Below are 56,158 nucleotides of genomic sequence, written 5' to 3'. Positions count from 1 at the left end.
GTGCACCACCGAATCAGTGTGGCGGCGCAGACATTCAAGGACTGCGCGCTGACGGCGGTGGGGCTACCCGTGGTCGAGGGGGAAACGAGCGAGCGATTCCGCTGCGGTGAACTTCTGGTCACCGGGGCGTGGGGTGCAACGGATCTCGTCTCGATCGGGTGAGTCGCCGGGCTCCCCGTTGACCGCCGTCGCCGGCTCCTGTGAATATGTTATTCTCCTCAATGGAGAATGCAATATCGCAGCACCGGCCGCGTGGATAGCCATCGGTATGCCGTCGGGCGGTGCGCGTGGAGAGGGTGCGACATGAGCATTTCGCTGCTGCTGGATATGGCCACGTCGAGCGATCCGGACCGCTGTGCGGTGGCCTGCGGCGAGACACAGTGGACGGCAACCGAATTGAGCGGGCTGGTCGGGGGTGGCGCCGCGGTGCTGACCGGCTCGGGGGCCCGCAGCCTCGCCTATGTGGGCACCGGCGGGCACCTGCTGCCGCTGCTGCTGTTCGCGGCCGCCGGTGCGGCGGTGCCCTTCACGCCCTTGAACTACCGCCTCAGTGCCGAAGCGCTCGGTGCGCTCATCGCCCGGCTGGATACGCCGCTGCTCGTCTGCGACGACGACTACCATGACATCGTCGCGCGCGAAGTCTCCGGTGTCACCGTGCTGCGTTCGGAGGAGTTCCTGGCCAAAGCCACGGCCGCCGAATCCGCCACGGCGGACGCGGATCCCGACCAGGTGGCCGTCGTGCTGTTCACCTCCGGGACCACCTCGACGCCCAAAGCGGTCGAACTGACCCACAACAATCTGTTCAGCTACATCACCGGCACCGTCGAATTCGCGTCCGCCGCACCGCAGGACGCGGCCCTGGTGTGCGTGCCGCCCTACCACGTCGCCGGCATCGGTGCCGCCATGTCGCACCTGTACGCAGGCCGGAAAGTGGTGTACCTGCGAACCTTCGACGCGGCCGAGTGGATCGCCGCGGTGCGCCGGGAATCGGTGACCACGGCCACCGTGGTGCCCACCATGCTCGCCCGCATCGTCGCCGAGCTCGAGCGCACCGGCGCGACGCTGCCCTCGCTGCGGACCCTCGCCTACGGCGGTTCCAAAGTCGCCCTGCCGCTGCTGCGGACCGCTCTGCGGCTGCTGCCCGACGTCGGTTTCGTCAATGCCTACGGCCTGACCGAAACCAGTTCCACCATTGCGGTTCTCGGGCCCGAGGATCACCGCGCGGCCCTGGCCGCCGACGACCCGGCACTGGCCCGCAGGCTGGCGTCGGTCGGCACGCCCGTCCCCGGCATCGAACTGCAGATCCGGGACGAGCACGGCACCGTGCTGCCGGCCGGCGCGACCGGTGAGCTCTATGTGCGTGGGCCGCAGGTGTCGGGTCGCTACACCGGCATCGGCTCGGTTCTCGACCCGAACGGCTGGTTCCCGACCAAAGATGTGGCCGTTCTCGACAGCGACGGATTCCTGTACCTCGGTGGACGTTCCGACGACACCATCATCCGCGGTGGCGAGAACATCGCGCCCGCCGAGATCGAGGACGTGTTGGTGGAGCATCCGCAGGTCCGCGAGGTCGCGGTGATCGGCATCGACGACGTGCAGTGGGGCCAGATCATCGTGGCGGTCGTCGTGCCCGGCGGTGACCACGCCCCCGACCCGGAGGAGCTGCGCGGTTTCGCTCGCGCGGGCCTGCGTGGTTCGCGCACCCCGGACCGGGTCGTCTTCCGGGATTCGCTGCCCGCCACTCCCACCGGGAAGATCCTGCGGCGCGATCTGGTCGCGGAGTACAGCGGGCAGTGACGGGCGGGCCCGGGCCGACAGCCCGGGCCGGACACCTCACGACCGCAGCCGGAACATCGCTTCCTGGGCGTAGGAGGCCACCAGCTGTCCGTCCTCGGTGAGAATGTCGCCGCGGCCGAAGATGCGGCCGCCGGCCAGGATCGGGCTGTGCTGGCGCAGTACCTGCCAGACGTCGCTGCGGACGGGGCGGTGGAACCACAGGGTATGGGTGGTGACCGCCGACAGGAAGTCGGTGCCGTTGCCGGTGTGGCTGATCCCCTCCTCGGCCCGCAGGGCGGTGCCGATCAGCGTCAGATCGGTGGCGTAGGCGGCGAGTGCCGCGCCCAGTTCCGGCTCGACCGGGGGAGTGCGCATCCACAGCGTGAAGTCCGGTGCCGCGACCTCGGTGCTGTCGAGGTCGTCGACCGCGCGGGCCTCCCATGGCAGCAGGGGCAGCTCCACCCGGTGCTCGGGACCGAGCACCGGTCCCACCTCGGGCAGGCTCTGGCGCTCGGAGCCTTCCTCGGGAACATGGAGCGAGGCAACGGCTGTCGCGATCACCTGTTCGCCTTGGCAGGCGAGGAGCGAGGCGGTGGCGAAGGAGCGGCCTTCGTGCAGGATGTTCACGTGATACCGGATCGGGGTGTCGGAGCGTCCTTCCCGCGGGAACGCGGTGTGCAGCGATTTCACCGTCTTGTCCGGAAAGGCGAGGTGGGCCGCCACCATCAGCTGTCCGAGGACCTGGCCGCCGAAAACCCGGTGATACGGGAGGGTTTGGTTCCCGCCTTCCAGGGCGATGTTGTCGATGCCGACCACCGGTTTCAGGTCGAGGCAGGCGAGCAGGTCGTTCCACATGTCAGGCATCGTTTCAGTGTAATTCAAATTCTACTTGATGAGAATGTCATTCTCGGTCGCTGGCGTGGTGATGCCGCGCGCGCAGAAGGTCCAGATCTCCTCGGCGGTGAGTGGTCGTCCCTCGCCCACGGAGGCGCCGGGGGTCATGGCCATGTGCATCGTCATGGCGGCCATCCGTCGCGGGTGCAGATCGCCGCGCAGGCGGGCGGCCTCGCCTGCCTCGGTCATCAATTCGGCGAACATCGTGAACAGCGCGGCATGCGCCGAGCGGACCTCGGCCGGATCGGACCCGGTCAGCTGCGGTGCGAATTCGGCGAACAGCGGCCGGTGCGCGTCGGGGTCGGGGCGGCACAGCTGGAACAGCAATACCACTGCGGTGCGCAGCTTTTCGAGCGGGTCGGTACGGCTCGCGGTGGCCGCGCGGATCTGTGTTGTCGTCCTGCCGACGGCATCCTCGTAGAGTGCGAGCAGCAACTCGTGCTTGCCGTCGAACTGCAGATAGAAGCTACGCAGCGATTGCCGCGAGCGGTCGACGACCTCCTGCACCGTGAAGTCGGTGGTGCCACGCTCGGTGATGATGGCCTGGGCGGCGTCGAGGAAACGCTGCACCCGCTCGCCTGCCCGCTGGGTCGCGGTGCGCAGTGACCGCTCGACGGCACGCTGCTTCCAGGCGGGCTGCTCGCCGCGGCTGCCCTTGGCGCCGTGGGGTGGGTCCTGACGGATCGACAACGGGTGCCTCCGTTCACGTCTGGCGGCTGAATAGAGTATCCATTACCGTATTGTAAGAATGACATTCTCGCCGGACAACTGGGATAGCCGAGGGGGCAATGTGACGATCACTCCCGAGCAGGAGACTTCGTCGGTGGCGCGGATGCTGCGCATCTTCGATGTCGAACCCGACGGCCCGGACTGTTTCACCGGCGTGAGCGACGGCGGTTCGCGGCAGGTGGTGGACGGCACCCAGCTGCTGGCCCAATCGCTGGTCGCGACCGCGAAGACGGTGCCGGAGAAGGTGCTTCGATCCGCGCACGCGGTGTTCACCCGTGCCGTCGACCCCACGGTCCCGGTGCGGTTCGTGGTCGATGTGACCCATCGTGGCCGGAGTACGGCGGCCGCGGTGGTCTCGGTCGAGCAGGCGGGCCGTCGGTGCGCGACCGTCTCGGTTCTGGCCGATGTGCCCGCGGCCGATGTTGTGCGCCATCACGTTCCGCGCCCTTCGGTGGCGCCGCCGGCGGCCGGGCTGCTCGCGGACATGCCGATGACCGGCCGCGAGCTGCGCATCGTCGGGGTCGCCGATGTCAACGATCCCGACGAGGTCGGACCACCGGAACTGCACGCCTGGCTGCGCTACGACCCGGTGCCCGGGCGCGACGACCTGGCCAAGGCGCTGCTGGCCCACTTCACCGGGCACCTGTCGGTCTCCACCACCTTGCGCGCGCATCCCGGGGTCGGCACCACACAGGCGCACCACAGCCTGTCGACAGCGGTGCTGACGGTCGCGGTGCGCTTCCATGAACCGGTCGGCTGGAGCGGCTGGTTACTGTATTCCCACGAGAGCATTCAGGTCGGTGCGGGCATGTCGTGCGTGCGCGGCCTGGTGCACACCGAGGACGGCCGGCTGCTCGCCTCCTTCACCCAGGAGGCGATGATTCGTGACCTGCGTGTCGACGACGCCGCCGTGCCCGCGGCGGCCCGGCTCTGAGAAGGAGAACGCCGATGACCGCACACCGAGGATTCCTGGAGCGCCCCGACTACCGGGTCGACATCCACGCCCGCCGCAATCTCGTCACCGTGTGGCTCGACGACGCGCTGCTCGCGGAATCGACTCGGACCCTACTGGTCGACGAGCAGGACCACGGCCTCGTCTTCTATGTTCCGCGCGCCGACATTCTCGTGCCGCTGTCCCGCGCGGAGGGGTTCACCAGTACCTGTCCGTTCAAGGGCGTGGCGACCTACTGGCGCTTCGAGGGTGACGGCGGTGAACCGCTGGTGTGGAGCTATGAGGATCCGGCCCCGCAGGTGGCGCGGCTGCAGGGCCATGCGGCGTTCTATCAGGATCGAGTGACGCTGCGAGTCGGTGTCGCCACCCCTGCGGTGAGTGGACGCTGACCGGCCGGAGCGTCGGTCCCGCCGTGCTCGCCGGAGGTGTTGCGCGGGCGTGGCGTTCCGTGCCAGCCGCACGGTAGCCCGCACGTCGGCAGCAGGGTCGCGGCGACACGTCCGTCCCTGAGAACGACGACGGTCTCGGTGGCCTCCGCGGGGTAGTCGCACGCCGGGCACCGTTCGAAGAAGTCGAGGGCTTGGCGCACCAGCACTCGCGCGCGGGGCTCGGCCGGCTCTGTGGGGGCGGGTGCAGGCCGGGGGCGGCGACTGCGGGGCGGGCCCGGGCGCCCGGCGACATCGCGGGGATCGATTCGAGTGTGCATGATCGTTCCGTATCTCTGGATCGCGTGAGAATGACATTTCCACTATATCCACGATTCCCTTGTGGGTGTCGGCGATTCTCGCTGAAACATATTGCTATAGCTGCGAGAATGTCGTTATCGTCTGTGTATGGAACGAGCTACTGAAATCGATCGATGGGAACCCGCAGGCCCCGTGTGGCTGTTCTGTCCGGCGGATCGCCCGGAACGGTTCGCCAAGGCGGCGGCCTGTGCCGACGTCGTGATCCTGGATCTGGAGGACGGCGTCGGCGCGGACGCGAAAGCCGCTGCACGCGAATCGATCCGGGACAGCCGCCTCGATCCGGCGCGCACGGTGATCCGGATCAACCCCCTCGATTCACCGCAGGTCGACCTCGATCTGCGCCTGCTCGAGCAGACGCCCTACCGCGTGCTCATGCTCCCGAAAGCCGAGACCGGTGACCTGCCCGCGGTGCTGGACGGCTACGACATCGTCGCGCTGGTCGAGACACCGGCCGGTCTGCGGCGGGTCGACGAGATCGCCGGAACCCCGCGCGTGGTCGCGGTGATGTGGGGTGCCGAGGACCTGGTCGCCGCCCTTGGCGGCAGCTCGTCGCGGCGGGCCGACGGCACCTACCGCGATGTCGCCCGCCAGCTGCGCGCGACAACGCTGCTCGCCGCCAAAGCACAGGGCAAGCTCGCCGTCGACGGTGTCTACCTCGACATCCCCGATCTCGACGGACTCGCCGCCGAAGCCGAGGACGCTGTCGCCTCCGGCTACGACATCAAGGTCGCCCTGCATCCCACGCAGGTCCCGGTCATCGCCGACGCGTTCCGTCCCGAGGCCGGCGAGCTGGAATGGGCGCGGCGCGTGCTGGCCGCGGCGGAGCATTCGCGGGGAGTCTTCGCGGTCGACGGCCGGATGGTCGACGCGCCCATCCTGAGTCACGCCCGCCGGATCATCGCCCGGGCGGACTCGACACGCGTCGCGCAGTGACCACCCGGGAATCAGCCGGTGGTCACCGCCGACGGCGGCAGGTCGAGGCTGGTCCGGATGCCCGGCGGCGCCGTGCACAGGGCCGGGATGGTGCGGGCCGCGTGCTGGGCGGGGGAGAGCCCGGTGGGCGACCGGTCGAGGGCGGGCGTGCGCACAATGATGTCGACGGGCCCGCCCTCGCCCGCGAGAGTGGCGCGCCAGCCGTTGTGTTCGAGCGGCCACGCGGGGTCGAGGTCCGGCACGCGGTACCAGGTCGCCCGATAGACGACGCGCGGGACCGCGGCGTGACTGCCAACCAGCGACAACCGGTACGCGCCGACGGTTCCGGCGGATATCGGTCCACAGTTGGTTTCCGTCGGACGCGCGGCGACAGCGTAGTCGCCACTGACCTCGATGGTGTCGATCCCGAGCCCGAGACCGTCGGCGACCAGGCGCAGCGACGGGCCGAAGCTCTGCTGGAAACGGATCAGCGCCCGCGGGTCGAGGTGGCTCGGGCAGCGAGTGCCGAAGTCGGCGATGTCGGGTACGGGTGCGGCCGGGTCGCTGTGGGTGAGATCGGTGTATTCCTCGATCGTCACGGTGTCGATGCGGCGCAGGCCCGCGCCGATCGTGATCGGCATCAGCTCGGTCACGAAGCCCGGGCCGACACCGGTGCTGTGCAGCGAAGCGCGGCCCGCCCAGCAGGCGGACTCCAGGCGGGCGCACAGCGTGCGCTCCATGCTGTCGGGATGGTGTAGGTCGCTGCGGGTGGTGATCACGTTGATCCCGGCCATCAGCATCCGGCACACCGTGTCGGCGTCGAACACGCGCGGCATGTAGAGCACACAGTCCGGGGCGAGTGTCAGCACGTCCTGGGCGGTGCGCAGGGCCGTGGTGTCCTCGCTGTGAGCGGCCGGGCCCGCGCCCGGGTGCGGGTCGGTGCGGACCGCGAGCAGGTCGAGACCCGGGTGCTCGCCGACCGCGGCCGCGAGGTGGCGGGCGAGCCGGCCTGCGGACCACACGACGACCGTGTAGCGGCGTGGGGTCGGTCGTATCGCGGTGCGGTACAAGGTATCCGGTTCCACGGCAGAGCCTTTCGGTAGTGCGCCGCCCGCGTCAGACGGGTTCGAACGAGGAGATGCGCCAGGCCTTGTCGACCTTGGTCAAGGTGACTTGGACGCTGCTCGCGGTGATCGCCGGATCGGGCTTGTCGGTACTGGTGGTGGTCTGGTTGACGAACACCAGCACCACCGCCCGGTCGGGGCCGATCTCGGCGGCCGCGGCCCGCACGACGGCCGCGGCCGTGGAGACCGACTTCTCCTTGGCCGCCGGCGCGACGATCTGCTGGGTGAACTGGCTGTAGTAGGCCAGGAAGTCGCCGGTGAGATGAGTTCTGGCGGAGGCGAAGTCCTGGTCGACGGTGTCCGGTTCGTAGGAGAGCAGTGCGACGGTTCCGGTCGTGGCCGCCTCGACCGCGGTCTGCCTGGCGGCGGTGTCCACGACACTGTCCGGGTGATACTGCACCGACCACAGGGACACGGCCACGATCGCCGCGGCGGTGGTCAGCGCGAGCAGCGCCACGATCCGTGCTTCGGCGCGGAGCAGGCCGACGGCACCGCGCATTCCGGCGATGAACCGGCTGCGGCGGGAGTTCTGCTGGGGTGCGGGGGATTCGGTGCTCATGGGACGAACTCGACCTTCGACATCTTGAGCTGGTCGCCGTCGCGGGTCACCGTGACACTCAGGCGCCAGGTGCGCGGTTCCTGCTGGGCGCCCGCGGAATTGGTGACCTGTGAGGTGGCCGCGACGAGCACCACCGCGGAGTTCTCGGTCATGGATTCCACGGCCGCGGCGGTCACCCGGCCCGCGGTGGCGACCTTGGACTGCTGGATCACGGTGGTGAAATCCGTTGCCCTGCCTTCGAAGTCGCTGCGGAAGGCGCCGGTCGAGAGGTCGAGGACCCGGCGGACATCCTGATCGGCGTGGCTGAAATCGAGTGAGGTCAGCGCGACGACGCCCTGCTCTGCCGCCGCGGCGAATTCCGCGGTCCGGTCGGCTTCGCCTGCGGTCCGCTGGTGGTGCCAGACGAGATATCCGCTCGCGGCGACGGCGGTGATCAACACGAGAGTGGCTGCCGCCGTGAGTATTCGGCGCCGCCGTCCGTGAGCCGGGGCTGTCGGGGCGGGTGGGTCGTCCGGCGCCGGCTCGGGCGGCGGATCGTCGGGCGGCGTGGCGACCGTGGCTCGGTCGGTGACGGCGGCTCGGCGGCGTAGCCGGGCGGCGCGGGCCCTGGCGCGGGCGGCCTCGGCGATCGCTTCGGCGGCGATCGCCTCCTGCTCGGCTTCCAAGGCTTCCAGTCGCAGGGTGTCGGTGTCGTGCTCGTCGAGTTCCATTGTGTCGCGTCCGCTTTCGGTCGATCGGGTCAACACCTCACACCTGCTCCAGCAGTGCGAACGACAATATCAGAATCCGGATGAGCAGAAAGTGAATATGTTATTCTCTCTAGTGAAGAACGCCGATATCGCAGGTCGGCGTGGGTAGGGAGGTCGAAAGATGGTCACCAGCGGGACGCGGCTACGCAGTCAGGTCTGTGACACCGAGGTCATCGTGGTCCGTCCGGCGGACAGTCTCGACGACCTGCGGGCCGGTGGCGTGCCGATGGTGCCGCTGGGGACCGCGGTCACCGCCGGGGCCACCCCGCACGTCGACTTCGCCGACGGGAACGTGCTCGGCAAGCGCTACGTCGACGGCGCGGGCGCCGAGATCCTGGTGACCAAGCCGGGCGCCGGGGCGCTCAGTATCGGCACGGTCCGGCTGACCCTCAAGGGTGCCGCACCGTTGCCCGCGAGCGACTGACATGTGTACCGGCGCGGTCGCCCGGCGCATCGCGCGCACTCGGTGGGTCCAGGTCGTGCTGACACAGACCGTGGTCGCGCTACAGCATCTGGCGATCTCCCTGTGGCCGGTCGAGGACCAGCGCCTCGACTATCCAGTGCGATGTGCCAGAAGTCCGTTCGCCACCGATGATCGGCACCGGCCCGCGCCGGACACACCGGGTGCCCGATGAGTTCGGGCGGCTCCCGCTGGGGACGCACGCTGGCCGCCCGGGCCGCCGGGCCGCTGACGGCGGTGGGCGGCTTGTTCGCGATGTCGGCCGACGCGGTGCGTTTCGCCTTCCGGCGGCCGTTCCAGACGCGGGAGTTCTTCGAACAGGCCTGGTTCATCGTGCGCGTGTCGATGGTGCCGACCGTGCTGGTGGCGATCCCGTTCACCGTCCTGGTGAGCTTCACCCTCAATATCCTGCTGCGTGAACTCGGCGCCGCCGATCTCAGCGGTGCCGGCGCGGCCTTCGGCGCGGTGACCCAGGTGGGACCGATGGTGACGGTGCTGATCGTGGCGGGCTCCGGGGCGACCGCCATGTGCGCCGACCTCGGCTCGCGCACCATCCGCGAGGAGATCGATGCCATGCAGGTGCTCGGCATCGACCCGGTCCAGCGCCTGGTGACCCCGCGCATGCTCGCCTCCGGGCTGGTCGCGCTGCTGCTCAACAGCCTGGTCTGCCTGATCGGGATCCTCGGCGGCTACACGTTCTCGGTGTTCGTCCAGGACGTGAACCCCGGCGCGTTCGCCGCGGGCATCACGCTGCTCACCGGGCTCGGTGAACTGCTGATCTCCTCGGTGAAGGCGCTGCTGTTCGGCTTCGTCGCCGGGCTGGTGGCCTGCTATCGCGGGCTGATCGTGACCGGTGGCGCCAAGGCGGTGGGCAATGCCGTGAACGAGACGGTGGTCTACGCGTTCATGTCGCTGTTCGTCATCAACGTCGTGGTCACCGCGGTCGGAATCCAGCTGACCGGGCGATGAGCGAGAGGGACGTATGACACTGACCGCACGCTATCCACTGACCATCCGGCGGCTGCGCCGACCGTTCCTGAGCCTGGCCCGGGTCGGCGACCACGCCATCTTCTACCTCAAGGCGCTGGCCTACGCGCCCTTCTCGGCGATCCATCACCGGCGCGAGACCATCCGGCTCATCGCCGAGATCAGCATGGGCGCGGGCGCTCTCGCGGTCTTCGGTGGCACGGTCGTGATCGTCGGATTCCTGACCCTGGCGACCGGCGGCACCCTGGCGGTGCAGGGCTACAGCTCCCTCGGCGATATCGGGATCGAGGCGCTCACCGGATTCCTGGCGGCCTTCATCAATGTCCGGATCTCCGCGCCGGTGGTGGCCGGGATCGGGCTGGCGGCGACCTTCGGCGCCGGGACCACCGCGCAACTGGGGGCGATGCGCATCAATGAGGAGATCGACGCGCTGGAATCCATGGCGATCGAACCGGTTTCGTATCTGGTGGGTACGCGGATCGTGGCCGGGATGATCGCCATCACCCCGCTGTACGCGCTCGCGGTGGTGGCCTCGTTCGTGGCGAGCCGGTTCACCACGGTGGTCCTGCTCGGCCAGTCACCCGGCCTCTACGACCACTACTTCACGACCTTCCTCAACCCCGTCGACCTGGCCTGGTCGTTCGCGCAGGCGCTGCTGATGGCGTTGACCGTGCTGCTGATCCACACCTACTTCGGCTTCCATGCCGCCGGTGGTCCGGCCGGTGTCGGTCTCGCGGTGGGCAGCGCGGTGCGCACCTCGCTGATCGCGGTCGTCTCGGTGACGCTGCTGATCTCGTTGGCGGTCTACGGCGCCAACGGCAACTTCGATCTCTCGGGTTAGGGGAGGGCCGATGCTTCGTACCCTGGGCCGGGTCTTCGCCGGGCTGATCGCGATCGGCTGCGGCTGCGCGGTGCTGGCGGGCAGCATCGTGCTGTTCCGCGGCGGGCTCACCGACACCGCGAAGGTGACGGTGATCGCGCAACGCGCGGGACTGGTGATGAACCCGGACGCGGATGTGAAGATGCGCGGGGTCACCGTCGGGCGGGTCACCACCATCCGGGAGCGCCCCGACGGCACCGCGGCGCTGGAACTGGCGGTGGACTCCGACACACTGGCGCTGATCCCCGCGGACGTGCGGGTCGCCATCGCCTCGACCACGGTGTTCGGCGCCAAGTACGTGCAGCTGAGTCCGCCCGAGCGGCCGGTGGCGGGGTCGCTGCGGGCCGGTCAGGTGCTCACCGCCGACCGCGTGACCGTCGAGATCAACACCGTCTTCGAACAATTGACCACGGTGCTCGCGGCCGTCGAGCCGGCGAAACTGAACGCGACCCTCGGCGCGATCGCCACCGCCACCCGCGGTCGCGGCGCCGAAGTGGGCGCGATGCTGAGCGACCTCGAACAGTTCCTGGCAACGCTCGAACCGGCCCTGCCCGCTTTGCGGACCGACCTCGCCCTGGCACCGCCGGTACTGGACGCCTACGCGAATTCCGCGGGCGCACTGGTGGATACCGCGCGCAATGCGACCACGATCAGCCGCACCCTGGTCGACGAGCAACACAATCTCGACGCCCTGCTGGTGTCGTTGATCGGGTTCGCCGACACCGGCAACCGGGTCCTGGACACCAATGCCTCGGCGCTGGCGCGGACCCTGGATCTGCTGGTGCCCACCACCGCGCTCACCAGCGAATACCGTGAGTCGCTGTTCTGTTCGCTCGACGGCTTCGGCCTGCTCGCCCACTCCAAGCCCGTGGACGTCCCCGGCCTCGGTCTCTCGGCGAACTTCTTGTGGGGCATCGACCCGTACCGGTATCCGGAGAACCTGCCCAAGGTGGCCGCGACCGGTGGATCACAGTGTTCGGTGCTGCCGGTCGGCTACGAGGAGAAGCCACCGTTCGTGGTGGCCGATATCGGCGCCAACCCGTTCGCGCGCGGCAACGAGTCGCTGATCCTCAACGTGGACAACCTGTCCCAGTTGCTGTTCGGCGGTGCGCGATGAACCGCCGCAACGCGCCACTGGTGAAATTCGGGATCTTCGCGGCGGTGATGGTGGTGCTGTCCGGTTTCCTGGTGGTGGTGTTCGGGCAGTACCGCGGCGGCGACACCGGCTCCTACACCGCGCTGTTCGCCGACGTGTCCCGGCTGCGCACCGGCGATTCGGTGCGGGTCGCGGGCGTGCAGGTGGGCAGCGTGCACAGCATCGAACTGCTCGCCGACCACACCGTGCGGGTCGGCTTCGACGCCGACACCACCCTTCACCTGAGCACCGGCACCACCGCTTCGGTGCGCTACCTGAATCTCGTCGGCGACCGCTACCTGGAGCTCACCGACGCCGCCGGCGTGCACGAGCGGCTCGGGCCCGGTGCGCAGATCCCGCGCGAGCGCACCGCGAGCGCATTGGATCTCGACCTGCTGCTCGGCGGGTTGAAGCCGGTGGTGCAAGGTCTCAGCGCGCAGGAGGTCAACGCGCTGACCTGGTCGCTGCTCGAGATCGTGCAGGGCAGGCAGGGCTCCTTGAACTCACTGACCGCCGGGACCGCGGCGTTCACCACGACCCTGGCGCGCAACAACGACGTGGTAGAGCAGCTCATCGACCACCTGAACACGGTGATGACCACGCTGGCCGACGAAGGCGGCCAGTTCGCGGGCACCCTCGACCGCCTACAGAGTCTCACCACCGAACTGGCGCGCGAACGTGAGCCGATCGGCGCCGCGATCGACGCACTCGATCGCGGCACCGCCTCGGTCGCGGATCTGCTCCTGCAGGCGCGAACACCCTTGGCGGGCACGGTGAACGAACTGGCCCGGCTGGCGCCGCTGGTCGACGACGACAAAGCCACCCTCGACGCGGCCCTGCGACGCGCGCCGGAGAACTACCGCAAACTCGTGCGCACCGGCGCCTACGGCAACTTCATCCAGTACTACATCTGCGCGATCACCGTCCGGGTGACCGACGCCAACGGTGAAGTGCTCGTGCTGCCGTGGATCGAACAGACGACAGGACGGTGCAGCCCGTGAGCATGGCGCAGTATCGCGGTGCGCACCTGGCGCAGCCGGGCCTGATCGGCCTCGTGCTGGCCGTGTGTGTGATCGCCATCGGTTTGCAATCCCAGCAGTTCATCCTGTTGGCGACCACGGTCCGCTACGGCGCGGTCTTCGAGGAGGCCGGTGGGCTGGCGGTGGGCGACGAGGTGGTCCTGTCCGGGGTCACCGTCGGCCAGGTCGTCGGGGTGCGGCTCGACGACGGCGACGCCCGCGTCGACTTCGCCGTCGAGGATGGCGTCGTGCTCGGCGTCGAGACCGAGGCCCGGATCAAGACCGGCTCCCTGCTGGGCCAGCGGATACTCGAACTCACTTCGCGCGGCGACAGCACCCTGCGGCCGAACCGGGTGATCCCGGTGGAGCGGACCTCCTCGCCCTATTCGCTGACCGACGCGGTGGGTGATCTGACCACCAATGTGCGCGAGATCGATACCGCGGCACTGGATCAATCCCTGACCCTGCTCGCGCAAACCCTCGACCAGATCGCGCCGCACCTCGGCCCGGCGCTGACCGGGCTCACCGATGTGTCGCGGTCGGTCAACAGCCGCGATCAGTCGCTGCGCGGTCTTCTCGCCGCCACCGCCGAGGTGTCTGGCATCATCGGCGAACGCGGCAGCAGGCTGAACACGATGCTGCTCGACGCGAATTCGCTGCTGCAGGTGCTCGCCCAGCGGCGGCAGGCGATCGTGGATCTGCTGGCGAACGTCGCGGCCGTGGCCACCCAGCTGTCGGGGGTGGTGGCCGACAACGAGGCCGAACTCGCGCCGACGCTGGATCGGCTCAACTCGATCGTGGCCATGCTCGAACACAACCGCGACAATATCGCCGCCGCGCTGCCCGGATTGGCGAAAGTCTCACTGACACAGGGCGAAGCGGTCTCCGGCGGCCCGTTCTACAACGCGTTCGTGGTGAACCTGCTCGACGGCCATCTGCTCCAGCCCTTCATCGATCAGGCCTTCGGTGTGCAACCGCCGAGCCAGATCCCGGTGCCGACGCCGGTGGCTCCCCGATGACCCGCCGTCAGCTCCTGCGCGTCGGCGCCGCGCTGGTCGTGGTCGTGGCGCTGCTCGCGGGCGGTCTGGTGGGTTGGCGAGAGCTGTTCGGGCCGTACACCGTTCGGGCGGTGTTCACCTCCGCCACCGCGATCTACCCCGGCGACGACGTCCGGGTGTCCGGGGTGAAGGTGGGTTCGATCGTGTCGATCGAACCGCGCGGCACCACCACCGAACTCGTACTCGAGGTCGACCGCGAGGTCCCCGTACCCGCGGACGCCCGCGCGGTGATCATCGCGCAGAGCCTGGTCGACTCCCGCTACGTGCAGCTCACCCCCGCTTACCGCGACACCGGCCCGCAGTTGGCCCACGGCGCGACGATCCCGCTGGAACGTACCGCGGTACCGGTCGAATGGGACGAGATCAAAACCCAGCTCACCCGCCTGGCCACCGATCTCGGCCCCGGCCACGAGCTCTCGTCCAGCTCGCTCGGGCAGTTCGTCGACAGCGCCGCGAACGCGATGGAGGGCAACGGCGACACCCTGCGTCAGGCGCTCACCGAGCTGTCCGGGATCGGGCGGATCCTCGCCGACGGCAGCGGCGACATCGTCGGGATCATCCAGAATCTCCAGCGTTTCGTGACCGCGCTGCGCGACAGCAATGTCCAGGTCGTCGAATTCCAGAACCGGCTGGCGTCGCTGACCAGCGTGCTCGACGACAGCCGGACCGTCCTGGACTCCGCCCTCACCGAACTCGCGCACGCGGTCACCGAGGTGCAGCGCTTCGTGCGGGCAAACCGCGACCGGGCCGGACAGCAGCTGCAGGGACTGGTGAATGTCACGCAGAACCTCGTCGACCATCGCGACGATCTCGAACAGCTGCTGCACATCTTCCCGACGAGCATGGCCAACTTCTACAACATCTACAACCCGGACACCGGCACGGAGGCGGGCGTCTTCGGGCTCAACAACTTCTCCAACCCGGTGCAGCTGGTGTGCTCGGCGATCGCGGCCATCGAGAACACGACCTCGGCGGAGTCGGCCCAGAAATGTCACCAGTATCTCGGACCGGTCCTGCCCCTGCTGAACACGGCCGAGCTGAACAACCTGCCGATCCCGATCACACCGCTGCTCAGCCCGGCCGCCCAGCCGGACAACCTCATCTACACCGAGCCCGACCTCGTGCCGCAGGCCGTCGGAGCTCCGGCTACACCGGCGTCGCCGTTGCCGACGCTGGCCGAGATCCTGTTCCCGGGAGGACCCCGATGACCGCATGGACGCGAAGCACGCACCGGCGCAAGCGGATCGGCGCACTGGCCGCCGCGACCGTCCTGCTGACGCTGACCGGTTGTGGCTGGCAGGGCGTGAATTCGCTGCCACTGCCCGGCGCGGAGGGTGGTCCAGGCTCGACGAGGCTGTCGGTCGAGATCGCCGATGCCGGGACACTGGTGGCCAATTCGCCGGTGCTGGTCGACGACGTGGTGGTCGGCAGCGTGCGCCGGATCCGGCTGGCCGGCTGGCACGCCGTGGTCGACGTCGACATCCGGCCCGAGACCACCGTGCCGGGCAACGTGGTGGCCACGATCGGCCAGACCAGCCTGCTCGGGTCCAGCCATCTCGCCCTCAACACCCCGAACGGTGTCGCCCCGGCCGGTGCGCTGGTGCCGGGCAGCACGATCGGGCTCAACGAGGCCTCGACCTATCCGTCGACCGAGCAGACCCTGGCCTCGCTGTCGGTGGTGCTCAACGGTGGCGGGCTCGGTCAGCTCGATGACATCGTCTCCGGCCTCGGCGACGCCTTCGACGGCCGTCAGCAGCAGATCGGCACGCTGATCACCCGCCTGGACACCGTCATGAGCACGCTGGCGAACCAGCGCGACGACATCGTCGCCGCCGTCCACGGCCTCGAACGGCTCTCCGCCACCTTCGCCGGTCAGCGTGACGTGCTCACCGACGCACTGCGGGAACTACCCGCCGCCCTCGATGTCCTGCTCGCCGAACAACCCGCCCTGACCACTGCGCTGGACCGGCTGCGGGTCTTCAGCGACACCGCGAATTCGGTGGTGACCGAGGTGAAGTCGGATCTGGTGACCAACCTGCGCAATCTCGAACCGACCCTGCGCGCACTCGCCGACGTCGGCCCGCGCATCGACGCCGCCCTGGCCTACGCCACGGTGTATCCCTACGGGCAGTCGGTGATCGATCGCGCGGTGCGCGGCGACTATCTCAATCTGCACGCCACGGTCGACCTCACCGTGCCGCGCCTGCGCCGGGAACTGCTGCTCGGCACACCGTGGGGCGACCCCACCGCCGTCGTCCAGGCGGCCGTCGGCGATCCGGGCTATGCCCGGCCGACGACCAACCCACTCGGCGTCGGCGTGGAACCTGTTCCGGGAGAGCGCTGATGCTGCTGTCGAGACTCGTCCGCGCCCAGCTGGTGATCTTCGCGGTGCTGTCGGTGATCGGGCTGACGGTGATGCTGACGGTGTACGTGCGCCTGCCCGCACTGCTGGGGGTCGGTACGCACACCGTGTACCTCGAGCTGCCCGAATCCGGTGGCCTGTACCGGTTCGGCAATGTCACCTATCGCGGCGTGCAGGTCGGCAAGGTGACCGCTGTCGAGCTGACCGCGACCGGGGTCAGGGCGACCATGACCGTGGATGCCGGGCGGCCGATCCCGGCCGATCTCGAGGCACAGGTGCGCAGTGTCTCGGCGGTGGGGGAGCAGTACGTCGACCTGCGGCCGCGCACCGACACCGGCCCGTACCTGCGGGACGGGTCGGTGATCACCGCCGCCGACGCGACCGTGCCCCAGCAGGTCGGTCCGATGCTGGACCGGCTCAGCGCCCTGGTCGGGACCATTCCCGTCGAACGGCTGCACGACCTGCTCGACCGGTTGTTCCAGGGCGTCAACGGGGCAGGGCCCGAGCTGGACTCGCTGCTCGCCTCGGCCGCGACCATCACGAAAAGCCTCGAGTCCGTGTCGGATTCGACCGCGACGCTGATCACCGACAGCGTGCCGCTGCTGGACGCGCAGGCCCGCACCACCGATGCCGTCCAGGTGTGGACGCGCAGTCTGGCCGGTGTCACCGGACAGCTCGTCGCCGACGATCCGCAGGTCCGGTCGCTGCTGCGGACCGGTCCCGGCTTCGCGAACGAGGTCGGCGCGCTGTTCGGGTCCGTCGAGCTGACGCTGCCCGTACTGCTGGCGAACCTCACCTCGATCGGGCAGCTGGCGGTGACCTACAACGCGGGCCTCGAGCAGATCCTGGTCCTGCTGCCACCGGCGATCTCGATGATCCAGGCGGTGCAGCCCTCCCGCAACGCCTCGGGCCTCGGCCTGGGCGACTTCCGTTTCGGCAACCTGTCCGATCCGGTGACCTGCACCGTCGGCTTCCTGCCGCCCGCCCTCTGGCGTTCCCCGGAGGACACCGAGACCATCGATACCCCCGACGGTATGTACTGCAAGCTGCCCCAGGACTCCGATATCGCGGTCCGTGGCGCCCGCAACATCCCGTGTGCCGCGCATCCGGGCAAGCGGGCGGCCACGGCGGCCCTGTGCAACAGCGACGAGGAATACGTCCCGCTGGCCACCACCCAGCCGGAAACCGGTCCCTATCCCCGTGATCCGGGCCTCGAGGAGCAGGGGGTGCCCTCGGATACCCGGCCGGTGCCGCAGCCGGGCGATCGGCCCTCGAACGCCGTGCCGTCGCGGATCGGGGCCGGACTGGCCGAATACGACCCGCGGACCGGCAACTACCTCGGTTCCGACGGCAAGCTGTACCGGCAGGGCGATCTCGCCGAGCCGCCCGCCGGGCAGTGGCAGCGACTGCTCCCGACGGGCTGACGAGCTCAGCGGTTCCGCCGGACCGGGGCCCGCTTCTCGACGAACGCCGCGGCACCCTCCCGCGCGTCGGCGCTCCTTACACGCCGCCACGTCCCACTGGTCATGATCAACTCCTTGTGAGACGCTGGTTCTCTCATTGCAAAATCTCAATTCTCGACCCTGAAGGGGAACGGCGATGGCCCGATCGAAGATGCTCGTGTTCTCGAATCCGGTGGCAGGTCAGGACACCGAATTCAACGAGTGGTACGACACCGTGCACCTCGATGAGGTGCTCGCGGTCCCGGGCGTGGTGGCCGGTGAACGCTATGGGCGGGTGCCCGCGCAGCTGCCGGGCGCCGGTTCCGCCGGGCAGAGCTACCTGGCTGTCTACGAACTCGACGACGACCCGGACAAGGTCGTCCAGGCCTTCCAGGAGCGCGCGGCCTCGGGCAAGGTCGGGCTCAGCCCGGCACTGGATCTCGCCTCGCTCGTCGTCACCGTGTGGCGGGCCCGCGAGTAACTAGGCCAGCAGCTGCGGTCGGCGGCGCGCGGTATCGAGGAGTTCGGCGACCGAAACGAGTTTGACCCGCGGGCGCGACCGTGCCGCCCCGTGGTCCCGCTCGGCGGCATCGATCGCGCGCCAGCCCGGCCAGTCCACCGGTGTCAGTCCCCGGTCGGTCATCAGCTCGAGCAAGGCCTGACGATCCGCGACGGGCCGATCCAGGTCGCCGTTCGCGTGATCGGCCAGCAGGCCCGCGACGGTCTCGGCGGCGCAGCTCCGGTTGGTGCCGATGACACCGCGCGGCCCCCGCTTGATCCAGCCGGTCACATACACCCCGGTCACCGGGGCGCCGTGGGTGTCGACCACCCGGCCCTCGCGGTGCGGGACGGTGCCGGTGCGCGCGTCGTAGGGCAGGCCGTCGACAGGCCTGCCGCGATAGCCGATCGAGCGGAAGACCAGGGTGGTCTCGATCGGCGCCGGATCGCCGCTCACCCGCAGTGCCTCGACGTGTTCGGTACCGACCAATTCTGTTGGTGTGGCATGGAATCGGAAGACGATGCGCTTGTTGCCCGGCCTCGGCGGGCGGTCGGCGTATTCGTGGGCCAGTTCCAGTTTCGCCGCGGTCTCGACGTCGTCGTCGGGATGCGGTGACAGATCCCCGGCCTCGATGACGACATCGACCCCGTCGAGATGGCCGAGCGCGCTGAACTCGCCGACGGAGAAGGCCGCCTCGCGCGGCCCGCGCCTGCCCAGGATCACCACCTCCTCGACGTGCTGCTCCGACAAGGCCGCCAGCGCGTGGTCGGCGATATCGGTCGCGGCGAGCGCGGCCGGTGTGGCCAGCAGCATCCGGGCGACATCGAGTGCCACATTGCCGTTGCCGATCAGGACCGCCCGCCGGGTCGTCAGGTCGAATCGGTGGGTGGCGTGGTCGGGATGGCCGTTGTACCAGCCGACGAAATCGGCGGCGGCGTGATGTCCGGGCAGCTGCTCGCCGGGGATACCGAGCTCGCGGCTGTCCGGGGCGCCGACGGCGTAGATCACCGCGTGATGGTGGTCGAGCAGATCCCGGTGGGTCAGCTCGGCGCCGATCTCCACGGCGAGATGGCAGCCGAAACGCTCGGCGCGAAAGGCGTTGTCGAACACCCGGACCACCGATTTGGTGCGCTGATGGTCCGGCGCGACCCCGAATCGCACGAGACCGTAGGGCGTGGGTAACCGGTCGAACATGTCGACCTCGACGCCGTCGATGCCGAGCAGCTCGGTGGCCGCGTAGCAGGCCGCGGGACCGGCCCCGACGATCGCGACCCGCAGGGTGCCGTGCGCGACGGCGGCGCGCTGCGTTGGGGCCGTGATGTCGCCGGCCTCGAGCGGATGTCGCTGGAAATAGGCGGCATTGAGCTCCCGGAACCGCTCCTGGTCCGGCGGCAGATCGTATTCGGAGTAGATCGCGTCGACCGGGCACTCGTCCGCGCACGCACCGCAGTCGATACAGGTCTCGGGATCGATGAACAGCATCTGGGTACCGTCATCGCCCTCGCTCGGGCGGATGCAGTCCACCGGGCAGGCCGCGATGCACGAGGTGTCCTTGCAGCAGTTCTGGGTGATGACGTAGGCCACGGCGGTTCCTCGGAGTCTGGAAATCATCTTCTTATTGGAAGAGTACATACTATCCTGAAAGTAAGAATGACATTCTCATCGTGGGTGGGAGCAGAGGAGGCCGGTCGGATGTTGCTCGAATTCGACGACGATCAGCGGTTGTGGCAGCACACCGTGCGCGAGGTCGTCGCGAAACACTGTCCGCCCACGCTGGTCCGGGCCGTCGCCGACCAGGGGGCGGACCCGGGGCTGCTGTGGAAGCGCTATGTCGAGCACGGCTGGACGGCGATGACCGACCAGGAGAACGCCGTCGAATTGACCATCGTGCACGAGGAATTGGGCCGGGCCTGCGATCCGACGCCGTATCTGGCCACCACCAGCCAGTTCGCGCCGCTCGTGCCGCAGGCGCCCGCCGAGGTGGCCGGTGCCGCGGTGTTCGCCGGCATCACGCCCCGGCGCGAGGGTGCCGAGTGGGTGCTGCACGGCGCTGCCGAGGTGCTCGACGGTGATCGTGCCGAGCTGCTCGCCGTCGTCACCGGCGCGGGGGTCTTCGTGGTCGAGGCCGGGCAGGTGCACACGCGCCGCTCGGCGATCTTCGATCCGGTCCTGCACCTGGCCACCGTCACCTTCGACCACGTGCGGGTCCCGGCCGACAGCGCCACCGGCGGTGACGTCGCGCTGGCCCGCGCGAGCGCGCTGACCGGAATGGCCGCGACCATGGTCGGCGCGTGCCAGCGCGTGCTCGACCTGGTCGTGGCGCACGTGCGGGAGCGCCGCCAATTCGGTGCTCCCCTCGGCTCTTTCCAGGCGGTGGCACACAAGGCCGCCGACATGCACGTCGCCGTCGAGCGGGCCCGCGCGCTCACCTACTGGGCCGCGCTGACCCTCGCCGAGGCCGACGAGCGCGCCGGGCTCGCGGCGGTCATGGCCAAGGCCGCGGCGGGCGAGTGCCAGGAACTGGTCTTCCGGCACGGGCTGCAGCTGTTCGGCGCGATGGGCTACACGTGGGAGAACGACCTGCAGTTCGCGCTGAAGCGAGCCAAAGCGGGGGAGATGCTGCTCGGCGGAACCGACGAGCACCGGGCGACGATTGCGAGGCAGTACCGTGCAGCTGCGCTTTGACCAGGACGTGGAGGACTTCCGCGCCGAGCTGATCGCGTTCCTCGACGAGCACCTGCCCACCGACGCGGGCGCGGCGCCGCGCCCGCGCTCCAGCGCGCACCTGCCGGACTGGGCGCGCCGGTGGCAGCGGACGCAGTTCGACGCGGGCTGGCTGGTGCCGGGATATCCGCCGGAGTTCGGTGGGCGCGACGCCGGAATCGTGCAGCAGTACGTGCACCGCGAGGAGCTGGCCCGGCGCGGCATCCACGAGAGCTTCAATCCGCAGGGCGTCGGCATCGTGGCCGCCTCCCTCATCACCTTCGGCACCGCCGAACAGCAACGGAAATGGGCGATTCCGGTGCTGCGCGGCGACCTCACCGCGGCGCTGGGGATGAGCGAGCCCGGCGCGGGCTCGGACCTGGCCGGGCTGAGCACACGGGCCGTCCGCGACGGCGACCACTTCGTCGTCACCGGGCAGAAGGTATGGACCTCGGGTGCCCACGACGCCGACGTCCTGCTGGCCTTCGTGCGCACCGACCCGGACGCGCCGAAACACCGTGGCATCTCGGCGATCCTGATCCCCACCGACCTGCCCGGAGTCGAGCGCAGACCGTTCGCGTCGGTGGCCGACCCCGGCGACCTGGACTTCAACGAGGTGTTCTTCACCGATGTCAGGGTGCCCGCGGCGAACATCGTCGGCGAGGTGAACCAGGGCTGGCGGGTCGCCAACGGCTCACTCGGCCACGAACGCACGCTGCTCTGGCTGAGTTTCGCCAGCCGGCTCGACGGCCTGCTCGCCGACTTCCATCCGGCGACCCCGCTCGACGCCGACCGCTACGCGACCCTCGCCCTCGACGCGCAGGCCCTTCGCCTGCTGGGTTCCCGGGCACTGGCCGGTGCCGCCCGCGGCGACGACGACGTCGCGGGCCTGTCGGTGCTGAAACTGCTCGGCTCCGAAGCGGTGCAGGCGGGCGCGTCCGCCGCGTTGACCGCAGCGGGCCCCCGCGGCCTGATCCATCCCGACGTCACCGCGCGCTACAGCCCACTGAGCCTGGAGGAATCGGCACCGGGCTGGTTCGAACGCTACGTCCGCACCTTCGCAGGCACGATCGCAGGCGGCACCTCCGAGATCCAGCGCACCATCATCGCCGAACGCGTCCTCGGCCTGCCACGGCCCTGAATCGCGGTGCCGCAGCCTTGTGGCGTCACTGCCCGCTGACTATCAGATCTGCGTGCTCACGCGTTCGGTCAGCCGTGAAGTGGGTGTCCTCGGCTTCCATCCAGCGCTGCCACAACGCGAGCGAGTCCTGCCCGTCGCGTGCGAGCCCGCGCGCGAGCCGGACCGCAGCGGAGGTCTCGACCCAGACCGACAGTGACAACCGATTGCGCACCGCTGCCCGAGCAGAGGAGACCCCTTCGAGGATCAGCACGTCGGGTGGTTCGATGTCGTGCCACTCTGCCAGTGTGCGTGTTTGCCAGTCGTAACGCTGGTAGCGGCCCGATTGCGCTATCGCGAGGGGAAGCAGGACCTGCCGTTCGAGCCTGGGCCACCAGTCGAATTGGTTGTCCCACGAGGCGAAGTCATCGGTGTGCAGGAGCGTGGCGTCGCAGGCCATGGCGAGCTGTGTGGCGAGAGTGGACTTGCCGGCGCCGCCAGGTCCGTCGACAGCGATCAGCTTGGTCGAACCAAGGCTCGGCACACTGCGCGCCACCCACGCGGCGATCTCCTCGATCTGCACGCGGGCCATTGTCGCCGATTTGAACCCGTGCGGTGTGCTGTGTCAGGTACTCCTTCCTCGGCGGGTCTACTCCACGACCGAGAGGGCGGCGCGCGGGCACTGCGCGACTGCGTCATTGATCAGCGTCGCGGTCTCGGCGCGCAGCACGGGGTCGTCGATGTGCAGGATGTCGTCCTCGTCCAGGGCGAAGATTGTCGGCGCGATGCCCATACAGACACCGTTGGCCTCGCAGATCTGTGGGTCCACTGCGACTCTCATGGTTGCTCCTCGTCATGGTCGGAATCAGGGCGCTCGGTGATCGCGTGCACCGGGCAGTCCAGCAGTGCACGGGTGACGGCGGGCTGATCGGCGGGGGCGATGTCGCCGTCACCGTCGAGAACGGCGTAACCCCAGTCGTCGAGTGGGAAGTGCGTGGGCGCGTGGCGGGCGCAAACCCCGAAACCGTCGCAGACTGTGCGATCGAGGCGGATTCTCATGCGGGCACCGCCGTTTCGACGGCGAACGGGCGTAGCGGCAGTGGGGGTGTGCCCGCGCAAGTGGCGCAGTGGCGGTGCAGATGGGTCTCGACATCGCCGGGGAACCGATCCAGCAGGCTCGCCGCCGTGTTCGCCGCGGCGTCGAGGGTGCCGCAGGCGCCGCGCCCACGCAGGGTCGTCGACCAGCGTCGTAGCCGGGTGAGATCCTCGGCGGTGGCGCGGTGTTCGTAGAGTCCGGTGGCCGCGGCGGCCATCGCGGCGGTGCCGTGGAAGCAGGAACCGCACTGCCCGGCGTTCTCCCGGTCGAAGTAGGCCAGCACCGCGGCGGCGACGGCCACCGGGCACTCTGCGGTGACGAAAGATACTGCGCCGCAACCTAATCCGCTGCCGAGTGCTCGCAGGGATTCGTGGTCGAGGGTCGTGGTGAGCACCGCCCGGTCGAGCATGCCGGTGAAGTATCCACCCATCAGCGCACCGCGCACCACGCCGGGGTCGATGCCGTGCACATCCAGCAGTGCGGCGACTTCGAAGCCGTGCGGGAGTTCGTAGAGTCCCGGCGCACCGGCGCCGCCGGTGACCGTGGCGAGGAAGGTTCCGGGTGACTGTTCGGTGCCGACGCTGCGAAAGGCCGCGCCGCCCTCGTGGTGCACGAACGGGAGGTGGGCCAGGGTCTCGACATTGCTGACCAGGGTGGGCAACCCGCCGACACCGCGCTGGAACGGCCGCGGTGGCTTGTCGGTTGGATGGGCCGGACCGCCGTCGATCGCCCGGACGGCGGCCGTCTCCTCCCCGGCCACATAGCCGGGCGGCACGTCGACGATCTCGACGTCCGCGATCCCCGCGGCACCGAGCTCGATGACGGCCTCGTGAACTCGATGTGCGGCAACGGGATCGGACAGATAGATGACCGAGCGCCGGGCACCGGTGAGGCGCGCGGCCAGCCGCAACCCGTCGAGCACGAGGTGCGGCCGATGCCGCAGCAGCCACTTGTCCTTGATCGCCGCCGGTTCACCCTCCTCGCCGTTGGCGACCACCACGGCTCCACCGCGCCGCCGGCCCGCGGCCCGCACGCTCGTCAGCTTCGTCGCCAGGGGGAACGCCGCCCCGCCACGCCCGAGCAACCCGCTGGTCCGGATCTCGGCGAGCAACTCGTCGGTCGAGCCGACCGGCCGGTAGCCGCCGTCGGCACGGTAGGCATCGAGACTCTCGACTCCCGGCGCGGTACGCAGCAGCCGTGGGACGCACCCGGCGGCAGACACGACGAAACCCCCGGGGTTGTGTTCCGAAATAGCCTGCATCACAACCTCTTTCGTGATTCAAAGTCGAAGATTGACGCGGCTCGCTCGATTAGGCTCGGCGACATGAGGACCGCGGTTGTACGCATCGATGTCGACCCCGAACGGACATTGAGCCCGGCACGGTGGGCAGCCGGGCTGCGTGCGCTGCGGGCCCCGACGAGTCCGAGCGAGAACCTCGGACCGGAACTGCGATTCCAGATCGCCACCGACGACTCCGCCGCTGCCGTGCGAGACCTGGTGGACGCCTGCGCCCGGGCGTTCGGAACCGAACCGGTGCCCGGGACGGTGACCTTCCTGAGCCGTGGCACCGACGACGACGTGCACGGCGTGCTGGCCGGTTTCGGCCTCACCGGCGACGTCGGCCGGGTGCTCGACGCCGCCGGATTCGACATCGTCACCGTGACGCTGCGCGCGGCCGACCTGGTGCGGATCCCCGAGAGCCGGGTACTGACCGCGCTCGAGGCGGCACTGAATGCCGAAGTGCGACTGCTGCTCCGGTGAGCCGGCGGTGGACTGCCTCATGGGCGCGCCAGGAACTCGGCGATCGCCGGTGCGGCCAGCACCCACGTGTCGAACATATTGAACCGGTCGACCCGACCGGTGGCTCGATCCTCCATGGCCCGCTCCCAGGCGTCCTCCGGCCACGGCGGATCGATCAGCTCCGAGCCCTCGATCAGGCAGGAGATCTCGAGCGAGGTGCGTCGGGGATGATCCAGATCCTTGGCGCCGCCGCGAATGATCAAGGTGGGCACCTGGATCCGGTCGAACAGCTCGTCGTCGACACCCGGCACGGTCTGCCCAGGCTTCTGCACGTAGGCGTTGAGCCAGCGCAGCGACAGCTTGACGAATTCGTCGCGGTCGAGGGCAAGTAGCCGCTGCTCGTTGCCGGGGTTCTCGGCGATGCGTTCGCGCCATTCCCGCAGTTTCAGCAGCCCGGGAATCCCGGCGCCACGGACCACCTGCAGGCTCGGCAGAATGTAGTGCGCACCGAGATTGAACAGTCCGTAGGTCCCGCCGACGATGTTCCACAGCACGAGCCGGGTGACCAGCTCCGGATACTCGATCGCGGTCAGCAGCGAATCCCGGGCACCGCCGGACCCGCCCGCCAGCACACACGGACCGAGATCCAGCTCGGTGAGCAGACCCGCGAGCGTCTGCGCTCGCATATGGGATTCGCTCACGTCGTAGAACTGGACGTCGGAGGCGCCGCAGTTGGGCCGGTCCCACAGCAGCACGGTGTGCCCGTGCTCGACCAGGGCTTCGGCCAGTGGCCGCAGCCCCGGAACGTTTATCCCGAACCGGCCGCCGGGCGTCAGCACCACGAGTGGGCCCGTCGTACCGAGGATGTCGTAGACGACGCGGCCGCCGTTCACCGTCACAGCGGGCATAGCTGGTCCTCTCAGGCCTGGACGACGACAGCGCCGTCGACCACGCGCACCGGGTAGGTCCGGATGCTCCACTCGGGCTTGACCACCGTGGTCCCGGTGGCCAGCTCGAAGCCCCACTGATGCCACGGGCAGTAGAGGAACTCGTTGTCGCGCACCATCACCGCGTCGCCGGGGACGCTCTCGTCCACCACGGTCCGCCCGCGCGTGCGCCCGGAGCACAGCGGACCGCCCTCGTGCGGGCAGTAGTTGGCGATGGCGTAGAAGGTGCCGCCGACGTTGTAGACCCCGACCCCGAACCGGCCGATCGGCACCACCTTCGACGACCCCGGGGGGATCTCCTCGACGGTGGCGACCACGTGCTCGCGGCCCTGTGCCAGGCGTGGCTGCTCGCCGGGACTCGCGCTGTCCTCGCTCATCTCAGCGCCTCCGTGGCGAATCGGGCAGCGCCGGAACGAATTCCGGCAGGTGATAGGTCTCGATGCCGTTGCGGAACATCACCCGGTCCCGGGCGGCCGCGGGCAGATGTTTGACCAGCCAGCGCGGATCGTCGAAGGTCCAGTGCGGATAGTCCGAGGAGAACAGCAGGATCCGGCCCGCGTCCATCCATTCCAGCGCCCTGGTCAGCTCGGTCTTGTCCTCGGGATAGTCCAGCGGCTGGGTGGTGAAGCGGATGTGGTCCTTCACGTACTCCGAGGGCTTGCGCCCGATCGTCATCCACTGCTTGCGCGAGGCGTAGATCGCGTCCATCCGCCACATCAGCGGCAGAATCCAGGTGAAGGCGTGCTCGACGAACACGAACCGCAGCGCGGGGAAACGGTCGAAGGTGCCGTCGAAGATCAGGCTCATGATCTGATTGGCCGCCAGCAGCGAGTAGCTGACCATGAAATCGTGGTTGTAGCTGGGGAATCCGACCGGCGACATGGGCATCGTCTCGAACGCGCCGCGCCCGAGATGACAGCTCACTACCAGATCGTGGCGCGTCGCCGCCGCCCAGATCGGGTCGTACTTCGGATCGCCCCAGGACGGCCGCGGTTCGGCCTTGAGCAGGATCTGCGCCATGTACGGATGCCCGGCCCACTGTTCGATCTCGGCGACCGCGCCGACCGGATCGTCCACTGCGACACAGATCGACCCGCGCCACCGCTGATGCCAGTTGTTGACCGGGTCGAGCCAGTGGTTGGCCTGCCAGTGATTGATGCCGATGGCCATGGCCTGGGTCGCCTGCGGCAATCGGGTCGCCCGCACGGTCGGTTCCAGGATGGCGATATCGGAGCCGGCCTCCACGATCAGCTGCCGGTAGGCCAGTTCGGGGTCGCTGCCCGGGAATTGGCCGTCGGCGGGGAACGCGTCGACGCGCATCGCGTAGGAATGCGCGTAGTCGGGCGCGTCGTAGATGATCGTGTCACCCACCCGGTGACTGAGGAAATAGTCGCTGCGGTGCGGTTCGGGGATGTACTCGACGAGTTCGCCGCGGCGGGGCACCGGATGCACATCGGAGTCGACGACTCGGACGGCGACCTGCTCGGGTGCGGCGGCACGCTGCTCGTGCTGGATCGGCGGCATACGCGTCCTTCCTGGAACTAGCTGGGCACCGCGGCGGCGGTGGGGACCTCGATGCCGTAGAGCCGGGATGCGTTACGCCAGCAGAGCTTGTCGCGCTGCTCGGCCGTCAGACCCGGCGACAAGGCGTCCACCTCGGTGGCCTGCCAGTGCGGATAGCTCGAGCCGAACATCACCATGTCGTCCTTGCCGGTGAAACCCAGCCACTCGGCGGCGAATTCGGCGTCTTCAGGCGGGCCGTCGTGGCGGTCTTGGACGAAGAACACGTGGTCGGGCAGATACTCGCTCGACATCCGCGGTGCCCACGGGGTCTGCTCGAGATGCGGCCTGCCGAAGGTGTCCATCCGCCAGCTGAACGGTGTCAGCAGATCCGCGCCGCCGTCCGCCCAGACGAACCGGAGCTCGGGAAAACGTTCGAAGACGCCCTCGGCGATCATGTTCAGCAGGTGATAGATGTAGTTGAGCGACATGAACCCCAGATACTGCTCATAGGTCCGGGTGTGGCCCGAGGGCGTCGGCGGGAAGGCGATGCTCTCCCCGGTCTCGATATGCACCGCGACCGGCAGCCCGGCCGCGGCGGCCGCCTCCCACAGCGGCCAGAACTGGGGTTTGCCGTAGAGCTCGCGCGACTGCAGCGGCACCCCGACCTGCACGATCGACCGATGCTGCCCGTAGCGGGCGATCTCGCGCAGCGCGCCGGGGATGTCCTCGGGGTTGACCCGCAGGGTGCCACGGAACCGGTGCCCGAATTCCTCGTGCTCGAGCCACCGGGTGACCAGCATGTCGTTGTGCGCGGCCAGAACCGCCGAGGTCAGATGCCGGTCGGGCAGGATGCCCCTGGTCATCGGATGCAGGACCGCCACATCCACGCCGCGGTCGGCGAACAGGTGCCCGGCGACCACGGCCGGGTCCGAGCCCGGTGCCCGACGGCCGGGACCCTGTGCGCCGGTGAGGTATTCGCCGCCCGGCGCCCCGTACCAGTCCAGATCCACATCGGGCACGCCCCGGCTCTTGAACGGCTCACGCAGATGATCGCGCAGATCCCGGTTCGAGGCGAAGAAGATGTGCACGCTCGCATCGATGGACGGGGTGGTGGTGCCGTCGGCGTGGGTGCGCATCAGTCGATCCGGGCCATCTCGGGCCGCACCGTCACCGATGCCGCGAGCTGCTGCTCGTCGCAGATGATCTGGAGTCTGGCCAGGGTCTCGTCCAGACCGGCACCCAGGCGCGGGCCGGGGGTGAAGGTGGCGGGCAGATTGCGCATGCCCTGGATGACGCCGATCGTGTCGTAGTGCACGGTGCCCGCCGGATCACAGGCGAAGTCGGGCATCCGGTCGAGCACGGCGGTGAGCATCGACTTGAACACCGTGCGCGCCACATTGGACCCGATGCAGCGGTGCACGCCGAGCCCGAAGCTGAAGTGCCGGTTGCCGCGTCGGTCCAGCACGATGTCGTCCGGATCGGGGAACACCTCGGCATCGCGGTTGGCCATCGCCCAGGACAGCCAGAGCCGTTCGCCCTCTTTGAATTCGGTGCCCTCGACCTCGACGTCGGCCGAGATGGTGCGCCCGTCGCCGGGGGCCGGGGTGAAGTAGCGCAGGAATTCCTCGGTCGCGGGCGCGAGCAGGGTCTCGCGGTCCCGGCTGAGCCGGGCGCGTTCGCCGGGATTGGCCGACAGCCACTCGAGCGCGTGCGCGGTGAGCGCGGTGGTGGTGTCGAAACCGCCGCCGATGATCAGGCCGAGCATGCCGAGCAGTTCGAGATCGGGCGCGGGTTCGCCGTCGATGCGCAGTTCGGTGAGCGCCTCGAGCAGGCCGGGGCGCGGATGTTGTTTGACCTCGGCCAGACTCGTCAGCAGGTCGATGCCCATCGCGCGGTGCAGTTCGGCCACGCGCGCGGCGTCGGGGGAGTCCTCCGGGGTGTACACCGCGGCGTGCACCGGTTCGCTGTAGAGCGACCACTTCGTCAGCGGGATGCCGAGCATGGCGAGCGTGAGCACCGCGGGCACGACATTGGCGAGGTCGTCGACGAAATCGATACGGCCCGACTCGATCTTCTCATCGAGGGCGGCCCGCACGATCTCGTCGATCACCGGTTCCCAGCGGCGCACCGCGGCCGGGGACAGGTAGGGGTTGAGTACCTGCCGGTAGAGCCGGTGCTCGGGATCGTCCATCTCCAGAATCCCGCCGCGCACGAGTTGCGCGCGCTGGGCGGTGGGAATCGAGATGCCCTTGTAGCCGTTGCGTTCGCCGTTGAGGTCGTGGTCGTTGGACACGTGCGGGCAGCGGGCGAGTTCGAAGACCGCGTTGGCCCCCGCCGCCACCCAGTGGCCGTCGTAGGTATCGGTCCAGGCGACCGGGCACTTGGCGTGCAGGTCGTGGGTGATCTCGGTGAAGCGGTGCCGGTATTCCGGGGTGTGCCGGTCGAAGTGGTATCGGTTCGCCTTGCGGTCCCGGTCGGCGGCATCGTCGATGCTCACGGATGCTCTCCTGTTCCAGCGCAGCTGTCGCGCGATCGGAGCGGCACGACAGGGAAGTCCGTGCAAGAACATCACTTGCCGGATAGGAGAACCGTACTCTTAACCGACGTTTCGCCGCAAGCAATAGCTCGCGATTGCTGCTTCGGCCTGCATCGCCGGCGGTCGGCGAATTCGGGATCCGCTGCTCCGGGAGGGCTGCTCACGCACCAGATCCGCGAAAAGATTGCGGTGCCTGCCTTCGGAGAATAACATTCTCTTCACACGATAACTTGAATCTCGCCAGGTGCTGACGCGCCCGGCCGGGTGACGGCGGCCGAAAAGGAGAGCGGGACAGTGACTTCGCAGCAGGATCCGTCGACCGTCGCGTGGGACACCGAGGTCGATGTCGTCGTTCTCGGCAGCGGCGCGGCCGGCCTCACCGCGGCACTGAGCGCGGCGACCGCGGGCGCGTCGGTGGCGGTGTTCGAGAAGGCGCCGACCGTCGGCGGGACGAGCGCGGTCTCCGGCGGTATCGCCTGGATCCCCGCGCACGACCGGGCCGAGGGCGAACCGCTGACCGTCGCGGATGCGATGGCCTATCTGCGCGCGCAGTCCTTCGGCTCCATGGACGAGGACCTGGTGCGGACCTTCGTCGAAACCGGCGCGGCCACCATTGCTTTCGTCGAGGAACACAGCTGTGTGCGCTTCGAGATCGCCGACGGATTCCCCGACTACAAGCCCGAACTGCCCGGCGGTAAGCCGGGCGGTGGCCGGTCGCTGAGCCCGGTCGCCTTCGATCTGGCCGAGCTCGGCCCGTGGCGCGATCGCCTCACCACCTTCCCGGCAGACTGGAGCAATGTCGGCTTCGACGCCGAGACCAGGGCCCGGCTGCACGCCTCGGTGGGCGAGGACAGCACCACCGACCTGTGCGTGGCGGGCACCGCCCTGGTGGCGGGCCTGCTCGCGGGTGTTCTCGCCGCGGGCGTGGTGCCGCGCACCGGGGCCCGCGCGGTCGAACTGATCGCCGGCGACGGCGCCATCGCCGGGGTCCGGATAGCCACGGCGGCAGGGGATTCCACGGTGCGCGCCCGACAGGGCGTGATCCTGGCGACCGGCGGCTTCGAGTGGGACCCGGTACTCACCCAGGCCTACCTGCGCGGACCCATGCGTGGACCGGTCTCACCGCCCAACAACACCGGCGACGGTCTGCGGATGGCCATGGCGCACGGTGCCGACCTCGGCACCATGAGCGAGGCCTGGTGGGTGCCGGTGGTGCAGATCCCCGGCGACACCATCGAGGGTCACCCGCGCAGCCGCAGCGTCCGGCTCGAACGCACGCGGCCGCGCAGCATCATGGTCAACCGGCACGGCCGCCGATTCGTCAACGAGGCCTCGGAGTACAACTCGATGGCCGGTGCCTTCCACTACCTGGACCCGCGCGACGGCTACGTCAACGATCCCGGCTGGATCGTCTTCGACGCCGAACACCTGCGCCGCTACGGCTTCCTCGGTATCGCACCGGGCGAGCCGGTGCCCGCCTGGTTCAACGAATCCGCGGACCTGCCCACCCTGGCCGGGCGCATCGGGGTCGACGCCGACGGCCTGGCCGTGACCGTGACCGGCTGGAACCGCGATGTCGCGGCGGGCCACGATCCGGCCTTCGGTCGCGGTGCGAGCGCCTACGACGGCTGGTGGGGCGACCAGGACGCCGCGACCACGGTGGGCCGCACGCTGGGTCCGATCGACACCGGGCCGTACTACGCCGTCCCGGTGACGGTCGGCGCGATGGGCACCAAGGGTGGACCGCGCACCGACCGAGACGGCCGGGTGCTGCACGTCGACGGTTCGGTCATCGCCGGTCTGTTCGCCGCGGGCAATGCCATGGCCGGGGTCACCGGCCGGGCCTACGGCGGCGCGGGCGGCACCATCGGCCCCGCCATGGTGTGGGGCCACCGCGCCGGGCACGCCGCGGCGACCGGCAAGCCGGTGGAGTCGTGAGCGCAGTGAACAGTCAACGGGCAGAGGGAGTGACGAAGTTGTCCGAGCACGAGAGCGTGTGGAGCGACCTGCAGGGCGTGCCGTTCACCCAGGGGTACCTCGACGTCGGCGGGGTTCGCACCCGCTACCTGCACGCGGGCGCCGACGACCTGCCCACCTTGGTGCTGCTGCACGGGTCCGGCGGGCACGCGGAAGCCTATGTCCGCAATCTGGCCGCCCATGCCGCGCACTTCTCCACCTGGTCGATCGACATGCTCGGCCACGGTTACACCGGCAAACCCGGTCACGCGCTCGAGATCGCGCACTACGTCGACCACCTCATGGCCTTCCTCGACACCATCGGGGTGCGGCAGGCCTCGCTGAGCGGGGAATCGCTGGGCGGCTGGGTCGCCGCGCGCGCCGCCATCGACCACCCCGACCGGGTCGACCGCCTGGTGCTCAACACCGCGGGCGGCTCCCAGGCCGACCCCGAGGTGATGCGCCGCATCGTCACCCTGTCGATGGCCGCGGCCGTCGAACCCACGTGGGAGACCGTGCAGGCGCGGATCACCTGGCTGATGGCCGACAAGTCCAAGGACTACGCCGATCTGGTCGCCAGCAGACAGCGCGTCTACCGGCAGCCGGGGTTCGCGGCCGCGATGCACGACATCATGGCGTTGCAGGATCCGGTGATCCGGGAGCGGAACCTGCTGGGGGAGAAGGAATACGGGCAGATCACCGCGCCCACCCTGGTGGTGTGGACCAGCCACGACCCGACCGCCGATGTGGCCGAGGGAAGGCGGATGGCGTCGATGATCCCCGGCGCGCGGTTCGTGGTGATGCAGAACTGCGGGCACTGGCCGCAGTACGAGGACACCGCGACCTTCGACGCCCTGCACCTCGACTTCCTGCTCGGAGCCTGAGATGGCCGACACCGACGTCCTCATCGTCGGCGCGGGACCGGTCGGCCTGACGCTGGCCAACATCCTGGGCGCCGCCGGCGTGCGCACCCTGGTGGTCGAGGAGCGTGCCACGCTGATCGACTACCCGCGCGGTGTCGGACTCGACGACGAATCGCTGCGCACCTTCCAGTCGATCGGCCTGATCGAGGCGATCCTGCCGCACACCACCCCGAACCAGATCATGCGTTTCGTCGATGCCCGGCGCCGCCTGCTCGCCGAGATCGCGCCGACGGACACCTCGTTCGGCTGGCCCAAGCGCAACGGTTTCGTTCAGCCGCTCGTCGACGCGGAGCTGCTGGCCGGGCTCGACCGGTACCCGTGCGTCGAGGTGCGATGGTCGGCGGCGGTCGGGTCCTGTGCCGACAAGGGCACACACGTCGACGTCGGGATCGTCACCGAGACCGGACCCGATGTCGTCCAGGCCGGGTATGCCGTCGGGTGCGACGGCGGGCGCAGCGTCACCCGCAAGGCGATGGGCGTGAGCTTCGACGGCACCACCTCACCGACCCGGTGGCTGGTGGTCGACATCGCCGCCGACCCGCTCGGCCATCCCAATATCGAGGTCGCCGCCGACCCCGCCCGGCCGAACGTGTCGGTGTCCATCGCACACGGAATCCGCCGCTTCGAGTTCATGATCCACGACGACGAACCCGACGAGCTGGCCGAGGATCCGGCGTTCCTGGCCCGGATGACAGCACCGCTGGTGCCCTATCCCGAGCGCCTCGACATCATCCGCAGGCGCGTCTACACCCACCACTCACGTATCGCGGGCACCTTCCGCGTCGGCCGGATGCTGCTGGCCGGGGACGCCGCGCATCTGATGCCGGTCTGGCAGGGGCAGGGCTACAACAGCGGTATCCGCGACGCGGCGAATCTGGGCTGGAAGCTGGCGGCCGTGGTGACCGGCCGGGCCGACGCAGCCCTGCTCGGCTCCTACGACACCGAACGCCGCACCCACGCCCGCGCCATGATCGACCTGTCCACCTTGGTGGGGCGGGTCATCTCGCCGACCGACCGTCGCGTCGCCGCGATCCGGGACGTCCTCGTGCGGGCCGCGGCGGCGATCCCGCCGGTGCGCAGCTATGTGCTCGGCATGAAGTTCAAGCCGATGCCGCGCTACGAGCGGGGTGCGGTGGTGCACCGCTGGTCGCGGTCGGAGCCGTCACCGGTCGGGACTCTGTTCGTGCAGCCGGTGGTGCGCACCAGGACCCAGCCGGAGGTGCTGCTCGACGAGGTGCTCGGCCCGTGGTTCGCGGTGCTGTGCTGGAACAACAACCCGCGCGCGGTGCTCGGCGACGAGGTGTTCGCGCGCTGGCGGGAATTCGGTGCCCGGTTCGTCGCGGCCCGGCCCGCTACCCAATTGTCCTGGGCAGGACAGGATCACGACGACGTGACCGTCGTCGGTGACCGCACCGGCGCGCTCAAACGCTGGTTCGACGGCCAGGCCGACTCGGTGATCTTCCTGCGCCCGGACCGGGTCGTCGCCGGGTCCTCCATCGCGCAGTTCGCGCCCGAACTCGGCACCGAGCTGCTCGACACCTTCGCCTCGACTCGAGGAGGTCCCGATGCCGCTCGCCGTGTGCTGCGTCTCGCACAGCCCTCTTCTTGATCTGCCAGGGCCGTCACCGGAACTGCGCACCGAGATCGGGGCCGCCCTGGACGACGCCGCCCGCTTCGTGCGCGAGTTCGACCCCGAGCTGGTGGTGACCTTCTCGCCCGACCATTACAACGGCTTCTTCTACCGGACGATGCCCCAATTCTGTCTCGGCACAGCCGCTTCCGGTGTCGGCGACTACGGCACCCACGCCGGACCGCTCGACGTTCCGGCCGCACTGGCGACCGAGCTCGCCGAGGCGGTCCTCGCCGCGGGAATCGACCTGGCGGTGTCGACGGCGATGGATGTCGACCACGGCACCGTGCAACCCCTGGAGCGGCTGCTCGGCGCGGCCACCGCCCGCCCGGTGATCCCGATCTTCGTCAACGCGGTCGCCGTTCCGCTCGGGCCACTGGACCGGGCGCGGGCGCTGGGGGCCGCGGTGGGCGCGTTCCTGTCGACGCTCGACGCGCGGGTCCTGGTCCTCGGATCCGGTGGCCTGTCCCACGATCCGCCGGTGCCGCGCCTGGCCACGGCGACCGGCGCGGTCCGCGACCGGATCGTGCACGGTGGGCCGATGTCGGCCGAGCAGCGCGCCGCACGCAGCGCCGCGGTGGTCGCCGCGGCCCGCGAGTTCGCGGCGGGCGAGGGCACCCTGCAACCACTGAACCCACAGTGGGACAACGAATTCCTGACCCTGCTCGACGAAGGCAGGCTCGCCGAGTTCGCGAGCTGGGACAACGCGGCCATCACCGCCGTCGCGGGCAATTCCGCCCACGAGATCCGCACCTGGGTCGCGGCGTTCGCGGCGCTGGCCCAGCAGGGCCCGTACCGGACACCGGTGCGCTATTACCGGGCCGCTCCCGCGCTCATCGCCGGTTTCGCGGTGCGTGCCGCCGTGCCCGCGGACCCGGACCCCACGACGAAGGAGGGCCGCGCGTGACCGCCGACTCCGCACCGGACCCACAGTCCACCAACACATTCGACGAAGAGGTCGACGTCCTGATCGCCGGCTCCGGCGGCGGCGGGCTCACCGCCGCGCTGAAAGCCGAGGCCGAGGGACTGTCGGTGCTGATCGTCGAGAAGGGCGCCTTCTACGGCGGCTCGACCGCGCTGTCCGGCGGCGGTATCTGGGTGCCCAACGCCCCCGCCCAGCGGCGTGCCGGCTTCGCCCTCGACCCCGACGATGTCGTGGCCTACCTGGAGACGATCACCGAGGGCCTGGTCGATACCGCGCGCCTGCGCGGCTACGTCACCAAGGCCCCCGAGATGATGGAGTTCCTCGAAATCCGCAGCCGCTGGCTGGAATTCGTCTGGAAGCCAGGCTACGCCGACTACTACCCGGAACTGCCCGGCGGCTCCGTCCAGGGCAGCACCATCAACGTTCCGCCCATCGACCTGCGCGAACTCGGCGAGGACGAGAGCACACTACTCGCGCCACTCGCCTTGGCCCCCAAAGGTATCTGGCTGGGGCCCAAAGACTTGCGGCTGTTCTATCAGGTCCGGCAGAACTGGCGTGGCAAAGCGATCCTGCTGAAACTGATCTGGCGGATGGTGCGCGCGCACGTGTTCGGCGACCGCATCGTCACCATCGGCCAGTCCCTGGTGGCACGGCTGCGCCTGGCACTGCGCGAACACGGTGTCCCGCTGTGGCTGAAAGCCCCGATCACCGCCCTGCACATCGAGGACGGCCGGGTCGTCGGCGCGACCGTGGAACGCGACGGCACCCCGGTGCGGATACGGGCCCGGCGCGGGGTGATCCTGGCGACCGGCGGCTTCGACCACGACACGGCCTGGCGTACCACCGAACAGCCTGTCGTGGAACAGGACTGGAGCTTCGGCAACAAGCTCGCCCTCGGCGACGGCATCCGCCTCGGTCGCGAGGCGGGCGGTGACACCGCGCTGATGGACGAGGCCTGGTGGTTCCCGGCGATCCAATGGCCCGACGGCCGGCTGCAGTTCATGCTCAACGAACGGATGATGCCCGCCCAGTTCATGGTCAACGGCGCGGGCGAGCGTTTCATCAACGAGGCCGCGCCCTACATGGACTTCGGCCACGCCATGATCGACGGCCAGAAATCCGGGATCACCCACATCCCGTGCTGGCTGATCACCGACCACCGCTCCTGGAAGCGCTATGTCATCGGCGGTCACCTGCCGCTCCCGAAGATCCCCCTGGCACCGGTACCGACCGGCTACACGATTCCCGCCGCCTGGCTGGCATCGGGCGTCGTCAAAACCGCCGACAGCTGGGCCGCGCTCGCCGCGCAGATCGATGTCTCGGCAGAAGCGTTGCAGTACACGGCGAAGCGCTTCAACAAGCTGGCCGAAGCGGGCCACGACGACGACTTCGGCCGCGGCGACAGCGTCTACGACAACTACTACGGCGATCCCACCCTGCTGAACCCGAATCTGCACCCGATCGGTAAGCCGCCCTACTACGCCTTCCGCGTCATCCTCGGCGACCTCGGCACCTCGGGCGGCTTGCGCACCGACGAGCACGCCAGGGTCCTGCGCGCCGACGGCACCGCGATCGCGGGCCTGTACGCGGTCGGCAACACCGCGGCCGCGGTCATGGGCCGTAGCTACGCGGGCGCGGGCGCGACCATCGGCCCGGCCATGACCTTCGGCTACATCGCCGCCGAGCACATGACGCAGCACCCGGCACCCGCCGACACCTCTGGAGGTACCCGATGAAAATTTCCCTCTTCTACGAATTCGCGCTGCCGCGGCCGTGGACCGACGACGACGAATACCAGATGTTCCAGGACGGTCTGGACGAAGTCGAACTCGCCGACAAGGCAGGCTTCTCCACGGTCTGGCTCACCGAGCACCACTTCCTCGAGGAGTACTGTCACTCCACCGCACCGGAGATGTTCCTGGCCGCCGCGAGCCAGCGCACCGAGAACATCCGCCTCGGCTTCGGCATCATGCACCTCCCGCCGGCGATCAACCACCCCGCCCGCGCCGCCGAACGCGTCGCCACCCTCGACCATCTGTCCAACGGCCGGGTCGAATTCGGCACCGGCGAATCGTCCTCGGTCGGTGAGCTCGGCGGGTTCGCCATCGACCCGGCCGACAAGCGCACCCAGTGGGAAGAGGCGTTGCAGGTCACGGTGCGCTGCATGACCGAGGCGCCGTTCACCGGTTTCAAGGGCAACCACCTCGAGATGCCGGCCCGCAATGTCATCCCCAAGCCGCGCCAGACCCCGCACCCGCCGCTGTGGGTGGCCTGCACCCGGCCCTCCTCGGTACAGATGGCGGCCCGGATGGGTATCGGCGCACTGAGTTTCGCCTACACCGGACCCGAAGCGCTCGGTGAGCGGGTGCGCGGCTACTACCAGGAGTTCGAGGACCACGCGGCGCCGATGGTGCCGCAGATGAACCCGAACATCCTCGCCATCGGCGGTGACCTGTCGATGATGGTCGCCCCCACCGACGAGGAGGCCGTCGAGCGCCTCGGCGTCGGCGGCGGGTTCTTCTCCTATGGGATCATGCACTATTACATGACCGGCATGCACACCCCCGGCCGGACCGAGGTGTGGCAGTCCTACCTCGACGCGGTGAAAGACGACCCGTCCGTCGCCTACGGCCCCGGCCGCGGCGCGATCGGTTCCCCCGACACCGTGCGCGAATTCCTGCGCGGCTACGAGGCCAGCGGCGTCGACGAGATCATCCTGCTGCTCAACCCGCGCAGCCACGAGGCCACCATGGAATCGCTCGAGATCATGGGCAGGGAGGTCCTGCCCGAGTTCATCGAACGCGACAAGATCGCCGTCGCCGCGAAGGCCGAGCGGATGGCGCCGATCCTGGCGAAGGCAGAGGCCCGGCGCGTGCCGATGCCCTCGCCCGCCTTCGACGAGGACTATGCCTTCGGCGGTCTGCCCACCGGTCGCGGCGGGACCTTCACCGCGGGCGAGATCCCCGAGGCGATGGCCGAGATCGAAGAGGGCCAGAAACAGGCCGCGGCCAGGCTCGAAGAGCAGCAGCGACAGCTGGAAGAACGCGGCCGGGCCTGAGGCGATGGAGACCTTCGAGCAGCGATGCCGATTCGACGGGCAGCGGGTGGTGGTCACCGGCTGCGCGTCGGGCATCGGCGCGTGCGTCGCCGCCGAGGTGTCGCGGCTGGGTGCGCGGGTCGTCGGCGTCGACCTGCGCGAACCCGGCCGCGACGACGTGTTCGACGAATTCGTCGCGATGGACCAGGGCGACCCCACCTCCGTCGACGCCGCGCTCACCCGGATCGGGAGCACGGTCGACGCGCTGTTCAATGTGGCGGGGGTGTCCTCGGGCATCGGCGACCCACACCAGGTGGTCGCGGTGAACTTCCTGGGTCTGCGCCAGTTCACCGAGGCGATCGTCGCGGGCATGGCGCCCGGTGCGGCGGTCGTCTCGGTGTCCTCCCTCGCGGCATCGGCCTACCACGAGAACCGGTGGGACACCGCGGGATTGCTCGACACCACCTCGTTCGCCGACGGTTTGGCCTGGTGCGCGCAGCATCCGGGGATCGTCGCCGACGGCGGCGGCTACCGCCTGGCCAAAGAGGCACTGATCCTCTACACGATGCGGCGCTCGGCCGACCTGGCCGCCGCGGGCATCCGGATGAACTGCACCGGGCCCGGCGTCACCGACACCCCGATCCTGGATCAGCTGCGCACCGCCTACGGCTCGCAGTACCTCGACAGCATCCCGAAACCGCTCGGCCGCTCCGCGGATCCGGCCGAGCAGGCCACGGCACTGCTGTTCCTCAACAGCCGCGCGGCCGCCTACATCACCGGCCAGGTGCTGTGGGTCGACGGCGGCACGCTCGCCGCGCGACTGGCGAACGAACTGGCCGGCCCCGCCCCGGCCACCCCGCGATAACTGGAAGGAATCCACCGCCGTGGCAACTCTCACCGATTTCCACTCCCTCGCCGAGCGGGTCCGCAACTGGGGCCGCTGGGGCGCCGACGACGAACTGGGCACCCTGAACTTCATCACCCCGGCCAAGATCGCCGCCGCCGCCGGACTCGTCCGCCACGGCAAGGTCTTCCCGCTCGGGATCGACTTCGGTTCCAGCGGCCCGCAGGGCGCCTTCCAGTTCCGGCAGAACCCCCTGCACGTGATGACCGTCGACGGCGGCGATGCCAAGACGCTGGCCGAATACGGCCCGAAGTGGTTGCGCAACAGCGTCGCAGGCGAACTGAGCAGCTTCTTCGCCGACAATCCGTTCCGCTTCAACGACGACATGATCATCATGCCGCTGCAAGCCGCCACCCAGTGGGACGCGCTGTCGCACGTCTACTACGCCGACCAGCTCTACAACGGATTCCCCGCCGAATCGGTGACCAGCCAGGGCGCCTTCCACTGCGGCATCGACAAGGTCGACGGCAAAGGCATCACCAGCCGTGGCGTGCTGCTGGACCTGGTGCGCTACCGCGGCGCGGACACCTACCTCGCACCGGGCGCGCCCATCACCGCCGACGAACTCGACGAATGCGCCGCCCGCCAGGGCATCACCATCGAATCCGGCGACATCGTGCTGGTGCGCACCGGCTGGTGGGACCGCTACCTCGAGGCCCGCGACGGCGCCGAACCGTATTCGGGCCTGGACTGGACCTGCGCGCTGTGGCTGCACGAACACGAGGTCGCCGCGGTCGCCGCCGACAACCTGATGGTCGAGGACCCGGCCTCCGGCGTCGACGGCACCTTCCTGCCGCTGCACATGCTCTGCCTGCGTGACATGGGCCTGATGCTCGGCGAGTACTGGGACTTCTCCGCGCTGGCCGCCGACTGCGCCGCCGACGGGGTCTACGAATTCCAGCTCGTCGCACCGCCGTTGCGCGTCATCGGCGCGGTCGGGTCACCCCTGAACCCCATTGCGATCAAGTAAGCGAGGTCGAAGACCATGACTGTCAGCACGACGAGCGCGACCGCCGCCACGCCGGTCGCCGACGGACGCCCGTTCGTCGTCGGCATCGGTGGCACCCTGCGCGAGGACTCCTCGACCGAACGCGCGCTGCGGCACTGCCTGGCCGCGGTGGAGCGGCGCGGTGGGCGCACGGCACTGTTCAGTGGGACCGACATCGATCTGCCGATGTACAGCCCGCACGAACCGGACCGCACCCCGCGCGCGGCCGCTCTGGTCGAGGCCCTGCGGCAGGCCGACGCCGTGCTCGTCGGGTCACCCGGCTACCACGGCGGGGTATCCGGCCTGGTGAAGAACGCCCTCGACTACATCGAGGACATGCGCGCCGACACCACCGTGTACCTGGACAACAAGCCGTGGGGCTGCATCACCTGCGCCTACGGGTGGCAGGCCGCGGTCGGCACGCTCGGCCAGCTGCGCGTGATCGGCCACGCCCTGCGCGCCTGGCCGACACCCCTCGGCGTGGCCATCAACTCGGCCGAACCGATCTGGGACGCCGAGGGCGCGCTCACTGATACCGGCATCGAGGCGCAGCTGGACATGCTCGCCGGACAGCTGCTGTCTTTCGTCCCCGCGGGCGGCGGCCTGTCATGAGCGAGAACCGCACGGAGACCGGGCATCTGGCGGTGTCCACCGCCCTGACCGCGCTGCGGGCGGGCCGCATGATCATCGTCGCCGACCCGGCGGCCGAAGGGGTCCGCGGACATCTGGTGCTGGCCGCTGAACACGTCACCGCCGCCGCGATCACCGTGCTGAGCGGTCTGGGCTGCGGTCTTGTGCAGGTCGCCCTGCGTGCCGCCACCCTCGATGCCCTCGCCGTTCCGCCCGCGGATCCGGCGGGCACCAGTCCGGACCGATCCCGCTACCGGGTCTCGGTCGGTCTGGCCGGCGCGGCCGGGATCTGCGCTTCCCAGCGCGCGGCCACCGTGCGCGCCCTCGCCTCGGTCGATGCCCATGCCGCCGAATTCACCAGGCCGGGAAACGTTTTCCCGCTCGGCACCGCCGCCGACGGGGTCCTCGAGGTCCCCGAGATCCCGGAAGCCGCTGTCGATGTCACCGAACTCGCCGGGCTGCGGCCCGCCGGGGTGCTGTGCGAGATCACCGGCGCCGACGGCGAATATCCGACCTGGGTGGAACTGGCCGAACTCGGCCGCGCCCACGGGTTCCCGATGGTCTCGGTCGCCGAGCTGGTCGCCTACCGGCGCCGCGAGCTGTGCCGGGTGACCCGCCACGGTGCCGCGCGTATTCCGGTGCCGCCCGGGGAGTTCCGGGCCATCGGGTTCACCGACGGACTCGACCGCGAACACGTCGCCTTCGTCCACGGCGACCCCGCCCGGGCGAGCGCGCCCCTGGTCCGGCTGCACTTCGAATGCCTCATCGGCGATGTCCTCGGGTCGCGCGCGTGCGGTTGCCGTGACGCGCTGCACGGCGCGATCGCGCGGATCGTGGACGCGGGCTGCGGTGTGCTGATCTATGTGCGCGCCGGTGCCACCGCGATCGGCGACACGCTCCGAGCGAGTGGCCACAGTAGGGAATCCTCTGCGCCGCAGGCACATCCGGTGGGTCACAGTGATCTGCAGTCCGCCTTCGACATCCTCGACGACCTCGGTATGCGGGAGATCCGGCTGCTCACCGAACCCGGCGAGACCCATGCGGTGCCGGGGCAGGTGCACGTCGTCGAACGCGTCCCTGTCGCGGCAGTCGAGCGCGTCACGGCGGTTGAGCCTGTCGACGTCGCGGCGGTCGAGCGCACACCCGTCGCGGATATCGAGCGGGTGGGGCGGGCCTCGTGATCGTCGACTACCGCCGTCTCGTCGTCGACGGACACGAGACCGCCTATCTGGACACCGGTTCCGGCGAACCGGTCGTCCTGCTGCACGGCGGCGAGTTCGGCGCCGACGCCGCACTCGGCTGGGAACACACCGTCGACACGCTCGCCCGGCACCACCGGGTGATCGCCCCGGACATGCTCGGCTACGGCCGTTCGGCAAAGGTCGTCGATTTCACCGACGGGCGCGGGCTGCGCATCCGCCACCTCGCCGCTCTGCTGGCCGTCCTCGGCGTCGACACCGCGCATTTCGTGGGCAACTCGATGGGCGCGATCAACCTGCTGGTCGACCAGACCGCCGCACGGCCACGGCTGCGGGCGCGGAGCCTGGTCGCGATCTGCGGCGGTGGCGACATCCAGCGCAACGAGCACGTCGACGCGCTCTACGACTACGACGCGACCCCCGAGGGCATGCGCCGCATCGTGGCGGCCCTGTTCCATTCGGGCGCCTATCCCGCCGACGTGGGCTACGTCCGGCGCCGCTACGAGTCCAGTGTCGAGCCGGGCGCCTGGGAGGCACTGGCGGCCGCGCGGTTCCGCCGTCCCGGCGCCGACGCGCCGACGACTCCGTCCAGTGATCGCGCCTACCACCGCATCACGGCGCCCACCCTGTTCATCGAAGGGGCAGACGACAAGCTGCTGCCCGCGGGCTGGGCGGGGGAGCTGGCGCAGCGGGTGCCCCGCGGCGCGAGCGCGGTCGTGGCGGACGCGGGCCACTGTCCCCAGCTCGAGCAGCCCGCCGCGGTCAACACATTGCTACTGGATTTCCTTGCTCGCCGAGCCGATTCGGCGGAACAGCCCGCGGGTGCGCCGGTCGTGGCGCGATGACCAGATCAGAGAAGGAGAACGGATGACCGACGAACTGGCAGGCCGGGTCGCCGTCGTGACGGGCGGCGCCTCCGGCATCGGTGGGGCGATCGTCGCGCGCTTCGTCGCCGCGGGCGCCCGGGTGATCGTCGGCGACGTCGACGCCGAACGGGGACGCGCCTCGATCGCGGGCTACGGCACCGCCGCGGTCTTCGAGGAGACCGACGTCGCCGACCCCGAGCAGGTGCGCCGGCTGGTCGACCGCGGTGTCGAGACTTTCGGGCGGCTCGACGTGATGTGCAACAACGCGGGCATTTCCGGGGTGATGCACAAGGACTTCCTGCACGACGACCTGCTCGACTTCCACCGGGTACTCGGGGTGAACCTGCTGGGCGTGATGGCCGGTACCCGCTTCGCCGCCGCGCACATGGCCACGGCCGAGGGCGGGTCGATCATCAATGTGTCCTCGATCGGCGGCATCCAGGCCGGGGGCGGCGTGCAGAGCTACCGCGCCTCCAAGGCCGCGGTCATCCACTTCACCAAATCCGCGGCGATCGAGCTGGCGCAGTACGGGATCCGCGTCAACTGCATCGCCCCCGGCAGCATCCCGACGCCGCTGCTGGCCTCCTCGGCAGACCGGATGCCCAGCGGCGTGAGCGAGAAGTTCACCCGCATGGTCCGCGAGTCCATGCGTGACGACCGTCCACTGCAGCGCGACGGTGAACCCGAGGACGTGGCCGAAGCGGCCGTCTACTTCGGCAGCGATCTGTCCCGCTACGTCACCGGCACCGTCCTGCCGATCGACGGCGGCACCGTGGCGGGTAAACCGCTGCGCCGCCGCAAACCCGCCGAGCAGGGGAGTGCGCGATGAAGCGCGGCACCGATGTGCTGGTGGTCGGCGCGTCGGCGGCGGGCCTTGCCACTGCGGAAGCCCTTCGGCGCGAAGGCTTTCCGGGCCGGATCACCCTGCTCGGCGCCGAACCGCACCTGCCCTACGATCGGCCGCCGCTCTCGAAGCAGATCCTGTCGGGACAGTGGCGTGCCGAACGCACGCTGCTGCGTCCGCCCCGGCTGCTGGCCGGGCTCGACCTCGAACTGATCCTGGGCTCACCAGCACTGGCCCTGGACGCCGCGAACCGGACCGTGCGGGTCGGTGGCGGATCGATCACCGCCGACCACGTGGTGATCGCCACCGGCGCCACGCCGCGAACCCTGCCCGGCCCACCTGGCCTGCGCGGCGTCCACGTCCTGCGCACCCTCGACGACGCGCTCGCTCTGCGAGGCGGACTGAACGACGCCCAGCGGGTGGTTGTCGTCGGAGAGGGCGTCCTCGGCAGCGAGATCGCCGCCACCGCAAGAGAACTCGGCCGCGATGTCACCCTGTGCGGGCCACTGTCCGCACCGATGGCCGGTCAGCTCGGTGACCTGGTGGGCGCTCGGCTCGGCGCGCTGCACCGGGACAACGGTGTGCGCCTCGAACTCGGTGCCGCGGTCGACGGCTTGACCGACCGCAAGGGGGAGGTCACCGGAGTCGCGCTCGCGGGCGGTGCCGTGCTGCCCGCCGACCTGGTCGTCGTGGCGATCGGCGCGGCACCGGTGACCGGCTGGCTCGAAGGCAGCGGCCTGTCGATCCGCGACGGTGTCGTCTGCGACGCGTATTGCCGTGCCGCCGAAGAGATTTACGCCGCGGGCGACGTCGCCCGCTGGCAACACCCGGCGCTCGGCGAGGTCCGGTGGGAGAACCGGACCAACGCCACCGAACAGGCCGCGGTCGTCGCCGCCGCCATCGCGGGCACCCCGCGCCCACACGCGCCGATCTCATACTTCTGGACCGACCAGTTCGGCACGAAGATCCAGGTCCACGGCACGGTGACCCGGGAAGCGACGGCCCAGGTGGTGGACGGCGACCCGGAGGACGGGCGCTTCGTCGTCCGGTACGAGCAGGAGGGCGCGGTGACCGCGGTCCTCGGCTGGAACATGGCCAAACAGGCCAGGATTCGCCGCCAGGAATTGATCGAAGGGCGGGCAGATCCCGTCCCCCAGGAGAGCAGGTCCCGATGAAGGTGACAGTCGACCAGGTCAAGTGCGTGGCCGCGGGCCACTGCGTGATGCACGCCGACGCCGTGTTCGACCAGCGCGACGAGGACGGCATCGTCGTGCTGCTCGACGCCGAGCCACCGGCCGCACTCGCCGACGACGTGCGCAAAGCCGCCGCCGTGTGTCCCGCCATGGCCATCCACATCGAGGAATGATCGCGCGCCCGCGGCTTCGCCGCGGCGCCCACCGAAGGAGACACCGTGTCCGAAACACCGGCAGAGACCACCGCCACCGCGGCAGCACCCGAGTACCCGATGCTCCGTGCGCCGGGCTGCCCGTTCGCGCCGCCCGCCGAGACCTTGCGCCTCGGCCGCGCCGACCCGCTGCACCGCGTCCGGATCTGGGACGGCAGCACCCCCTGGCTGGTCACCGGGTACGCGGAGTACAAGCAGCTCATGTCGGATCCGCGCGTCAGCGTCGACGATCATCGCCCCGGGTTCCCGCACTGGAACGAGGGCATGCTGGCGATCGTCGGCAGCAGGCCGAAATCGGTCTTCACCACCGACGGCACCGAGCACCAGCGCTACCGGCGCATGCTCACCAAACCGTTCACCTTCAAACGCGTCGAAGGACTGCGCCCGGCCATCCAGCAGATCACCGACGAGCACCTGGACCGGCTGCTGGCCGGGCCGAAACCGGCGGACCTGGTCGAAGCGCTCGCCTTGCCGGTGCCGACGCTGATGATCAGCGAGATGCTCGGCGTGCCCTACGACGATCACGAGTTCTTCCAGAAGCACGCCAGCGTCAATGTCGACCGGTTCGCCACCAAGGAGCAAGCCGCCGCCGGCCGCGCCGGGCTGGCGCGCTACCTGGTCGACCTGATCAAGCAGAAGCTCGACGACCCGGCCGAGGATGTGGTCTCCGACATCGCCGAGCGGGTCCGGTCCGGTGAGATCGATATGCGCGAAGCCGCCCAGCTCGGCACCGGCCTGCTGATCGCCGGTCACGAGACCAGCGCCAACATGATCTCCCTCGGTGCCCTCGCGCTGCTGGAGAACCCGGAACAGTTCGCGCTGCTGCGCGACACCGAGGACCCCACGATCGTGACCAACGCGGTCGAGGAGCTGCTGCGGTACCTGAGCATCATCCAGAACGGGCAGCGCCGAATCGCCGTGGCCGACATCGAGATCGCCGGTCAGACGATCCACGCCGGCGACGGCCTGATCTTCGACCTTGCACCGGCGAATTGGGACGAGCGGGAATGGGAAGCACCCGACCGGCTGGATCTGGCCCGGCCCGCGGCACACCATCTCGGCTTCGGATTCGGCCCGCACCAGTGCGTCGGCCAGCAGCTCGCCCGCGCCGAACTGCAGATCGTGTTCCGGACGCTGGTGCGCCGGATTCCGACACTGCGCCTGGCGATTCCGCTCGACGAGGTCGAGTTCAAGCACGACCGGCTGGCCTACGGCCTGTATTCGCTACCCGTCACCTGGTGACGTATCCATTCCTAGTGCCGTGAGGGGCGATCCGATGACTGCCAGTACCACCGACGAGGTGTTCTACGACCCGTACGACGTCGAGCTCAATGCCGACCCGTTCCCGATGTTCAAGCGGCTGCGCGACGAACTTCCCCTGTTCTACAACGAGACCCACGACTTCTACGCGGTATCGCGGTTCGCCGACGTCAATGCCGCGCTGCTCGACAAGGACACCTTCAGCTCGGCGCGCGGCGCCATCCTGGAACTGATCAAGGCGAACATCCCGATTCCACCCGGCGTGCTGATCTTCGAGGACCCACCGGTCCACGACATCCACCGCAGGCTGCTGTCGCGGATGTTCACGCCCCGCAAGATCGCCGCACTCGAGGGACAGATCCGTCAGTTCTGCGCCGACAGCCTCGATCCGCTGATCGGTACCGGCCGGCTCGATTTCGTCGCCGATATCGGCGCGCAGATGCCGATGCGCACGATCGGGCTGCTGCTCGGCATTCCCGAACAGGATCAGGAAGCCATCCGCGACTTCGCCAACGACCAGATGCGCACCGAGGAAGGTCAGCCGATGAAGGCGGCCTCGGAGGGCATGTCCGGCGGTGAACTCTTCGCCGCCTACATCGACTGGCGCGCCGAACACCCCTCCGACGACATCATGACCGAATTGCTCACCGTCGAATTCGAGGACGCGGCGGGCGTCGAACGGCGCCTGACCCGCGAGGAACTGCTCACCTACGTCAATGTCGTCTCCGGCGCGGGCAACGAGACCACCACCCGCCTGATCGGCTGGGCGGGCAAGGTGCTGGCCGAGCATCCCGATCAGCGCAAACAACTGGTCGGCGATCCGGGCCTGATCCCCGCGGCGGTCGAGGAACTGCTGCGATTCCAGCCGCCCGCCCCACATGTGGCGCGCTACGTGACCCGCGACTTCACCCTGCACGACCGGGTGGTCCCGGAAGGCAGTGTGATGATGCTGCTGCTCGGCGCGGCCAACCGCGACGAGCGCCAGTTCGCCCCGGACGGCGACGTCTTCGACATCCACCGCGCCGCCCGCCCACACCTGTCCTTCAGCGCGGGCACGCACTACTGCCTCGGCTCGGCGCTGGCCCGACTCGAAGGGCGGATCGCGCTCGAGGAGATCCTGCGCCGCTTCCCGGAATGGGACGTCGACCTGTCCGCCGCCCGCCTCTCACCCACCTCCACCGTGCGCGGCTGGGAGACCCTGCCCGCAACCACCCGCTGACGGAGCTCACCGCCGAGTCCGGCACTGTTCGCGAGAATCGTTGGCCTGCCCCGAGATCCGGGTCAGGCCAACTGCTTTCGCGGCGCAGGCTGTCCGCCGACTACTCCGGCGGTGATCAGTTCGCTGATCTGGGTGGCGTCCAGACCGAGGCCGGTGAGCACGGTGAGATTGTCCTGGCCGAGCAGCGGCGCGGGCGCGCGATGGAAGCGGTACGGTCCCGCCGAGAAGCGGGCGGGCACCGTGCTGTGCCGGGCGGTTCCGCTGACCGGATGGGCGACGTCCTCGAAGAAGCCGCGGAACGCGAGTTGCGGAATGTCGGTCTGGCGGTGTGGCTGCATCACCTTCGCCACGGGAACCCCTGCGCCCCAGAGGATCCGGACGATCTCGTCGCTGTCGCGGTCGGCGCACCACGCCGCGAGCCTGGCATCGATCTCGGTGTGCCGGGCTCGCCGGCCCGCCGCGCTCGACAGCGCGGGATCCAGCATCCAGAACGGTGTGCCGAGCGCTTCCCGGAGCCTGCGCCACTGCCCGTCGGTGGCGACCGCGACGGCCACCCAGCAGTCCGGGCCACCGAATTCGTCGGTCCCCGCGGCCCGGTACAGATTCTGCGGCGTCGCGACCGGGCCCCGGTTGCCGTCCCGGTGCAGCACCACCCCGTTCGCGGAGTACTCCACCACCTGCTCGGCGGCGACATTGAGCGCGGCTTCCACCATGGCCGCTTCGACCAGGGTGCCCGCGCCGGTGCGGCGCCTGTGGGTCAGGGCCAGCAGCAGCGCGTTGAGTGCGTGCACCCCGGCGTTCGGGTCGCCGATCGAATAGGGCTGCACCGGATTCTCGTCCGGGTGGCCGGTGAGCCAGCTGATGCCCGAGGTGTCCTCGATGACATAGGCGAACGCGGGATTGTCGCGCCACGGCCCGGTCGTCCCGAAACCCGGCATGCGCACCATGATTCCGTCGGGCCGCAGCGCCCGGTAGGCGGGATAGTCCAGCCCGATCTGCGCGAGCACACGCGGGGTGTAGTTCTCGACGACGACATCGCAGCTCGCGGCGAGCCGGGCCAGCAGCGCGCGCCCGCGTTCGTCGGCCAGGTCGAGGGTGATGCTCTTCTTGCCGGTATTGAGCCCGGAGAAGATCGGCGACTTCTCCCACCATCGGTCCTCGCTGACGGGCACGCCCGCGATGAGCCGGGTGCCGTCGAGCCGTGCCGCCGATTCCACATGGATCACCTCGGCGCCGAGCATCGCCAGGTAGTGCGTGCACGACGGACCCGCCCAGAAGGTGGTGAGATCGAGGACCCGCATCCGCTGGAAGGGCAGCTGTTCGGTTGTGCCACTGCGGGTTCGGGAGACACGGTCGGTCGGCGCGCGGAAGTGCTCGGTGTGCTCGCCGAGCCAGGGCGCCGGACCGGGCTCCGGCAGCAGCGGGGGATCGAAACGATATGGCGGACCGGGACGCACGAATCCGTCCCGGGGATCGGTCACGAACGACCCGCGCGCCAGATGATGGTCCATTTTCGGTGCGTTCGCCCCGTCGGCGACCGGTCCGTTGGGAATCCGGAAGGCCGAGGCCAGATCCTGCACCACCTCGACCGTCTGCCCGGCCAGCCAGGCGTAGATCCACGGTGCCTTGGCGGCGGCACGCTCGGTGATCGAGGCGTCGGTGTCCTCGTCGATCCACTCGGGGTGCCCGACCATCGCGCACAGGTCGAACCACTGCTGCACGGTCCCACACCCCACCGAAACCAGGCCGTCGGCGGCGGTCGCGATACCGGGCACACTGCGCTGCCGCCGGGTACGGAACGGACGGCCGAGCGCGTCGTGGAAGGTGACGGGAAAGTAGGTGAGCCCCAGGATCTGGGCTTCGAGAATCGACAGGTCGATCAGTTCACCCGCGCTGCCGCGCAGCCGCGAGGTCAAGGTGGCGACGGAAGCGTGTGCACCGGCGAACCATTCGCCGATCCGTCCGCCGACGGCCACCGGCGCCCGCTCCGGTGCCCCGCGCCCGAGCCCGATGATGCCGCCGGACCAGGCTTGCAGCGTGAACTCCGTGGCCGCCCGGCCCGCCCACGGCCCGTCGAGCCCGAACGGCGTGATCGCGGTGACCACCAGGTGCCGGTGCGCGCGCCGCAGCGCGGTGGGGGACCAGGCGGGATCGTCGGCGATCGGCGAACCGGGTTCCCACACCACGACATCGGCGGCCGCGAGCAGCCCGTCGAACACCGCGCGGTCGGCCGGTGCCCGCACATCGACCACCACGCTGCGCTTGCCCCCGCTGAGGAAGGTGAACAGCGGCCCGTCGCCACCGGGCGCGGGCGGGGTGTGCGAGGCCGACCACCGCCGCAGCGCGGCACCGCGTGGTGGCTCCACGACGACGACCTCGGCGCCGCCGTCGGCGAGCAGTTTGGTGCAGTAGGCCCCCGCGATCCCGGTGGACAGGTCGAGGACCGTCCACCCGGACAGCGGTGCGGCCGGAATACTCACCGGTCTTCCTTGCGCGCTGATTTGCTCAGCCGGAACTCCGGCGGGAAGCGAGCGTCGTTGTCCTTCACCGAGGCGCTGAGCCCGCTGTCGTAGGCATCGCCGAGCATGAGCTCGTCGTCGGCGTGGACGTGCCCGCCCATCGATTCGAAGAACCCGCTCAGCAGGCTGCCCATGTACTCGCCCTGCTGCTGCTTCATGATCTCGAAGAAGACCTTCTGCATGAAGATGGTGTCGGTGGGGCGATTACGGGCGCACGCCAGCGCGTACTTGGCGGTCTCGGCCTCCAGCTCGTCGCGCGGCACCACCTTGTTGAGGAAATCGCAGTCGGCCATCTCCTGCGCGGTGAACGGCCTGCCGGTGAACACCATCTCCTGGAACTTGCGCAAGCCCATGGTCTGCGCCCAGGTCCACATCCGCGGTCCCCAGCCGTAGTAGCGGAACGACGGATGCCCGAAGAGCGCGTCATCGCTGGAGATCACCAGATCGGCGTCGGCGGCCTGATAGAAGTGCCAGCCGTAGCAGTAGCCCTTCACCTCGACGATGCTGATCTTCTTGAACTCCTGCAGGCTCCGGCAGCCTGCCTGGGCGTTGGCATACCACTGGCTGACCGACGCGCCGTGCCGGAACGACCCTGCGGGCGGGTACCGCACGCCCTCCTCGGCGCCGATCTTGTACTCGGCCAGCCGCGGCCCCTGGTCCGGATCCCGCTGTGTGGCAAGGAATTCAGGAAGATCGGCACCGCTGCCGAGATCGTCACCGGCGCCGCGGACGACGAGCACCTTGACCTCGTCGTCGATGCTCGCGCGATGGATCAGGTCGCCGTAGCGCAGCCGGGCCGCGCTGGTCGGGGCGTTGAGATAGCCGGGACGGTCGAAAGTGATGGTGGCGATACGGGTTTCGGGGTCTTTGTCGTAGCGGATGATCTCCTCCGCCGACGGCTGCTCCGGTCCGGGCACGATACGGCTCCTTTGCCTGGACGAGGCGGACCGCCCGGCAGGCGGCCCGCTTCGAAATATGTTGCGGGTCAGTGCGGCCAGTGCGGCGCGTCGGTGAGCACCTCGGCGCCGTCGGTGGTGATCAGGACCGCGTCACGGCCGAAGACCGCACCGACGCCGGGCTCCCAGACATAGCTGGTGACCGACAGCACCATGCCTGGTTCGAGTCGTTCGGCCTCGGCGGTCCGCCGCAACAGCGACGAGACGACCGGGGCGTCGAAGCCCATGCCCAGTCCGCGGGCCACCGGCATCGGCGGCAGCGATTCCCCGGCGAGGTCGTAGGCGGTGAGCAGATCGGCGGCCACCGCGCCCGGGCGACAGGCTTCGACGAGCCTGTCCCACAGCACATCCCAGCGCCGGTAGAGCGCACGCACCCCGGCATCGCCCACACCGTCGGCCGGCCAGGTGCGGCCGACCTCACCGATGTAGCCCTCGCCGAGAATGCCCGCCGAGAACGCCACCAGATCACCGGCACGCGCACGTCGTTCCGCGCCGGCCCGCCGCCACGGATGCGCTCGCGAGGTCACCCACGCCGAATCCTGCGAGGCGGGCGTACTGATCCCGCCCGCGGCCATGGCCTCGAGCAGGATCCCGATCAGCGACTGCTCGCTCACGCCCGGCGCGAGCGCGGCCACCGACGCCGCCAGACCGGTCTGCGCGACGGCGAGTGCACGGCGCAACGCGAGGATCTCCTCGGGCGTCTTGATCCGCCGTGCCGCGCTCATCGCCGGCTCCCCGTCGACGAGTTCGGCCTGCGGGAACGCCTCTGGCAGCAGCTGGGCGAAGGTCGGCGACATGGCGTCGGTGCCGACCCGCCGGGCCGTGCTCGCGCCATCGATACGCCGCAGCACCTCGATGGTGGTCAGCGGATTCCATGCCAGGCCGTAGAGATTGTCGTGCGGGATGTCCTCGGGAATGCCCTCGTCCCAGGTGCTGAGCAGATGCACCGCGCCGGTGTCGCGCACCAGGGTGGCGACGGGGCCGAAGGGCCGGGTTCCCGCCACCCACAGCTGCGGGGCGCCCGCCACATAGCGGGCATTGGCCTGCCTGCCCAGGACGAGGATGTCGAGATCGTCGGCATGCATCTGTGCCAGTGCGCGAGCGCGCCGTCCATGCCGCAGGGCGCGCTCGTCGGGCAGGATCTCAGTACCCATACGGGTCGTATGGGTAGTCGGTGAGGGGCGAAAAGCCCTGGTCGGTGATCACAACGATCTCCTCGCTTCGATATCCGCCGGTGCCGTCCTCCCAGACGACCGGTTCGAGCACCAGCACCATCCCGGGTTCGAACACGAAGTTCTCGTCGTACTCCGCGCCGAGATCGGTGCCGATCATCGGCATCTCGGCAGCACTGACGCCGATGCCGTGACCGAGATAGAAATGCGGCAGCCAGGGTTTGACGCCGCCGTTGGCCGCGATCGCGGCCCGGGTGAGATCGGCGGCGCTCGCACCGGCGCGGGTGACCTCGAGTACCGCCGTGATGATCTCGTGCCAGCGCTCGAACTGGCGTTGCTGCCGCGCGTTCGGGGCGTCGCCCACGATCCAGGTGCGGCCGAAGTCCGAGCAGTAGCCGCCGTAGGTGATGCTGACATCGGTCCACAGCACGTCACCGGCCGCGAGGGCGCGCTCGGTGGTGAGCAGCGGCAACGCCAGGTCGCCGTGGGTGGTCCACACGCCCTCGGCTTTGGACTGCGGCATCACCTGCCAGATGGCGTCGAGCATGTTCGCGGTGGCGCCGAGTTCGAAAGCGCGCCGGACGAATCGGGCCGACAGGTCGATCTGGCGCCGCCCCGGTGCGAGGTCGGCCTGCACCTCGGCGATGGCCTTCTCGGTGATCCGGTTGGCGATCCGCATGCACGAGATCTCATCCGGTGTCTTGATCAGTTTGGCCGCCCCGACGACCAGCGCGGCGTCGGTCGGAGCGCCACCGGGAAACAGTGCGGTCTGCGCCCGGCGCATCGCACCGGTGCACTCGTCGACCGCGACGGTGGACCCAGCCGGAACGAGCTCGGCGAGCACGCGCGCGAAAGTGTCCACGCCCTCGTCGAATTCGAGGTAGACGGGTCCGTGCAGGTGATCGGCGGGCAGTTCGGCCTCGTCGGAGGTGCCCTCCCGGAACGGCAGGAACAGATGTGGCCACGGATCACCGGCCACCACCACGGCGACGGGACGCTCGACATGTGAGAGCCCGGCATCGCCGAGCGGCCAGTTCGCGCCCGTGGCATAGGCGACATTGGTGTTGTTGAGCAGGACCAGCGCGTCGACACCGCGAGCGGCCATCGCCGCGCGCAACCGGGCGCCGGTCTCGCGCCGCATCCGCGCCCGGTCGGGGACATCGGGGATCTCGAAGGCCGCGGACCGCGCGGCCGTGCCGGACACCGTCATCTCAGACGCCCAGGAAATCGCGGATATTGCCGCTGACGATCCGGGCCGCCGCCGCGGGCCCGACCGCCGCGACGACCGCGGCAAGGGACTGCTCGGAATAGCCGAAGGTGCTCTCGTTGTGCGGGTAGTCCGAGGACCACATCACCCGGTCGATCCCGATCTGATCGACGAGCGAGAGCCCGAGTGGGTCGACCATGAACGAGGCGCGCATGTGGTTGTCCCAGTAGTGCCGGATGTCGTGTTCCACCGGTCGGTCCAGCATGTGCTGGAAGGAGGCGAGCATGTGCTCGGCATCCTGGATGGCCGCGGGCACCCAGTTCACGCCGCCCTCGAACCAGCCGATGCTCAGCCCGGGATGGCGGTCGATGATGCCGCTGAAGAGATACTTGGAGAACAGTTCCCGGAACGGCGCGACATTGTGCATCATGCCGACCGCGACACTGTTGACCTCGCACGGTGCCGACAGCGGCGACTCACCGATGTGGTGGGAGACCGGGACGCCGGACTCCTCGATGGCATCCCACACCGGGATCATCGCGGTGCTGCCGTAGTCGATGACCACGCCGTCGTCGTCCTTGCCCGCCGACAGCGGCAGCAGGAAAGTCTTGAGTCCCAGCGACTTCAGCTCGTCCAAGGTGCGGCGCGCGCCCTCGGCGTCCCACCAGTTGATCAGGCCGACACCGTAGAAGCTGCCACCGGACTGCTCCTGGAGCTCGGCGATATAGGCGTTGTAGACGCGGAAACAGAGCTCGCGGATCTCCTTGTCCGGGTAGAACAGCAGCGCGAGCAGCGCATTGGGAAACGCCAGTTCCCTGGCGATACCGTCGGCGCGCAGATCGGCGCCGCGGGCGGTCAGATTGGCGCTGCCGGACCCTTCGAGGGGGTCGTACTGCATGAGTACGTGGCTGAAATCGCCGGGCAGGAACGACTTTCCCTTGCGGCCGAGCTGATAGGCGCCGTCCTCGTACCAGACCCGGGGTGCGCGGTCCTTGAGGTTCTCCGGGAATCGCTCGTAGAAGATGTCGTGCGCCAGCGAGATGTGGTTGTCGGCGGAGAAGACCTCCGTGCCCGCGGGCAGCCCGAGGGTGCCGGCCGCCTTGCCGCGCCGGTCCTTGGGCGGGCCGAATCCGCCGGGTGGGTACAGCGGGGCGCTACTACTGGGAACCGGCATCCTGCCCTCCAATGTGATTCTCCTAATGCGGAAATAACGTTATCACAGGTGGAGAGCCAATCGGTCAGCACTTTTCGTATGAACGCGATTCCATCCACCCGGCCGCGCAAGAACGCTATTCTCGTCAGTGGACCGGATCGAGAGGGGATGAGACCCTTGTCACACCGAGCCAACCAACCTACTGTGTGTTCACTAGGTTTTGTCGAACAGGGTGCCGCGCATGACTTCTCCCCGTCCTTACGCCTCGCTACTAGCCAAGGGAGAGGATCGCCGCCAGCGGATCGTGACTGTTGCCCAGCGTCTGCTCACCCGCAACGGCTGGCGCAACACGAGTCTGGCGATGATCGCGCGTGAGGCCGGGGTGAGCCCGGCGGGGTTGCTGCACCACTTCACCTCGAAGAACCAGCTGCTGCATGCGGTGCTCGATGCCCGCGATGCCGACGACCTGCAGCAGGCGGACCTGCGCGGGGACCTGATCGCCGAGATCGAGAAGGTCGCCGAGCGCATCCAGCGCTCTCCCGAACTGGTCGGCACTTTCGCGGTCCTGCTCGTGGAGAACCTCCAGCCCGAGGCTCCGCTGCACGACCGGATGCTGGACAGATGGAACCTGGCCGTCGGCATCGTCACGGCGCTCATCCGCCACAACCAGGAAATCGGCCGCTACCGTGCCGATTTCGATCCCGGGATCCGGGCGGTGGAGATCGTCGCTTTCATCAATGGAATGGAGATCTCATGGCTGCTCGATCATTCGATACCCCTGACCGAGGTGTTCGCCGAGTACACGAGGTCGCTGACACGCGACTTCGCCCCGGACCCTCTGCGATGAGGTATCGCCTCGACGTCGTGGCGACCAGTGTGGTCGATGTCGTCGAGCATGCCGGGGGCTGGCTGTTCGATCGCGCCGTCGCGGGCTGGGATGTGTCGGTGCTCGTCGCCGAGATCTCCGATGCCCGACCGCTACGCATCCTCGGTGCGGAACTGGTCGACCTGCACCAGGTGCTCTCCGCGCACGGGCAGGGCCGCAGACCGCACGCACTGGCGATCGCGGGCGACGTGTGCTGTCGCGACTCCCGCGCGCACCGCGGTGTGGTCTCGGCCCTGCGCGACGGGGGAGTGGAAGTCGTTGTCTGGGGCGATGATTGGTCCTCACCACCCGAGCATCGGGTCGATCCGGTGGTGCACCGGCTCAGTGTGGCCGCGCGGGCGTTCAAGGCGCAGGCGCTGACCGCGGCCCGGTTGCCCGCCGACTCGGTCGCCGCGACCGAGGTCTTCCGCAGCGGGGTGTCGATGTTCCCGCCCATCGGGGCGGATCTGAGCCCGGTCGGCTGAATCGTCGAAGCCGCCGGGGGGGCCCCGGGGGGGGGGGGGGGACGGGCGGGGGGGCGGGGGGATGGGGGTTGTTATGGCGTGGGGTTTTT

The 56,158-nt window shown here is 69.4% G+C and carries 56 protein-coding genes (1 of these 56 running past the window's edge); 36 read left to right on the top strand and 20 right to left on the bottom strand.

Annotation, left to right across the window (positions count from 1 at the left end; genetic code table 11):
- Together ACFWPX_RS30600 and ACFWPX_RS30595 are read left to right on the top strand one after the other, a co-directional pair.
- Positions 1-162: the 3' end of a hypothetical protein gene (locus tag ACFWPX_RS30600; protein WP_378931368.1), read on the top strand. The gene continues 351 nt to the left of window position 1, outside the view; only the last 162 of its 513 coding nucleotides appear in the window; the start codon falls outside the window, past its left edge; its stop codon occupies positions 160-162.
- A 141-nt stretch (positions 163-303) separates the two neighbouring features.
- On the top strand, positions 304-1,797 hold the full coding sequence (locus ACFWPX_RS30595; protein ID WP_378931312.1) for a class I adenylate-forming enzyme family protein: 1,494 nt from the start codon (positions 304-306) through the stop codon (positions 1,795-1,797).
- Positions 1,798-1,833: 36 nt separating this feature from the next.
- On the opposite strand, the gene ACFWPX_RS30590 is transcribed toward ACFWPX_RS30595, so the two are convergent.
- Both ACFWPX_RS30590 and ACFWPX_RS30585 read right to left on the bottom strand, forming a co-directional pair.
- On the bottom strand, positions 1,834-2,640 hold the full coding sequence (locus ACFWPX_RS30590; protein ID WP_378931310.1) for an acyl-CoA thioesterase: 807 nt from the start codon (positions 2,638-2,640) through the stop codon (positions 1,834-1,836).
- A 21-nt stretch (positions 2,641-2,661) separates the two neighbouring features.
- Positions 2,662-3,360, bottom strand: a complete 699-nt coding sequence (locus ACFWPX_RS30585) for a TetR/AcrR family transcriptional regulator (protein ID WP_378931308.1) — start codon at positions 3,358-3,360, stop codon at positions 2,662-2,664.
- A 142-nt stretch (positions 3,361-3,502) separates the two neighbouring features.
- Between ACFWPX_RS30585 and ACFWPX_RS30580 the strand changes: the two genes are divergently transcribed.
- The 3 genes from ACFWPX_RS30580 to ACFWPX_RS30570 all read left to right on the top strand — a co-directional run bounded on the left by ACFWPX_RS30580 (position 3,503) and on the right by ACFWPX_RS30570 (position 6,030).
- Complete coding sequence (locus ACFWPX_RS30580; protein ID WP_378931366.1) at positions 3,503-4,333, top strand: acyl-CoA thioesterase; 831 nt, start codon at positions 3,503-3,505, stop codon at positions 4,331-4,333.
- Positions 4,334-4,347: 14 nt separating this feature from the next.
- Positions 4,348-4,740, top strand: coding sequence for a DUF427 domain-containing protein (locus ACFWPX_RS30575; RefSeq protein WP_378931306.1), 393 nt, complete (start codon positions 4,348-4,350; stop codon positions 4,738-4,740).
- Between the two features lie 444 nt (positions 4,741-5,184).
- Entirely contained in the window at positions 5,185-6,030 is an 846-nt protein-coding gene (locus ACFWPX_RS30570; protein ID WP_378931304.1) for an HpcH/HpaI aldolase/citrate lyase family protein, read from the top strand.
- Between the two features lie 11 nt (positions 6,031-6,041).
- Here ACFWPX_RS30570 and ACFWPX_RS30565 read toward each other — a convergent pair whose 3' ends face one another.
- From ACFWPX_RS30565 to ACFWPX_RS30555, 3 genes are read right to left on the bottom strand one after another with little or no spacing between them, the layout of a single operon-like run.
- Positions 6,042-7,094, bottom strand: a complete 1,053-nt coding sequence (locus ACFWPX_RS30565; RefSeq protein ID WP_378931302.1) for a dihydrodipicolinate reductase — start codon at positions 7,092-7,094, stop codon at positions 6,042-6,044.
- Positions 7,095-7,125: 31 nt separating this feature from the next.
- Positions 7,126-7,692, bottom strand: coding sequence for a twin-arginine translocation pathway signal (locus ACFWPX_RS30560; RefSeq protein WP_378931300.1), 567 nt, complete (start codon positions 7,690-7,692; stop codon positions 7,126-7,128).
- On the bottom strand, positions 7,689-8,402 hold the full coding sequence (locus tag ACFWPX_RS30555; RefSeq protein ID WP_378931364.1) for a hypothetical protein: 714 nt from the start codon (positions 8,400-8,402) through the stop codon (positions 7,689-7,691). Before ACFWPX_RS30555 ends, ACFWPX_RS30560 begins: the two co-directional genes overlap by 4 nt.
- Positions 8,403-8,562: 160 nt before the next feature.
- Here ACFWPX_RS30555 and ACFWPX_RS30550 point away from each other — a divergent pair, with 160 nt between their 5' ends.
- From ACFWPX_RS30550 to ACFWPX_RS30505, 10 genes are all read left to right on the top strand, one after another.
- A complete protein-coding gene (locus ACFWPX_RS30550; RefSeq protein WP_378931297.1) occupies positions 8,563-8,865 on the top strand; it encodes a hypothetical protein in 303 nt (100 codons plus the stop codon).
- 207 nt (positions 8,866-9,072) lie between these two features.
- Complete coding sequence (locus tag ACFWPX_RS30545) at positions 9,073-9,870, top strand: MlaE family ABC transporter permease (protein ID WP_378931295.1); 798 nt, start codon at positions 9,073-9,075, stop codon at positions 9,868-9,870.
- A 13-nt stretch (positions 9,871-9,883) separates the two neighbouring features.
- A complete protein-coding gene (locus ACFWPX_RS30540; RefSeq protein ID WP_378931293.1) occupies positions 9,884-10,729 on the top strand; it encodes an ABC transporter permease in 846 nt (281 codons plus the stop codon).
- A gap of 10 nt (positions 10,730-10,739) precedes the next feature.
- On the top strand, positions 10,740-11,885 hold the full coding sequence (locus tag ACFWPX_RS30535; RefSeq protein WP_378931291.1) for an MCE family protein: 1,146 nt from the start codon (positions 10,740-10,742) through the stop codon (positions 11,883-11,885).
- Positions 11,882-12,904, top strand: a complete 1,023-nt coding sequence (locus ACFWPX_RS30530) for an MCE family protein (RefSeq protein ID WP_378931289.1) — start codon at positions 11,882-11,884, stop codon at positions 12,902-12,904. The genes ACFWPX_RS30535 and ACFWPX_RS30530 overlap by 4 nt, the downstream gene beginning before the upstream one ends.
- 2 nt (positions 12,905-12,906) lie before the next feature.
- Positions 12,907-13,941, top strand: coding sequence for an MCE family protein (locus ACFWPX_RS30525; protein ID WP_378931362.1), 1,035 nt, complete (start codon positions 12,907-12,909; stop codon positions 13,939-13,941).
- A complete protein-coding gene (locus ACFWPX_RS30520) occupies positions 13,938-15,188 on the top strand; it encodes an MCE family protein (RefSeq protein ID WP_378931287.1) in 1,251 nt (416 codons plus the stop codon). The genes ACFWPX_RS30525 and ACFWPX_RS30520 overlap by 4 nt, the downstream gene beginning before the upstream one ends.
- Positions 15,185-16,324 (top strand): MCE family protein, encoded by a 1,140-nt coding sequence (locus ACFWPX_RS30515; RefSeq protein WP_378931285.1) that lies wholly within the window; start codon positions 15,185-15,187, stop codon positions 16,322-16,324. The genes ACFWPX_RS30520 and ACFWPX_RS30515 overlap by 4 nt, the downstream gene beginning before the upstream one ends.
- Positions 16,324-17,766 carry an MCE family protein gene (locus ACFWPX_RS30510; protein ID WP_378931283.1) on the top strand — a complete coding sequence of 481 codons (1,443 nt, stop codon included), beginning with the start codon at positions 16,324-16,326 and terminating at the stop codon, positions 17,764-17,766. The genes ACFWPX_RS30515 and ACFWPX_RS30510 overlap by 1 nt, the downstream gene beginning before the upstream one ends.
- A 175-nt stretch (positions 17,767-17,941) precedes the next feature.
- Positions 17,942-18,265: a hypothetical protein gene (locus ACFWPX_RS30505; RefSeq protein WP_378931281.1), complete on the top strand. Its 324-nt coding sequence runs from the start codon at positions 17,942-17,944 to the stop codon at positions 18,263-18,265.
- On the opposite strand, the gene ACFWPX_RS30500 is transcribed toward ACFWPX_RS30505, so the two are convergent.
- Positions 18,266-19,867: an FAD-dependent oxidoreductase gene (locus ACFWPX_RS30500; protein ID WP_378931360.1), complete on the bottom strand. Its 1,602-nt coding sequence runs from the start codon at positions 19,865-19,867 to the stop codon at positions 18,266-18,268.
- 108 nt (positions 19,868-19,975) lie between these two features.
- Here ACFWPX_RS30500 and ACFWPX_RS30495 point away from each other — a divergent pair, with 108 nt between their 5' ends.
- A complete protein-coding gene (locus tag ACFWPX_RS30495; RefSeq protein WP_378931279.1) occupies positions 19,976-20,968 on the top strand; it encodes an acyl-CoA dehydrogenase family protein in 993 nt (330 codons plus the stop codon).
- Positions 20,952-22,127, top strand: coding sequence for an acyl-CoA dehydrogenase family protein (locus ACFWPX_RS30490; RefSeq protein WP_378931277.1), 1,176 nt, complete (start codon positions 20,952-20,954; stop codon positions 22,125-22,127). The genes ACFWPX_RS30495 and ACFWPX_RS30490 overlap by 17 nt, the downstream gene beginning before the upstream one ends.
- A 25-nt stretch (positions 22,128-22,152) precedes the next feature.
- Here ACFWPX_RS30490 and ACFWPX_RS30485 read toward each other — a convergent pair whose 3' ends face one another.
- The 4 genes from ACFWPX_RS30485 to ACFWPX_RS30470 form a co-directional block, all read right to left on the bottom strand.
- A complete protein-coding gene (locus ACFWPX_RS30485; protein ID WP_378931275.1) occupies positions 22,153-22,686 on the bottom strand; it encodes a uridine kinase in 534 nt (177 codons plus the stop codon).
- 66 nt (positions 22,687-22,752) lie between these two features.
- Positions 22,753-22,944, bottom strand: coding sequence for a ferredoxin (locus ACFWPX_RS30480; RefSeq protein ID WP_378931273.1), 192 nt, complete (start codon positions 22,942-22,944; stop codon positions 22,753-22,755).
- A complete protein-coding gene (locus ACFWPX_RS30475; RefSeq protein ID WP_378931271.1) occupies positions 22,941-23,162 on the bottom strand; it encodes a ferredoxin in 222 nt (73 codons plus the stop codon). Before ACFWPX_RS30475 ends, ACFWPX_RS30480 begins: the two co-directional genes overlap by 4 nt.
- A complete protein-coding gene (locus tag ACFWPX_RS30470; protein ID WP_378931268.1) occupies positions 23,159-24,460 on the bottom strand; it encodes an NADH-ubiquinone oxidoreductase-F iron-sulfur binding region domain-containing protein in 1,302 nt (433 codons plus the stop codon). Before ACFWPX_RS30470 ends, ACFWPX_RS30475 begins: the two co-directional genes overlap by 4 nt.
- Positions 24,461-24,523: 63 nt before the next feature.
- Here ACFWPX_RS30470 and ACFWPX_RS30465 point away from each other — a divergent pair, with 63 nt between their 5' ends.
- Positions 24,524-24,961, top strand: a complete 438-nt coding sequence (locus tag ACFWPX_RS30465) for a hypothetical protein (RefSeq protein ID WP_378931266.1) — start codon at positions 24,524-24,526, stop codon at positions 24,959-24,961.
- A 17-nt stretch (positions 24,962-24,978) separates the two neighbouring features.
- Here the strand turns inward: ACFWPX_RS30465 and ACFWPX_RS30460 are convergent, their stop codons facing one another.
- From ACFWPX_RS30460 to ACFWPX_RS30440, 5 genes are read right to left on the bottom strand one after another with little or no spacing between them, the layout of a single operon-like run.
- Positions 24,979-25,848, bottom strand: a complete 870-nt coding sequence (locus tag ACFWPX_RS30460; protein ID WP_378931264.1) for an alpha/beta fold hydrolase — start codon at positions 25,846-25,848, stop codon at positions 24,979-24,981.
- 11 nt (positions 25,849-25,859) lie between these two features.
- Positions 25,860-26,264 (bottom strand): Rieske (2Fe-2S) protein, encoded by a 405-nt coding sequence (locus ACFWPX_RS30455; protein ID WP_378931262.1) that lies wholly within the window; start codon positions 26,262-26,264, stop codon positions 25,860-25,862.
- Between the two features lies 1 nt (position 26,265).
- Positions 26,266-27,411, bottom strand: a complete 1,146-nt coding sequence (locus ACFWPX_RS30450; RefSeq protein WP_378931259.1) for an amidohydrolase family protein — start codon at positions 27,409-27,411, stop codon at positions 26,266-26,268.
- Between the two features lie 17 nt (positions 27,412-27,428).
- Positions 27,429-28,526 carry an amidohydrolase family protein gene (locus ACFWPX_RS30445; RefSeq protein WP_378931257.1) on the bottom strand — a complete coding sequence of 366 codons (1,098 nt, stop codon included), beginning with the start codon at positions 28,524-28,526 and terminating at the stop codon, positions 27,429-27,431.
- Positions 28,526-29,887 carry a cytochrome P450 gene (locus tag ACFWPX_RS30440; protein WP_378931255.1) on the bottom strand — a complete coding sequence of 454 codons (1,362 nt, stop codon included), beginning with the start codon at positions 29,885-29,887 and terminating at the stop codon, positions 28,526-28,528. The genes ACFWPX_RS30445 and ACFWPX_RS30440 overlap by 1 nt, the downstream gene beginning before the upstream one ends.
- Positions 29,888-30,220: 333 nt before the next feature.
- Here ACFWPX_RS30440 and ACFWPX_RS30435 point away from each other — a divergent pair, with 333 nt between their 5' ends.
- From ACFWPX_RS30435 to ACFWPX_RS30360, 16 genes are all read left to right on the top strand, one after another.
- On the top strand, positions 30,221-31,864 hold the full coding sequence (locus tag ACFWPX_RS30435) for an FAD-dependent oxidoreductase (RefSeq protein WP_378931253.1): 1,644 nt from the start codon (positions 30,221-30,223) through the stop codon (positions 31,862-31,864).
- Positions 31,865-31,902: 38 nt separating this feature from the next.
- A complete protein-coding gene (locus ACFWPX_RS30430) occupies positions 31,903-32,766 on the top strand; it encodes an alpha/beta fold hydrolase (protein WP_378931251.1) in 864 nt (287 codons plus the stop codon).
- A gap of 1 nt (position 32,767) precedes the next feature.
- On the top strand, positions 32,768-34,414 hold the full coding sequence (locus ACFWPX_RS30425; RefSeq protein WP_378931249.1) for a bifunctional 3-(3-hydroxy-phenyl)propionate/3-hydroxycinnamic acid hydroxylase: 1,647 nt from the start codon (positions 32,768-32,770) through the stop codon (positions 34,412-34,414).
- Positions 34,371-35,342, top strand: a complete 972-nt coding sequence (locus tag ACFWPX_RS30420) for a 3-carboxyethylcatechol 2,3-dioxygenase (RefSeq protein ID WP_378931247.1) — start codon at positions 34,371-34,373, stop codon at positions 35,340-35,342. The genes ACFWPX_RS30425 and ACFWPX_RS30420 overlap by 44 nt, the downstream gene beginning before the upstream one ends.
- Positions 35,339-37,096 (top strand): FAD-binding protein, encoded by a 1,758-nt coding sequence (locus tag ACFWPX_RS30415; RefSeq protein ID WP_378931246.1) that lies wholly within the window; start codon positions 35,339-35,341, stop codon positions 37,094-37,096. Before ACFWPX_RS30420 ends, ACFWPX_RS30415 begins: the two co-directional genes overlap by 4 nt.
- Positions 37,093-38,418 (top strand): LLM class flavin-dependent oxidoreductase, encoded by a 1,326-nt coding sequence (locus ACFWPX_RS30410; RefSeq protein ID WP_378931244.1) that lies wholly within the window; start codon positions 37,093-37,095, stop codon positions 38,416-38,418. The genes ACFWPX_RS30415 and ACFWPX_RS30410 overlap by 4 nt, the downstream gene beginning before the upstream one ends.
- Before the next feature lie 4 nt (positions 38,419-38,422).
- Entirely contained in the window at positions 38,423-39,262 is an 840-nt protein-coding gene (locus tag ACFWPX_RS30405; protein WP_378931242.1) for a coniferyl-alcohol dehydrogenase, read from the top strand.
- Positions 39,263-39,281: 19 nt separating this feature from the next.
- Positions 39,282-40,271 (top strand): cyclase family protein, encoded by a 990-nt coding sequence (locus ACFWPX_RS30400; RefSeq protein ID WP_378931240.1) that lies wholly within the window; start codon positions 39,282-39,284, stop codon positions 40,269-40,271.
- Positions 40,272-40,286: 15 nt separating this feature from the next.
- On the top strand, positions 40,287-40,901 hold the full coding sequence (locus tag ACFWPX_RS30395; RefSeq protein ID WP_378931238.1) for an NADPH-dependent FMN reductase: 615 nt from the start codon (positions 40,287-40,289) through the stop codon (positions 40,899-40,901).
- Complete coding sequence (locus ACFWPX_RS30390; RefSeq protein ID WP_378931236.1) at positions 40,898-42,100, top strand: 3,4-dihydroxy-2-butanone-4-phosphate synthase; 1,203 nt, start codon at positions 40,898-40,900, stop codon at positions 42,098-42,100. The genes ACFWPX_RS30395 and ACFWPX_RS30390 overlap by 4 nt, the downstream gene beginning before the upstream one ends.
- A complete protein-coding gene (locus ACFWPX_RS30385) occupies positions 42,100-42,963 on the top strand; it encodes an alpha/beta fold hydrolase (protein WP_378931357.1) in 864 nt (287 codons plus the stop codon). Before ACFWPX_RS30390 ends, ACFWPX_RS30385 begins: the two co-directional genes overlap by 1 nt.
- A 22-nt stretch (positions 42,964-42,985) precedes the next feature.
- Entirely contained in the window at positions 42,986-43,813 is an 828-nt protein-coding gene (locus tag ACFWPX_RS30380; protein WP_378931234.1) for an SDR family NAD(P)-dependent oxidoreductase, read from the top strand.
- Positions 43,810-45,003 (top strand): NAD(P)/FAD-dependent oxidoreductase, encoded by a 1,194-nt coding sequence (locus tag ACFWPX_RS30375; protein WP_378931231.1) that lies wholly within the window; start codon positions 43,810-43,812, stop codon positions 45,001-45,003. Before ACFWPX_RS30380 ends, ACFWPX_RS30375 begins: the two co-directional genes overlap by 4 nt.
- Positions 45,000-45,194: a ferredoxin gene (locus tag ACFWPX_RS30370; protein WP_378931229.1), complete on the top strand. Its 195-nt coding sequence runs from the start codon at positions 45,000-45,002 to the stop codon at positions 45,192-45,194. The genes ACFWPX_RS30375 and ACFWPX_RS30370 overlap by 4 nt, the downstream gene beginning before the upstream one ends.
- Positions 45,195-45,293: 99 nt before the next feature.
- Entirely contained in the window at positions 45,294-46,475 is a 1,182-nt protein-coding gene (locus ACFWPX_RS30365; RefSeq protein WP_378931354.1) for a cytochrome P450, read from the top strand.
- 34 nt (positions 46,476-46,509) lie between these two features.
- Complete coding sequence (locus ACFWPX_RS30360) at positions 46,510-47,712, top strand: cytochrome P450 (protein ID WP_378931227.1); 1,203 nt, start codon at positions 46,510-46,512, stop codon at positions 47,710-47,712.
- Positions 47,713-47,774: 62 nt separating this feature from the next.
- Here ACFWPX_RS30360 and ACFWPX_RS30355 read toward each other — a convergent pair whose 3' ends face one another.
- The 5 genes from ACFWPX_RS30355 to ACFWPX_RS30335 form a co-directional block, all read right to left on the bottom strand.
- Positions 47,775-50,186 carry a CaiB/BaiF CoA transferase family protein gene (locus ACFWPX_RS30355; protein WP_378931352.1) on the bottom strand — a complete coding sequence of 804 codons (2,412 nt, stop codon included), beginning with the start codon at positions 50,184-50,186 and terminating at the stop codon, positions 47,775-47,777.
- 2 nt (positions 50,187-50,188) lie between these two features.
- The gene (locus tag ACFWPX_RS30350; RefSeq protein WP_378931225.1) at positions 50,189-51,148 is read right to left on the bottom strand and encodes an enoyl-CoA hydratase/isomerase family protein; all 960 of its coding nucleotides are present in this window, start codon (positions 51,146-51,148) and stop codon (positions 50,189-50,191) included.
- Between the two features lie 68 nt (positions 51,149-51,216).
- Positions 51,217-52,341 (bottom strand): M24 family metallopeptidase, encoded by a 1,125-nt coding sequence (locus ACFWPX_RS30345; protein ID WP_378931222.1) that lies wholly within the window; start codon positions 52,339-52,341, stop codon positions 51,217-51,219.
- Positions 52,331-53,569 (bottom strand): M24 family metallopeptidase, encoded by a 1,239-nt coding sequence (locus ACFWPX_RS30340; RefSeq protein WP_378931220.1) that lies wholly within the window; start codon positions 53,567-53,569, stop codon positions 52,331-52,333. Before ACFWPX_RS30340 ends, ACFWPX_RS30345 begins: the two co-directional genes overlap by 11 nt.
- A gap of 1 nt (position 53,570) precedes the next feature.
- The gene (locus tag ACFWPX_RS30335; RefSeq protein WP_378931218.1) at positions 53,571-54,740 is read right to left on the bottom strand and encodes an amidohydrolase family protein; all 1,170 of its coding nucleotides are present in this window, start codon (positions 54,738-54,740) and stop codon (positions 53,571-53,573) included.
- A 220-nt stretch (positions 54,741-54,960) separates the two neighbouring features.
- Between ACFWPX_RS30335 and ACFWPX_RS30330 the strand changes: the two genes are divergently transcribed.
- A complete protein-coding gene (locus ACFWPX_RS30330; RefSeq protein WP_378931216.1) occupies positions 54,961-55,566 on the top strand; it encodes a TetR/AcrR family transcriptional regulator in 606 nt (201 codons plus the stop codon).
- The gene (locus tag ACFWPX_RS30325) at positions 55,563-56,069 is read left to right on the top strand and encodes a hypothetical protein (RefSeq protein WP_378931214.1); all 507 of its coding nucleotides are present in this window, start codon (positions 55,563-55,565) and stop codon (positions 56,067-56,069) included. The genes ACFWPX_RS30330 and ACFWPX_RS30325 overlap by 4 nt, the downstream gene beginning before the upstream one ends.
- The last annotated feature ends 89 nt before the right edge of the window (positions 56,070-56,158 follow it).

It is taken from the genome of Nocardia sp. NPDC058518, from assembly GCF_042719655.1.
Classification (GTDB): domain Bacteria; phylum Actinomycetota; class Actinomycetes; order Mycobacteriales; family Mycobacteriaceae; genus Nocardia.
This window is presented reverse-complemented; position numbering and strand designations above follow the sequence as displayed.

Coding starts and splice junctions, on each gene's coding strand:
- ACFWPX_RS30410 (WP_378931244.1), top strand. CDS start 37,093: ATGAAAATTTCCCTCTTCTACGAATTCGCGCTGCCGCGGCCGTGGACC.
- ACFWPX_RS30535 (WP_378931291.1), top strand. CDS start 10,740: ATGCTTCGTACCCTGGGCCGGGTCTTCGCCGGGCTGATCGCGATCGGC.
- ACFWPX_RS30495 (WP_378931279.1), top strand. CDS start 19,976: ATGTTGCTCGAATTCGACGACGATCAGCGGTTGTGGCAGCACACCGTG.
- ACFWPX_RS30420 (WP_378931247.1), top strand. CDS start 34,371: ATGCCGCTCGCCGTGTGCTGCGTCTCGCACAGCCCTCTTCTTGATCTG.
- ACFWPX_RS30470 (WP_378931268.1), bottom strand. CDS start 24,460: ATGCAGGCTATTTCGGAACACAACCCCGGGGGTTTCGTCGTGTCTGCC.
- ACFWPX_RS30510 (WP_378931283.1), top strand. CDS start 16,324: ATGCTGCTGTCGAGACTCGTCCGCGCCCAGCTGGTGATCTTCGCGGTG.
- ACFWPX_RS30595 (WP_378931312.1), top strand. CDS start 304: ATGAGCATTTCGCTGCTGCTGGATATGGCCACGTCGAGCGATCCGGAC.
- ACFWPX_RS30530 (WP_378931289.1), top strand. CDS start 11,882: ATGAACCGCCGCAACGCGCCACTGGTGAAATTCGGGATCTTCGCGGCG.
- ACFWPX_RS30455 (WP_378931262.1), bottom strand. CDS start 26,264: ATGAGCGAGGACAGCGCGAGTCCCGGCGAGCAGCCACGCCTGGCACAG.
- ACFWPX_RS30365 (WP_378931354.1), top strand. CDS start 45,294: ATGCTCCGTGCGCCGGGCTGCCCGTTCGCGCCGCCCGCCGAGACCTTG.
- ACFWPX_RS30475 (WP_378931271.1), bottom strand. CDS start 23,162: ATGAGAATCCGCCTCGATCGCACAGTCTGCGACGGTTTCGGGGTTTGC.
- ACFWPX_RS30525 (WP_378931362.1), top strand. CDS start 12,907: ATGGCGCAGTATCGCGGTGCGCACCTGGCGCAGCCGGGCCTGATCGGC.
- ACFWPX_RS30550 (WP_378931297.1), top strand. CDS start 8,563: ATGGTCACCAGCGGGACGCGGCTACGCAGTCAGGTCTGTGACACCGAG.
- ACFWPX_RS30345 (WP_378931222.1), bottom strand. CDS start 52,341: ATGGGTACTGAGATCCTGCCCGACGAGCGCGCCCTGCGGCATGGACGG.
- ACFWPX_RS30425 (WP_378931249.1), top strand. CDS start 32,768: ATGGCCGACACCGACGTCCTCATCGTCGGCGCGGGACCGGTCGGCCTG.
- ACFWPX_RS30555 (WP_378931364.1), bottom strand. CDS start 8,402: ATGGAACTCGACGAGCACGACACCGACACCCTGCGACTGGAAGCCTTG.
- ACFWPX_RS30465 (WP_378931266.1), top strand. CDS start 24,524: ATGAGGACCGCGGTTGTACGCATCGATGTCGACCCCGAACGGACATTG.
- ACFWPX_RS30390 (WP_378931236.1), top strand. CDS start 40,898: ATGAGCGAGAACCGCACGGAGACCGGGCATCTGGCGGTGTCCACCGCC.
- ACFWPX_RS30570 (WP_378931304.1), top strand. CDS start 5,185: ATGGAACGAGCTACTGAAATCGATCGATGGGAACCCGCAGGCCCCGTG.
- ACFWPX_RS30445 (WP_378931257.1), bottom strand. CDS start 28,526: ATGCGCACCCACGCCGACGGCACCACCACCCCGTCCATCGATGCGAGC.
- ACFWPX_RS30340 (WP_378931220.1), bottom strand. CDS start 53,569: ATGACGGTGTCCGGCACGGCCGCGCGGTCCGCGGCCTTCGAGATCCCC.
- ACFWPX_RS30545 (WP_378931295.1), top strand. CDS start 9,073: ATGAGTTCGGGCGGCTCCCGCTGGGGACGCACGCTGGCCGCCCGGGCC.
- ACFWPX_RS30360 (WP_378931227.1), top strand. CDS start 46,510: ATGACTGCCAGTACCACCGACGAGGTGTTCTACGACCCGTACGACGTC.
- ACFWPX_RS30590 (WP_378931310.1), bottom strand. CDS start 2,640: ATGCCTGACATGTGGAACGACCTGCTCGCCTGCCTCGACCTGAAACCG.
- ACFWPX_RS30405 (WP_378931242.1), top strand. CDS start 38,423: ATGGAGACCTTCGAGCAGCGATGCCGATTCGACGGGCAGCGGGTGGTG.
- ACFWPX_RS30575 (WP_378931306.1), top strand. CDS start 4,348: ATGACCGCACACCGAGGATTCCTGGAGCGCCCCGACTACCGGGTCGAC.
- ACFWPX_RS30520 (WP_378931287.1), top strand. CDS start 13,938: ATGACCCGCCGTCAGCTCCTGCGCGTCGGCGCCGCGCTGGTCGTGGTC.
- ACFWPX_RS30460 (WP_378931264.1), bottom strand. CDS start 25,848: ATGCCCGCTGTGACGGTGAACGGCGGCCGCGTCGTCTACGACATCCTC.
- ACFWPX_RS30515 (WP_378931285.1), top strand. CDS start 15,185: ATGACCGCATGGACGCGAAGCACGCACCGGCGCAAGCGGATCGGCGCA.
- ACFWPX_RS30325 (WP_378931214.1), top strand. CDS start 55,563: ATGAGGTATCGCCTCGACGTCGTGGCGACCAGTGTGGTCGATGTCGTC.
- ACFWPX_RS30330 (WP_378931216.1), top strand. CDS start 54,961: ATGACTTCTCCCCGTCCTTACGCCTCGCTACTAGCCAAGGGAGAGGAT.
- ACFWPX_RS30375 (WP_378931231.1), top strand. CDS start 43,810: ATGAAGCGCGGCACCGATGTGCTGGTGGTCGGCGCGTCGGCGGCGGGC.
- ACFWPX_RS30395 (WP_378931238.1), top strand. CDS start 40,287: ATGACTGTCAGCACGACGAGCGCGACCGCCGCCACGCCGGTCGCCGAC.
- ACFWPX_RS30560 (WP_378931300.1), bottom strand. CDS start 7,692: ATGAGCACCGAATCCCCCGCACCCCAGCAGAACTCCCGCCGCAGCCGG.
- ACFWPX_RS30370 (WP_378931229.1), top strand. CDS start 45,000: ATGAAGGTGACAGTCGACCAGGTCAAGTGCGTGGCCGCGGGCCACTGC.
- ACFWPX_RS30540 (WP_378931293.1), top strand. CDS start 9,884: ATGACACTGACCGCACGCTATCCACTGACCATCCGGCGGCTGCGCCGA.
- ACFWPX_RS30580 (WP_378931366.1), top strand. CDS start 3,503: ATGCTGCGCATCTTCGATGTCGAACCCGACGGCCCGGACTGTTTCACC.
- ACFWPX_RS30505 (WP_378931281.1), top strand. CDS start 17,942: ATGGCCCGATCGAAGATGCTCGTGTTCTCGAATCCGGTGGCAGGTCAG.
- ACFWPX_RS30335 (WP_378931218.1), bottom strand. CDS start 54,740: ATGCCGGTTCCCAGTAGTAGCGCCCCGCTGTACCCACCCGGCGGATTC.
- ACFWPX_RS30380 (WP_378931234.1), top strand. CDS start 42,986: ATGACCGACGAACTGGCAGGCCGGGTCGCCGTCGTGACGGGCGGCGCC.
- ACFWPX_RS30480 (WP_378931273.1), bottom strand. CDS start 22,944: ATGAGAGTCGCAGTGGACCCACAGATCTGCGAGGCCAACGGTGTCTGT.
- ACFWPX_RS30450 (WP_378931259.1), bottom strand. CDS start 27,411: ATGCCGCCGATCCAGCACGAGCAGCGTGCCGCCGCACCCGAGCAGGTC.